We start from the raw sequence: 56318 nt of genomic DNA, 5'->3' as shown, positions 1-56318 counted from the left end.
CAATGAAGTTCATATCAATAGTTAAGTTGTTAAGCTTATCATTCATGTCTCTTACATTAGATTTTCTACTACTTACAACGGTTCGTTTAACATCAAAAGCATCATACCAGTTAAATTCAGGAAGCTTTTCTTTTACGAAAGTTAAAATCTTCTGAAGTCTATTATCATAGAATGGATCTGTTTTAGCTTTAGATGAATAAGCCTGTATCCATAAGTACTAGTAATTTCCTATGCTTATTAATGGTGTTTACCAACCATAATGAAACTTCTCTTAAGCTTTTTTCCTTGTAATAAAGGCGATTAGGATTTTTCTCTAACTCCTCTTTGGAAATTTTGATATTTACAATGACTTGCTTCTCATGGCTTTTATTAAAATCAGAGTTTGGCTCATAATGCATATAGTAAAAGCAATCATCCTCTTCAGATAAAGCAAACGGTTTTGCTCAATTTCCCAGCCTTCTAGCTGGATTAAATTATACTACATAGCTTATAAATTATTTAGAATATCTTGTGTATCTCTAACCCGTATTGCACCCAATGCTTCAAATTTTTGAGGCCAGGTTAAGTTGTTGTTTTCAAAATTATTATTCAGAATAAATAACTTTCGCCCCTGTTTGATGGCTGCTTTCGCTTGGGTTAATGAGCCAGACGTATTGCTTGCTTCCACAATAATAGTGGCTTCGCTAATCGCTGACATGGTTTTATTTCGCTCAGGAAAATTAAAACGATTGGAATTTGGATTTCCTTTCTCATAGCGAATAATGGGTACTTGAGAAATCAGCAAATGATGCTTGGCAATTTCTTCTTGTAGTGCACGATTTTGAGGTGGATAAAAATGGGTAATAGGTGTGCCAATTACCGCAATTGTTCTTCCGCCTAATTGAATAGCGGCTTCACGAGCTGCTGTATCAATACCTGCAGCAAGGCCAGAGATAATTGTAAAATCATATTCAATTAAGGCTTTAACTAACTTCTTAGTTCTTATTTTTCCTTCTTCAGAAGCAGCTCTAGCACCAACGATAGCTACCCCTCTTGTATGCAACAAATCAAGGTTTCCACGATAGTATAAAAGTGGCAGGGGGTATTCAGCATCATTAAGCTTAGATAAATAATCTGCAGTTCCACGCATAAAAACGTTAAAGTCAGCTACTTTCCTTTTTTTAATCTCAGTATAAGCACGGTTAAAATAGCCTTGTGCTGTGGTTTTATCTACGAGATCAATTAAATGCTCCGCTTTATTCGTTTTCATTAAATCTACAAGTTGCTTGTAAGAAGATACTTTTTCATCAAGTAAGTATTCATAAGAACCAATTTCTAATGAAGGTGAAATAGCAAACATTTTTATTCTCTAGGTTAAAGAAATAACTATCCTATTTCTGATTCTATTTTAATCATCAATGAATGTCATTAATCAATGCTATTAATTAAGCGCATTAATAATCATAATAAATGATAACATAGATAGAACAATCATTATCAAATATAAAATCTACTAAGAAAATTAATCAGCCTTAGTAGGTTTCTAAAGACTTTTAGAAGGAATTCAAACTCGGTGAATAAGTTAACTGGAAGATGCTTATGTGGGAAAATTGCTTATGAGATTAAGGGACCATTAGGGCCTATAGTTAACTGCCATTGCTCCATGTGTAGGAGATGGCATGGTGCTGCTTTCAGAACCCGCTGTACTGTGGAACGCAAAAATTTCAATTGGATAAAAGGAAAAGAATATTTGTCGAAATTCCATTCATCAGAGAAAGTAATAAAGACATTTTGTAAAATTTGTGGCTCTAATTTAATAAGCCTGTATGAAGATAAGCCAGAGTATATTGGTTTACCAATTGGCGCACTTGAACAAGATCCTGGCTCTCGTCCGATAGCTAATATTTTTGTTGCGTCTAAATCACCTTGGTATGAGATCACAGATAATTTACCGCAATACGATGAACTTCCAAATAAAGATATTGATTCAGTTTTATCTGAGAGAAAAAATAAATCAAATAATATAAAAAAATAACCCGCACTGATACCCATTATTAAGAGGTATTGCGGGTATTGTTCTACTTTAAGACAAACAATTAGTAACGGCTCCCTCATCTTGCGTGATCTAACTTCTGTAAAAAATAAAATTGAATTATCTATTAAATAAAATAACGAGCTTTATTATAGAAAATAAAATTAATAAAATTATAGGTTAGTCCATTATAATCTATACTCTAGGTATGATAACTGCGCTAATCAAACTTAGAAAAAAGACATTAAAATCAATAAATTGGCTTATGACTAATATTTTTTTCAAACAAAAGATTTAAGAATTCTTTGATTTCTTTATGTTCTCTAGCGCTGCATTGCAAGCAGTTTGATTTATAAGAAAAGTCGAATTTACTGACTCTAACGCTTGGGAGATTGAAATATATTTATCTGAAGCATGCTCTAGAGCATCCAAATGAATTTGATAGAAATACCAAACAGAAAATATTAGAAAGGCAATCTTAATGAAATTGTCTTTTAACAGAGTTAGTACTGAGCTAATTCTATCTATAATGAGCAAACTTATTAATACTAATTCATAATGCAACCGCATTTTTCTCATCATCTGTTTGCCAAAAACAACAGATTAGCTGTAGCATCAACAGTAGCTTTATCCTATATTCCGTACATGAGCTTTTGAGTCATCCTTTAAAATCTTGCCATTAATATTAATGTTAAGATTACCTAAAATTCTTTTTAATGTACTAGTATTAATATTCTGGTACGCTTCTTTTTCATACCGGGCAATCTGACGCGGGCTAACGCCTACTTTCTGTCCAAAACTTTCTATAGTCATATTTGTAGCTAATCGATATCGGATAGGCGCAAAGAGTAGATCTTCTAAGGAATGTATTTCTATAGCAGCGCTTTTACCTTCTATTAGCTTCCGATATTCATCTATATCTCTTTGAATTTCATCCATTAATTCCTGGGTTTGCTTTTTAGAGGCTTCTGCAATAGACGCTGGCACACCTTTTTTTATAGGTGTCATTAGAGATTGCTGCAATCTCTTAAGTTGTTCTCTAGCAGCTTCATATTGTCTATCACTAGTGATCATCATAGCTCTCCTAATTTAACAACAAGAATACCTTTAGGTTCTCCGTCCCTATTTTTTTGAAAAAACTGTGTAAACGGTAATCCACTTCCAGCTTCAGTGATACCGGCAATAAAAAAATCTAATCCATATTTTTTCTTCATACTTGCACGCTCCCCTAAGAAAACAGGGTCTAAAATAGTCATATCTACCAAATTATGATATTCCCAACATCCATCAATATCATTAGGTTCTTTTTTTCCTGTGACAAAGCTACCATTAAGCCAGATGGTTTTAACACCTGCGCTTTTTAAGTTATTAGCAGCCTTTCTAAGGCCATTCATTAACTTCTTTCTTCTTGTATTAGACGAACCATATACTTTAGCGACTTCATCTAGCGTAGTTAAATGCTCCCCTGCCGGTAACTCATTATTATTTTGTAAGCTTGGAATACCCATTTTTTCTTTAAACAGCACTTTAATATAAATTATATAATGACTAATTAGTCATGTCAATTTAGTCATAAATAAAAATGCTATTGTTAATAATTGCTTGAAAGGGGTATTAAGCTAATTTTATTATAAAAAGCCAGACTTCTAATCTGGCTTTCGATTTAGGCAACATGTGGCAGCAATTTCTCAGCAGCAGACCATAATTCACGATTCAATCGTATGTTTTGATCAATAGACCTAACTTCACGACTTCGTGTACCTTGCAACCGCCCCTGCTCGTTACGATACAGACCAGAAATACCACCGCGAATGACATTTTCCTGAATTACATTTAATACAGAAAATAAATCATCCCCCGTACCACTATACCTTCTCGGTCTTAACAGCTTTTCAGGCGCAATAGCAGTAGCGGCATTGCCTTCAAATCGTAGCAAGTGAGCCTTTTGAGCCAGATAAAGTTTCTCATCTTGACCTAAGGCAATTGATTGCATCGTCTTAACCGCATTCATTAATCCGTCAAAACATTGAACAACATTGAAGGTCCCTTCAATGACATTATCGATGACGTTACCCACGTGTTTAACTCTGACTTCATCATACTCAAAACCAGCAACCATACCATTGCTACATACCAGGCGATAAAGACCTGCCATTAAACGATAAGAGGACAGACCGTCATGAGAATTAACCAATACTATCTCAGGAAAATACGCTGATTCAGCATAATTTAAATCATAACGTCTAAATCGAATCATATGCTTTGAGAAGAGTTTTTTCTCCTTGGTCCGTGTGCTTGTTTGATACGCTTTGGTTGGATAAAACCCTTCTTTTATAAGCTTTTCAACAACCATGGCTGTTGAAATTGGCTGATACCTATCGCTAGTTTTTTCATAACCGTTCTCTGTGTACAACGAAGGAACGAGTTGTGCCAGCTGATTTATTGATAAATGGTACATAATATTCTCCTTAAAAATAATTAAGGAGCACCTCCCTGACAGGGAGGCTACTCCCTGTGGGTCGGTGTTTAAAAGATTATAGTGTCTGGTTAATCATAGCTTGATATACAAGCTGGGCTATTTCAATAAAAGGTGGTTCATCAGGAATTTATTGACGCTAAAAAGAAACATTGTCTTCAAAGGCCTCATCGCCTAACAGTGCCTTTATAGTCGCCAAATGCTGTTTAGCACTTATCGGCGGCAAGCTCTCTTTGGCTTCAGCGTCATTGATTTTTTTATCCAAAAAATCAAGCTTCGTGACAACAATAGTTGCTTGATAGTGTTGATTACCCTCACTATCACTCCAAACATTATTTCTAAGCTTTCCCTCAACATAAACATAACTGCCTTGTTTCAGGTACTCGCATGCTTTTGCAACTTTGCCAAAAAATAACAACTGATGCCACTCGGTTACCTGCTCCCAATTCTCTCCTTTTTTAATGCGCTCATTGGTTGCAATCGATGCAGCGTAAAAGACAAAACCCTCTTTTGTTGAAATTGCTTTGGGTGGCAGGCCTAAATAGCCAATGATTTGTACCTTATTAAGTGATCCACTCATCATTTTCTCCTTCATTGATTTTGAAAAAATGCATAAGAGAAAACTATCCGCACAAGTGGGACATTTTCTCTATTACCGACCACTACAAAATGGCCATCTTGAAAAGTAAACAGTACCGAGGTCACATACGCTCTAACACAAGAGATGTTATCCAAAAAAGAGCCCACCCCAATCGCATAGCCATTGATTTTCATGCCTGAAATATCAGGAGGTAATGGCACGCCATTAGAGGCTATTAAGTCTTCTGAATTTATGAGCGCTGAAAAGGGGAACAAGGGCTGCATTAACTTTCCTTCAACGGGCACTTCCCCAATAAGTGCTGAGAGTAAAACGGTGTTTCCTAAATCAGAGCCTGCCGGAAGCGTATAATAAGGAATACCTTTTTCTTAGCCGTGCTTAGAGGGCAAAGTAGTTTTTAAGTGCGCTTTTTTGGCAAAAGCTTGCCTTTTTGTTTTAAGCTTTTGCCAATAACTTAACTCAGCTTCTGATAATCTTCTTTTTACTAAAAGCGCATCCATGTCTTTAAAGTGATTTGAGGGAGATGCTAAAGAGTCACTGTCATTTAAGGCATAGTCTGTGATTTTCGTTGTTTTTCGTTGTGTTTTAACCTCTGCCAATTCTTTTTTAAGCGCTGCAATCATGTCTTTGACTTCAGGGGTTAACTCATCGCGCACAGCCTCACTCTTTTGCTCCTTTACCGCCAGCAGCAATTCATTTTGTGCCATTAATTCCTGATTTTTTTGCGCTAACTCATCAATCTTTTTTTCATCTTCCATAAGACGAGCCGAGACATCGCGAATATTGTCATTAAATTGACTGGCAATGGCTTGATTGACATTATTGATAATCTCCCTAGTAGGCTCTTGCTTAAGGGGCGTGGTTTTACCGCTACTTAAAACAACTAAAACCACTAACACCACCGCACCAGTTAATACTTTAAGGCCTGTATGACGACTCATCGCACATACCCCTTAAGTGCTTTTAAGGCATCACCAAAGGGTCTTGATGACACTAAAAAGACAGTGGTAGTTTCATGATGGGCACGCGGTTTTAAGGTGTTTGTAGGATAAAAGGTTGCCGTTTGCCACCCCCCTATCAATTGCCTTGGGTCAAGCACAATTGTTTTATTTAAGTCGTTTTTTAATTCAACAGCCGTCACATACAACTCGTTTGCTTGCCAAGAAATTAAAGGGTGCGCACTAATACCCGCACCATACACTAATTGGACGGTTTTTTGAGTCTGCATCGCCACTCTTACAACGCCCGGTAGCCTGTCTAAGAGGCGCTCAGGAACATACAAGGACTGTATAGCAAAACGGGTTAGAGAGACGGGGTTAATGGTATCACCAGTCATTGACTCATTAGCGCCTACTAAGCCCTGCTTGCTTGTCGCAGTTTGTTCTTCAGCGCCTTGACTAGGCGCCTCTTGGTTGTAAGAAAGCATGATTTCTATGGGCGCAACTGGGCGTTCGCTTTCATTGGCTGACAAATTAAGTACCAAAAGCTCACCGTCTGGCATCAATTGAACAATTAAACGTTTATGATGAAAGGGTTTTCGCGCTTTGATATACAAAGCATCATCTATTTTAAGCACGTTTAAGTCATCATCTAACTCTGAATCAACAATTGAGATGGGAGATGGAAATCGAATCACACGCTCTTCATTTAAAGGCAGTCCAATGGCAAGCGGTGCTTTTTCCCAAAGCATATGCTCTGTTTGCAAAGCGCTTGCGGAGAAACTTATAAGAAATCCTAATATAATAACGAGCAATTTTGCGTTCATGAATGAGCCTCTCCTTTGACATCGGCACTTAATAAATCTTTAACTAAACGCTCAGGCTGGCTGTAGCCATCAAGGGCGAGCCCAAATGGATTTTGTAATTTAGAGACATTCACTTTAACCACGCGATAGTGGTAATCCACCACTTTGTCAGCAATGACCATGGTTGAGTGATTATTAATTTTTTGAGTAAGCCTAAGAACCAGATGAACCTCCCAACTATTATGACTTAGCCGTTTCACATCATTTGGCTCTAAAAACCGATACAGGCTAGTTAGCTGTGTTCTTGAAAAAAGGCCTGCTTTGTCAAGCGCTTCTTGATTAGCTGCAAGCACATCCTGAAACCTGGGCGTGAATAATGTTGGTAGGACAGTATTTTTTGATTAAATGCATCTGACCCGCGAGCTCGCCAAGAATGAAGGTGAGGAATTAACGTCGCTACAAACCCATGCACGTATTCATCAGGAATGTCATCTGCTTTAATCAAGCCCCCATTAGCACTTATGGAGGGGGTTAGCCAAATCTGCAACTTACTTGGCGCTTTCATTAACGCAAAACCAAGCCAAAGCGTTAGGAGAAAAAACGCACCACAGCACACTAGTAACAATCGATTTAACTGGTTTAGCGTGTCTATTTTTTTATAATACTCAAACATCGCGTCCTCCAAGTAATCGCTCTTTACGCCAAAGTCCCTGATGGCAGAGGTAAGGCGACTGCATGAGGCCTGCGCGAGATACCTGAATAACTAGTTTTTTTCTTAAAAAACCTGTGGGTTTGCCTTGTTTGTGGCGTGCAAGCCTGTAAGGAAAAACACGCACACTTAAGAAAAAGCCAAGCACCAAACCCAAAGCACCAGCCGTGCCCGCCCACCCGAGCAACCCCCCAATGATGGTCGTTAGCAAGCAGGTAACTCCCATGCCCAGCAAGCCCGTGACTAAGAGCTCTCTTAAAGTCAATCCCTGATAGGCAATAAACTCATGCGTGAGCGTGCGACTGGATGGCCCATTCATCTGGTTCTCCTTTAAAGATTGAAATTAGTCACGGCCGTAAAGCCAAAATATGCACAAACGATACTAATGGAGAGGTAAATAAAGGACATGACAGCATACGAACTAAACACCGCCATTAAGCCACCTTCGCTTTTCTTAGCCGCTTCAATACCATGCGACACTGTCATCACAAACTGATAAAAGCTCACAATACAAACGACAAATAACAAAATTTTAAAGCCTTTAACGAGCAAATCAGAAAACACAACCATCGCTTCTTTATTGGTCGTATTTTTGCCGACTAAGGCCGTAGGAAACCAATCGGCTGCCTGTACGGAGGCTGTAAGTAAACTAGAGGCTACAGTTATAATCCCGCCAGCAATTGATTTTGGACCTATTTTTTTCATTTTCTTCTCCCTATGGTTTAAATAACAAAACAATCAATGTCACCCCGAAGATAACTTTCATAATCCTTGTTGCGAGATTAAACATAAATTCGTCCTCACGTTTGGCTTGTGCATTTAAAAAATGGCTAACCGCAAATGCACAGGCAATAAACACGAGCACCACCCCAGCAAAACGCAGTAAATTGGCATACACAGAAGGCGAATACTTAGACACTTGGGTAAACGCTTGAGTAAAAAGTGCATTAACTTCAGTCATTAGCCTCTCCCTATATAATCAAGCGCAAGCGGCTTAATGGTTTTAGGGGCAATGGCGGGTTCATTGATAAATTCAATGAGGCTGTTTCGAATCGCTAATAAATCTTCTCTAACACCCGCATGCACTCTTCCCTCTCTGTCGGTAAAGCGTTCAATATGTAGCGTAATTCGAGCATGGGGCTCCTGCTCGTCTTTGGCCTCATCAAGAAGCGGCATCATGGCATTGATTTGGTTAATGAGGCGAACTAACGTTTCATTAAGGGCGTCATTTTGAGCAAAGCTCACATTAGCTAACAGCATTAACCCAACTACCAAACCAAGCCTTTTTAAACGCTTCATTGTTTCTCCTATAAATACTTTTTAAATCGACTAGCCGAGGTACTCATGACTAGTGCGAGCAATACACTCAATCCCACAAATAAACCGGTTGGATTAAAATCAAAAGGCAAGGAAAGCCACACCACTAACACCCAAAACAACGTTTTACGGGCCAGTGGCAAAGATTTGTGGAATACATAAGTTGATTCTCGCCCTAAGGAGGCAGTCCGAATGGCACGCTGATTTAAGCCATCAATTAGTCCTGCAAGGCTCATTAAGACAAATAAAGGCAGTGCACTCAAACAGAGCAGTATTTTGAGCCATAACACATGCAAACAAGCGCCCCCAAGGAGATAGGTGTGCGCGAAAAAGGTCATAAGCGTTGACCCCATGCCAGCAATAGCAGGAAAATTAGCTTCTGGAAGCTCCTCTTCTAGGGCTTGAAGAGGTAAATCTAGCGCCTCTTGGAGTTGATGGGCAGTTTTCTGAGTCTGGCTAATTAAGTGCTTCCACTCTTGTTCAATTGAATCAGACCACCAAAACTCTCGCCTCACCGAGACGGGGCTTAGTGCTCTCACCCAGGTCGTTTCCTGAAAACTTAAGCGCTCAACATGTACTAAGGCTTCCTTAAACCCTAAGCTAAACCACCAAAAGAGCGTCCCTATAAAAAGCACAAGAAACCCAATGACGCCTGCCACAATAAAGGCTTTGAGACTGCGAACAATAAAGTTTGGTGAGCGCTTTTTTATGGTTTGCGATGTCATTGCCATACTCGCCCTTTCTCAATGACCAAAGGGTAATGAGCCTGATGAATAAGCGCCATTAAGGCATCGACATTAGCAGCCATTAAAGGAATACCTGCAAGTAGCTCAAGCGCTGCCAACTCGGCTTGAGTGTCTACATTAGCCACCAAACCTAATCCATGAAACTGCTTTAGAAAGTCTTGATGCGTGCCTAACCATTGTTTTGAGAGGGTATCGTTGCCAATCACAAGCATTGAAATCGAAATACAATGCGGCAGGGTTTTTGTAGTTATTGTGCCTGGAGAGGCTTTACTTGTCATAGGCGCGCCAAAGGCATGCGGGTAATTAGAAGAATGACCTACTTCTGTTTGTTCTAAATTGGGTGCAAGATAGGGTTTAATATCCTTAACGGGTCCCTGAATTTCCAGCACCTTTAATCCATACGCACTACCAATTAATAACGCGCCTGAGGCTACTGCTAAAACACGCATGTTAAATCCTCCCCAAATCAACAACGCTAGAAACACCCTGGCGCGCAAGAATTAATAGAGGCGTTTGTTTGTTTGCAAGTGTTAAACTGTCATATTGAAGCTCACCATGATTTAGGGTAATTAAGCCGGACTTAACAGCGTCATAAGAGAGGCCTGCGCGATGCGCTAAATTCTGAATTGCGCGATTATCTGCTTCTAAAACCAATAAATGAAGTTTGGTGCCAGGATTTTGTACCACCGCCTCACTTAAGGTCATGATAATGCTTCTGCTTGCATCCTCTGGTCTTAAAAATAAAAAGAGCATGTCGCCTGTCGTTAAGGACACTGGCTTATGCGCCATAGGTGAATAAACAGTGGGGTCAAAATCTCCTGACACCACAGACTCGTGTTTAAATAGCTCGTTATAGGCTTTATAAAACGCACTGTTCCAGGCTAAATTCTGTGCCACCTTTTGGGCTTCAATTTGTGCGCTTAGTGCTGCAAAATGCGCTCTTTCCTGTTCATTGCGGGCATTAAGCCCCAAAATATCAACAGGCGTTAAGTGAAGCCCTTCATAAAACACCCCGCTTCGATTGCGCATTAAGGCTAAGTAGCGTTTTTCTTCAAGCTCTGTAAGTCCCCAAACACGCGCTTCATGTAGAGCTTTCTCATTTAACGTCATCGTTTCTAAATCTTGGTCTGATGTCACATCATCCTGGTAAATTGAAAGACCGCGCTTAGCTAAGTCTTTATCCCCAATAGCCGAAGTCCTCGGTAAGTGCTCAGCAAATTTAGGAATCTCTAAAGCAGAGGCACACGAGGCAAACATACTTATTAAAGCGGTGAAAAAGACTTGTTTCATGCTATCTTCTCCTATCCAATGAGGTCTTGCTTAAGGAGCACGCGCTCTTTATTCTTATTTTCAAATTCAATTTGTTGATGTTTAAAATCCACTTTTACAATTTTCCACCCAGCTAAAGAGTCGCCCTTTTCAACAGGCACGGTTTTGTAGTCATACGCAATAGTGGCAACCGCAGTTGCTTGAATACTATCAATACTGGTTACCACAAAAGGGAGCGCCTGAGCAGGTAAGTATTTCGCTGATTGATTGGCGGTTTGCAGGGTGTTGACTGCCTGATTAAGCGTGTTTAGTTGGTTTGATAAACTGCTCTCCGTTTGGCTTAAGCGCACTTCAAGGTGTTGGCTTAATGCATCAGGATTAAATTGCCTGATATCTTTAACCTCCCGACTTAATTCTTTAAGTTTTTGCTCTAAAACGGACAAATCCAGTTCCGGGAATGGCTTTTGGACTGCGGTTTCCAGAGAAGTTAAATGGTTTTGCAGCTCATTTAAGCGACTAGCGACTGCATCGCTTACCGTTACCATCGCGTTTTTTTCAGGAAAGCTTTGCAGCACAATTAATCCGCTCGCAACCCCAGCAACCACGCTAACCCCTAAAACCCAAGTGAAGGGCTGCTTTAAAGTCATCAGCAATTTAGGTAAAAAATAGGTGTTTTTCATGCATGAGCCCCTGATTTTTTTTGAAACTGAGCATATTTAGGGGATAAGGTAAAACCCACTGAGCGATTAAGCGGGTCAATAACCACTTTGAAAATACCTTTGCCTACTAAAACCTCCAGGCCTTCTTGAATAGTGAGCGGCCCTAAATCACGGTCTATTTGCGGTAAGGGTTTCTGAAGGACTGCCTTAAGTGCTAAAGATTGCTCTTGTTCGGGCACTAAATCGTAACCAGATAATGAAAGCCATTGATGAAGCGCTTCTCCCACAGTATGAATTTCAGTATTAAAATGCACTTGTTGGATGGCGAGAAGTGGATTAACTTGGGCTGCAAGTGGTTTATTATCAACTGTGGTATAACGCCCAATTTGTGTTACATCTTGAGCAGATAATTCACCTAAGTAAGCCACCATCAAACCTATAAACAGGAGTTTTTTTAAATCACGTACCTTTTTCACAAACAAGCCTCCTCTGAGGGACTTAATAAAAGCCCCTTCGTTACTCATATTGAATTTATTTTTACCGGCTAATTAATGGCTCACTGATAGACTTTCTTTTTAATCATCTTGCTCACCACTAAAATATTTCTGAAATGACTTTAACTAATCCCTGCTCAAGTAAAGGTCTTGCCTGAGCAAACTTTAAATTAACTTTATCCGCATTAGACACAACTCTCGTTCGGTAGCGCTGATACTGGCTGTCTCTAGATGAGATTTGCGAGGTCATCGTGCTTGTGCCATTTTTCAAATGAGACTTAAATTGCTCATTGACTTTTACGCCTCGCCCCACCCGCTCACTTATTTGAATATCAGTAATCATAGTGTAATTAACATCTTTTACTAAAGAATCCGCAGCCAAGCCAAGGGCACCGCCTGCAAGACCTCCGGCAATCATTCCGGCACTTGAGTTTGTGAAACTTCCAACAGCAGTTCCGGCTAGTGCGCCTGAAATAGCTGAACCATAACCCGCTCCTAGTGCTGATTGGCTTGCTGCGATACTCATTTTGCCAACCTTAAGAACATTGGCTTGTAAGAGATAATGCGCATCCCCTGGCTCTTTCACCACTTTATAGCCGTGACTTACGAGCGTTGATTTAAGTTGCGGCCCAATATCAATCTCCTCATCAGAGGTGTTTTTGACTGAAACATAAATTGTCTTTTGGGAATTTGAGACTGGGTCTAAGAAAATGGTTTTACTTTGTTTAGTGCTTACTTGCAAAGAGCCGTGCTCAAGTGCTGTTTGAGTTGCTGCGCATCCTGTTAATACAACGAAGGTGCTAATAAGAACTACTTTTTTTACCTTCGTGTGATTTGCTTTCATCATTCCCTATTTCCTTGTTAGCTTTATAAAAAATCTTTCGTGTTCTATCCTCTAAAGGTTTTCTCTTAACTTGCATGCACTTTTAAGTTAGCTATTTCCTTTTCAAGCGTGCTAATTTTTAATTGGGCTTTCGTTAAAATTGCTTCAAATTGTTCTCGCGCATGCCGATGTAATTTCGCATCGTTTAACAGCCGTTTAAAGTGAATGACTTCTGCACGGACGTCTTGAAGTTCTTGCTCTTTATTTCTAAAAACAACATTTGTTTTCTCTTGTGCTTTAAAAATTAAGCCAGGCGGCGTTTGCCACTCGCCACGTGAGATGACTATGCCTATTGCATTAAGTTTTCGCCCAAAATCTTGCCCACAGGCGATAAAGTGCTTAGAGCTTAATAAGCAATACTCAATTTCTTGAAAAAGTATTTGCGCATTTGAACTATTTAGCTTTTGAGCAAGTGCATGAACTCGTTTCTTTTGGTTAAGAGTCAGAGTGCTACCTATCACTGAATCTTCTGCTGATAAAAAACGAATGGATTGGTGCTCTGTTGGCTCAGATACTTGTTCATCTCTTAGTTTATTTTTATCAGAAAGAGCAGCGGCAGCTTTTTCCTGATTTGAAAAAGTATCTGGTAAAAGTTTACTGCTTGCTGCTGCTTTTTTATTTAATAAATTATTATTATTTTTATTATTTACTAGGGTTGGATTAGCCGTAGTCGGTTTTCCAGTCGCCGGATTTTCAGTCTGAGGCGTTACCGAAAACGTGTTTTCAGGCTCTGGTGTTTTTTCTTTCTTTGTTGGCTTAGGAATTTCATAAACAATATATTCTACACCTTCAAATTTGCCGCTTGCGTTATTTCTACAAGCTGATTTTGAAATATATTCAGCTTGCTCTAACTCGCTTAAAAGACTTCGAACAGAATCTCTGCCGTTAGTCGAACGTGTTTGTAAGTCAGCAACTCTCACACACCAATCATCAGGTAAAGACATTAAATAGGCATGAAGCCCTTTAGCGCTCCAAGACAGTTTAATATCTTGTAAACAAGTTTTATCAAGGATGATAAAGTTTTGATTTTTTTTATGGATTCGAAGTACAGACATCTTGAATTTCCATTTCTTTTACTTCTTCAATATTTGAATTTAAGACAGTTTGATTTAACTCAGATATCGAGCGAAACCGATTCAAATGATCTTCAAGCCTTAAAGCTGCTTCCGGTATTTTCTTCCTGCCTGATCGTCTACAAGATTCCGTTAATAGCTGATTAGCTTTTTCAGATAATTGAAAAGAGATATAGACCTTAGGATATTTTTTATTGTTTTCCGATTTCAATTTAATTCCCTTGGATAAAAGGATTGTGAATTAAAACATTTTTAGATAACGATTAAACTCCCTACATTTTAGGGTTGACATTAAATCATATTTAGGATTTTATTCTCGATTCGCTATAATTTGATGAAACTAAATGGATATTCCTTACATCTTAAGCCTCGGAAATAAAAATAGAATTAATGAAGTTTGTGAAAAACTTAATAAATGTAATATGGAATATTTCGTTTGCTATATCGTATTTAATAATAGTCAAAAATTTGTTTTATCTAATATGTATCACCTACTAAAACCTTATTATGGAGAAAGTTTTTATAAAGAAGATTATAGTTACAGTGATAAGATAATTACTGGTAATGATTTTTATATTTGTGATAAAACTAATTCGGTTTCTTTAAGTTTAAAGAGAGAACTTGAAGAGCGATTTTCTATATATAGAGGTTATTATACAGTTCGACGGTGTCCTGAATGTATATTTATATTTGGCGCGATAAGAAATAAGATAATTAATGATTATGAAGTTTTCTACAAAAATACACTTTCTAACTTTAATGAATTTTGTCTTTATTTTGTTGACGAATTTGAGGATCTAATTAAATTTAATCATCCTGCTTACGAAAACTCCCTCATTCTTAATGATAAGTATTACAGAAAAAATGTTATATTAAATAGATTAAATAATATAAATTCACTTACTCAGCGAGAAATAGATATTTTGTTCTGGGCAGCAAACGGTAAGACTTCTAGTGAAACTGCATTAATATTAAATATCTCTCAGGCTACTGTTAATGATTACAGAAAATCCTCTATAAAAAAATTAAATTGTTCCAATATTACTCATGCTGTATTTGAGGCAATTAAATTAGGATACCTAGGCTCGTTTAATAAAATTGGAAGCGTTTTAGAAATTCCTAATCTAAACCAAACTCTAGAAAAAAACGGATTTACTACGACAAACATACATTTAATAAATGCATAAATTATTTAAATTTATACAATCAAGATTTATAGGCTTTTTCTTGCTATTAATTGCAGTTATAAAAAATAAGCCTTTGGTGTAAATAATATCATTTATCGTTATCTTTTGATTAAATATTCCTTTTATTTTGGATATACGTTCAAATTTCACGATAACATTAAATTTGTCTTGATAGGTCAGAGGTATAAAATAATCAATCTCTGCTCTGTAGATTACTAAATGTATTTCTTTTTTGGTAATTGTAAAAAAATCTATACCCATTTTATATAAAAAAGTATGTCTTGCATGCTCAAAATAATGTAAGTAGTTTGCATTATTTACAATACCTTGAAAATCACATTCATAATCTCTTACTTGTAACTCAACTTGAAACAAAATTTGATCCTATCTTAAAAATTTTAAGTTATATCATTCATTATAGATGAAGGAAAATTGTAACATAGATACAGCTAAGATGTTTATACAATAAACATCTTTTAGTAAAATAGAATTAATCATCTAAAAATTACTTTTATAGGAGAATTTATATATAGCAATCCAGACGATTGACGTAAAAAATAATGCATTACAGTATCATTTCGCACTTGTTTCTTTACGCAAATTTCTTTCAATAAATTTATTTTAATAATTTCAATTATAAATTGTATAATTTTTTAACTTAAGAACTAAGAGTAAAATTGCTTGGATTGAATAAACTTAATTTAGATAGGAAAACCTAAAATTAATTAAGTTTTCCCAAAATTTTAATATTTTCTTTTGTTTTCAAATACTTAACTAATAGTTTCATAAATGAAACTAGAATAGTGACCTAGATAAATTCATCTAATGCTTCTAAAACTAATGCTTTAAGTTTTTCAGATTGTATATTAGAAAAATTAGACCTATTAAACTCAAATACAAATTTCTTGTAAGTAGGTTGAATAGCCTTAAAAAGAACTTTGTCATCAACTTTATAACTTCTTGCTACATTAAATTTCTTATCATCTTTATTAATTGCCTTAATAAGCTCATTAATAATAACATTTGGCTTTATATGAGTCTTCCTTTGTTGAATTTTATCTTTCAACCCTTTTGCAGCATTAATAATAATTTCCCTATAATTAGCATTTTTTTCTAATAAAACTACTAATGAATATATTGGGTTGATTTTCAAAAGAGTAATGTCGTCAAATAGAACCATAATTTCTTTGTAACTAACAATTTTAGCAGCAGATAACATTTTAGATAATTTACTCTTCTTTAAATCCAAAGCTGAAGCCATTTCATCTTGACTATCAAATAATCCCGCATCAAGTTGCTGCTTATAGCTAATAGCGTCTTCAAATTCGCTAATATCATTACGGTCTTTATTTTCCAGATTCATTAATATAGCGCATTCTCTATCACTAGCTTCAACAGCTTTGACTCGTACTTTTTGTTTAAGGTAGTTACAGGCAAACCATCTCCTTCTACCTGCAATTATCTCCCAATTCTTACCTTCGGGGTCATTTTCTAATTTCCGCGCAAATATAGGTACCTTCTGGCCATTTTTTCGGATAGATGATATTAGATCTTGGCATTTTTCTACATTCATCCACACTGTATCACGATTATGGAATCGCCAAGGTCGACAATCTAAAGGATCTATTAAGAATTCTGTGCCCCGCACTATTTCTGTTTGACTTTTAGTAGTCATCGTTCGCGATGCGGCAGGTAAGACAACTTTTGCATTCTCTAATTTATTTTGATTTTCATCAACAATCACACCTGCTAAAGATCTTCTTTTACGCATAAGTAGCCTCCCCACTTACTACGAACTTACCAGCTTTCTCAAGCCTTTTAACCTTGCTTGGCCACGTTTTCCATACCTCAAATTCGAGCTCTTTGCAAAATGAATTAATAATATTTAATGCTCTTTTTTGAGGCCTTCTAACTTCTAGTGCTGTTTGAAAATCAATAGCAGCATTTCCAATTTCAGTTGTATGTAAAAAATAGTTGCTCATCATATGAAAACCAAATACATCCTGCATTATTGGTAAAAACTCTCTATGATTAGTTTGATTTAAGAAAACGTCTGTTGCTAATATTTTAATAAAATGAAATTCTTTTTCCGGTGCAATCATCTCAATAACATTTTCAATCATACGAAGATATTGTACGGTTGAACTAAATTCATATAAAGCTGGAGGGGTAGGAATAACTAAGGCTTCTGCTGCACAAAGGATATTCATTGAAGTAAAACCTAGAGCTGGCGGGCTATCGATTATTACTAAATCGTAAGCATCTTTTACTGAATTAATACCCTGTTTCAATTCTGAAAACAAATAACTTTTTTCAACTGTAGGAAGATCTTTTATCTGTTCTGCAATTCCTAATTCAAGGTTATAGAGTTGTAAATTAGAAGGAATTATATCTAAGCCATCCCAATAAGTTTTACGTATGCAATAATCTAAATTATCTTTTTCACCTCTAAAAAATGGTAATAGGGTACATTTATCTTCAATATCTCTATCAGGAATATAACCAAAGCTACTAGTCGAAGAAGCTTGTGAATCCATATCAATAAATAAAACTCGATAACCTTGAGTCGCGAAATACTGCGCTACTGCAACACTCGTAACTGATTTTCCAACGCCACCTTTAAAGGTTTGAATAGCTAAAACTAAACATTCATCCTGCGACGCATCTCGTCTTGGGTATGTCTTAAAATGTTGTCTAAATTGATTAATTTGTTTAAGCGTATATCCTGCAATTCTGTTAGTCGTTTGGTTTTTTTCAATATCATCCAGCAACCCATCACTTATCAATTGATTTTGAATTTTCAAGATGGAACTACTGGAACGTCCAACTAATTCTGCCGTCTCTTTTAACGACCACCTTCTTTCTAAAATCTTATTATTGTTAGGAGCTCTACCACTTTCTTCAATTTGTCTGAGCACACTTTCACCCCGACCTATCAAAGCTCGTATATACTCAATCCCTGCTTGGTTTTTCATTTTTATTCCTATTTTTTAAAAATAATGAAATTTTAATTTAGAGGTAAATTATCTATTTATCAACAACAAAATCACAATTCCGCATTTTTTATTTTTATTTGACAAATATTGCGGATTTTAAAGAGATGATATAGATTCTTATGAAGATGGTGATAACTTATTAAGAATTAATAAGAATAGGAAAAACATATGCTTAATTAAAAACAAGGAATATTAAAGAGTTTAGTCCTGATAAGTCGGCAAACTTATCAGGACTTATAAAACTTAGCTTGGAACGAAGCTAATTTTCTACCAAAAATTAGATAGGAATTTTTTATCTAAAATTTTTGGATTCATCCAATTATTATTTTAGCTACGTTCCCTAGAAAAAACAACAAAGATAAGGAAATTATCTATGGGGAACCTTTGTTCAATTTTTCATGAGCGATTTAATGTCCTAAAGACATTAACAAGATGCCCTAAGAAAGCTTACTTGCTCGATCAATTTATATATTGGTGGCAAAACTCCAAATTTAAATTAAAGAACTCTGATTCTATTTGGTTTATGCGGCCCTATGAGGATATCGCACAAGAAGTAGGGATAGGGCTGAGCACTTTAAAGAAATACATCAAAGAGTTTTCTGATTTAGAACTCATTGAAAGGCGAAGTACCTTTTGTGCTAAAAATAGAAATAACAACCCTAATGAGTTTGAGGTTAAGAAGCGGACCTATATTCGAATTACAGAAAAGCTTCTTGAACTGATTAATCAAACTTCATATTTAAAACCTCAAAAGAGACTATGCAAAAATGAGAGTGAATTCCTAACACAAAGTTCACAATTAAAGCAAATTGAGACGATCGAAAAGTCAAAACCGATACCTTCTATATATAAAGATAAAAAATATAATTGTTTTAATAATAATATTAGTGAGACATATACTGTTAATTTTGGTGAAAAGGATATCCGTTGCAATCCTAATAAAACTTTCACGAAAAATTTTAAATACGAAAAAGAACTAGAGGGTTTAATTACTGAAGAGGCTAAAAACCAAATTAAGGGCATGCTTTATAATATTGAGCATAAACACCGTATTCTTATCTCAGATCCAGAACAACTTTTTGCGGAGATTGTTTTTGCAGCAACCGATCCGAATCAATTTAAGCATTGTGAAAGTTTCAAGCATAAATTGAACGCCATCTCATTTATACTTCGAAGTAAACGATGGTCCACACCAAAAGGATTTTATAACCATTCTTACATTGGTTCACTTTTTAAAGAGCGGAAAGACGTTAGAGCACGCAGGAGGCAAGAAACAAAACTAGAACGTGAGCTTTTAGGTATAACTAATCCTCAAAAGGTAGCTGAAATTAAAGCTCGCATTGAATTAAGTGATAAACATGGGGCTCAATTTAATAGGCCAGATGAATCTGCAAAAAGTTTTTCTCATTTACAAAAAGAACTTATCGATAAATTAAAAAGAATAAATCATGAAATTCATTCAGAAGGTTGTTATTTACAGATGATGGAGAAAGATTATAGTGATGGGCTTCCTCATGCTAGTAGGGCGCTTATAGATAGTAGTGCGGTTAAACTCGCTCGTCTTTATGAAGAACAAGCAGAACTTGAAAATAAGTTAGCTATGTTTGAGCAAGACCGATCCCTATGTGCTTAGAGGTATCTTAAATTTATTCACAATTTCTGTGGATAAGGTTGTGTAGTATTTCTAAAAGAGTAGAATGTAACTTAGCTAAGTAGAGGTTAAGACGTTAAGTCATATAATAGTAAATCAATCCATAAAATATACAAAAATTTTAGCACATTAACAATTACAAAGGTATTCATCAATTTAGGCTAAAACCAAGTTATAAGATTATCTTTTAAAGGTAGAATCCCTTTTTTTATCTTTCCCACCATACCATGAAGGCGCATCGCTTGCTGGAAAAGTATCTTTTAGTGTTTCGTCTACCATCTTTTCAACTGATTTTTTGTAATCCAAATCATTTTTCTTTAGTGAATGATTTCTTTTCTTTGTTAAATGATTCATACGAATGCCTCAATTAGCATGATTTAATTTGCCTATTTACTTATTATAACCTTTAACCCAAAGATACAGTTGGCGGTAAAATGGCCAGCTTCATTTGTAAACTGTGGAACAATTCTGCAGGATGTTTAACGATAGCTAAATTTTAAGGTAAGGCTATTTCCCAATTGAGCTCTAGCCTTAGATTGCCTTTAGTCACATAAATAAATAAAATATATATTTACGTAACGTTAATTAAATAACCAGTTAAGCGACTAATTTACAGGCTTTTGGGAGTAGGTTAGAGGTAGTTCCATAACCGGTCGTTTTAATTATGTAAATAATTAAAAGCCATAATACCTTTCTTAATTTTCAGTATTCAATCCCACGCTTTAAATTAATGCCAAATTCGCAACAATCCGTTTAAGTCTATCTGGATTATCATCGACGTAAATAGAGGTTGTGACAATGGAAGCATGACCCGCTAATCTTGATACGGCTTTAATATCGACCCCTTGCTCAATAAGTTTGGTGATAAAGGTTCGCCGCCCTGAATGTGAACTTGCACCAAAATCCCTGCTTTGTCATACAATTTTCGGAACCATTTTTGTAAAGTATTCGGTGTAAAGCGACTTCGCCGTTGCGTTTGAAAGAAAGGTTTATGGCGGGGTATGCTATTTGCTTTTAATTGATTAAGATAGATTTGTAGTGCTTCTCGTAATTTTTTATTACTTAAATAAGCATAACGTTGTTTTTCACCTTTGGTCATGGAGCGCTTAAGACAAATTTCATCAAGTAAGCGGTAATGGCTATCAGCAACATCTGCAATAGTCAAAGAAGCAATTTCTTTTGCTCGCAGCCCTAAGCCAAACGAACAATAGATCATCGCCACATTGCGAATGGCAAATGTACTATCTTTAGCCACTGCTAAGATTCGTCTAAATTCAGCATCCGTTAAAACTTTCGCTTTACCTTCTTTTGACATAATTTTTATCTAAGTTCCTGAAAAGAATATATTTTAACTAAAAAAGGAACTCTTAGCAAAAATAAAAAGAACTGAACTTCAAAAACTCTCGCTGTCATTAAAGAGGTCCGGAAATGATACTTTCAGGACCTCTTTTTGGAATTCTAGGACTTCAATTCTTAATAAAACACTAAGTTTTTACTGATATCCAAAATAAAATAATTTTATTTAAAATGTGTCAAAAACAAGAAACTGGGTTTGATAATTATTACGACTTGAAGAATAAAAATGCTTAATCTTTGATTCAAAGTCTCACTTTCGAGAAGCCAAGAAAATTTTTGCAACAAAGCCCTATATAGTTATAATTTCAATGCCGATACGTACTCATCTTTGGGCGTAATTTCATTTTTTGACGACGATGTTTCTACAGATGGTGTAATTAATGACGCGTTGGTAGCATTACCTTCTACTTTATTAATTGTCATTAAAGGTGGTATAGGCTGATATTGCGATATTTCTGCAGCATGAGAAGTTATTAAAGCTGAAAATGGGTGCCTTTTTTCTTTTGAAAAATATGGTGTGGTTTTAAAATCATGGATAGCAGTATTATTTTTTAACATATCAGGGTTAATTTTACTCTCTATTAAGAAATCATATGTCAAATCATTGTAAAAATCTTTAGTATCTTTCTTAGTAATAATGTGCGCTGTCGTAAAAGTAATCGTACAGGACGTATCGGGTAAAAGGGCATGAATTTGTTCCGCAACACTAGGATCAATCATGTGGTCCTTATAAGATGTAATTAAACAAATTGGAATTTGGCGATAAAGTTCAATATTTTTTCTTACTCTATCAATAGTATCGAAATTATTAAAATCAGTTTTAAAAAAATGGTTCAGTACGTCTAACGAACATTCTGCAACCGTGGTAATATTTGTATTTAACCCCTCATTGTCAACACCAAAGGTTTGTAATAACGAATTAATACTTTTTAATGTCGTAACGGTTAAACTCGGATTAGAACTAATGAACGTTAACAATCCTCGCATCAGGAGCGAATTTGCTGCTTCAGGTGAATAAGCGAAAGCCATAGGTACAATGAAATGTTTAACAAAATCAGTCTGGTCTTGTATTGATCCAGAAAATAACTTTTCTTCGGCAGCTTGCATTTGCGGTAAGGCAGGTGAATTGGCATATTGTGTGCGCAGATAATGACGTGCATATTCTTTATTACCCACACCATTAGCACCAACAATAGATAAAATCTTTTGTATGTGAATATCAGATGATGGTTCCAGCCATTGCGGGCGACATAAAGGGAAGTTCATGGCAACCATATGTCCAAAAGATCGGCCACAAAGGACTAAATTCAACTTCTTAATATTTAATCGTTCCTTGATAGTTTCTACTAGGCTAGCATCCATTTCTGTAAAATGTTCAACCGTATATTCAGTTTGCGGATTTTTGGCTTTATCACTCTTGCCACAACCTAATGGGTCATAAAGGATAAAATGCGGAAGGGGCCGTCGCTCTGCACTAGCCTTAGCTATTTGGGCATAAACAAAATATTTATACATATTTAAACCATAACCAGGGCCTCCTGGGATAACTAAAATATAAGGCTGGCTATCATTTGCTGATCCTGGAATACCCACCACTTTACAATTAATATTGAAATTATGGATACGCAACGTTTCATCTAATAAATAGGGAATGTTTTCTTTAGGCATTTGTGCTCATCCTTGAGAAAAAGGTTATAGGAAAAAACGATTAAGGGTTAATTGTAATCAATTATTGACTTTTTATAGTGTATATAGCACATAAAGGTATACCGATAAACATATGGCTCCAAACGGTGAATTACGAGCAGATGGAAAAAGATTATTAGGCGTTTCCTAAGGTTTTAAAGCAGCCTTTGCGCCTTAATTTTCCTTGCGCGCAGCACTGGCTATAATTCTATCCCCTAGTAGGCCATTAACTATTCCTTACCTACCTTTTTGGCAAAACTAGAATCAGCTAGTTTTATAGCTGCTTGTCTAAGAAACTATACATAATAAATTATCTCTACGTCTGTAAGAGAGGTTTAATTAATCAGCATGTAAATATTTGTCAATAAATGTTTATTATAATTCCAAGTTAAAATGAAAATGTAAAGATTAAGAAAATATCATTCGTTGTTATTGTATAACCCATAAAATTGACATTTCAGTACCTCCTTCTACTTTAAGGACCTCTCATAATTTTAGGTTGTCTTTAAAAAGCGACTTTCGCCTACTTATTTGAGCGCACTTATAAAGGTCAAAGAGAGTATAGACAAAGAAGCTAGATAATGTGATTCTGTTATCAGAGCTAGGTGTCTATTTCTAATACTACAAATAATGTTTCAATGGTTAAAAGAATGGTGGCAAGAACGTATCATACAGCGTTCATCCGTAACGGATACTGAATGGAAAGAGGCCTTTCAATCTTTGCCTTTACTTCGGCGCTTGAGTGATGAGGAGAAAGAAAGACTCAAGCGGCTATCAATTTTGTTTCTTTACTATAAGTCATTGGAAGGTATTGGTGATTTAGAGATAACAACCTCTATTAAATTAAGTATTTCTTTGCAAGCTTGCCTTCCTATTTTGAACCTTGGGTTGGATTGGTATGATGGGTGGGTATCCGTAGTGATATATCCTGGGGCCTTTTCAAGACAGAGTAGAGAAATAGATGAATATGGTATTGAACATATAGGCAGAGCTAATTTAAGTGGTGAATCATGGCAACGTGGACCAGTTATTTTATCTTGGGATGACTCATTGCACCATGGCGAAATTGATGGTCGTAATGTGGTGATTCATGAGTTTGCTCATAAATTAGATATGCGAAATGGTAGAGCAAATGGTTTTCCCCCTCTTCATAAGGGGATGTCAGCACAACAATGGGCTGAAGAATTTAACAATGCATATACTGATTTTGAAACTCAGATACAACAGCACATTCCTATCCCGATAGATCATTATGCTGCTACTTCTGCTGCGGAATTTTTTGCGGTATTCACGGAGTTATTTTTCGAAAAACCTACAACAATCAAGAGGTATTATCCTGAGATCTACGATTTATTAGTCCAGTTTTATCATCAGGATCCTGTGGGTAAAATTATAAAGTGTTCATTTTAAAAATTAATAAGGCGTGTATCGTAAATCCTATAATGCTGGTGTGATCAATTACAGTCCCCCTCCGCCATCTTTCTTCTAAGTCACGATAACTGATTCCGTATTTACAATACTAACGCACGTATTGCAAAATCACTTCGCCATGAAAATGTCGCCATTTGAAATCAGATGGATTTCTTAAACGCATAGAAATGACTAGCTAAATTCGCTTAGTATACAACTATCTTATTTTTGCAACATATATGAGCCATCCCTTATTGCAAGCTAATTTATTAGGAAATTAAATAACGATACAAGGTTGGCTTAGAAATATTAAGCACTTTGCAAATATCGGAAATACCTAAAGTCTTATCCTGATGCATACGTTTAGCAGCCTGAATTTTTGAAGCATCCACTTTAGGACGGCCACCTTTTCTACCGCAGAGGGGATTATCCCAATTTTACAAAATTTAAATATTCAATAAAAAAATCAATTTATAGGTTACAGCCTAGACGGGCAAGGGGTTATAAGCTTGTGATGGAAAATTTCGTACCTTCCTGCAAAGAATTCCAGTTATAGTATTGAGAGTAAACTGCGATAATTAAGACTAACAAACCAAGTGTGCGGCGAAAGTAATTCACGCCACTTGTTATCTCTAGCCATGCCCAAGTAAAGATAAAACCAAAACTGAGCATCTGTAAAAGATAATGAATTTTGGGTTGATTACTGCTCCAAAGAAAATCTAATACTGCGAATATAAACCACAAAATCAGAGGCCAGTTAGGCATCTGAAATAATACGATTCGGCCTTGTTTGTCTTTAAAAAAATCAAGGAATTTATACATGCTATTTTTCTTATTAAATAAGATAAGTAAGGAAGCAGGTTGTTAGGCAAGCATCGGCCGTTTACTGCAAAATCATATCTTACTGGCTATTGCTGTTTTATTTCAACAGCCTAAGCTTCGTTTAATGGAGAATTATTTCAACACAGGTTGCAAAACTTCTAAGTTTTACAACCTAAGTTCCTCGAATTATAGTTTCAGGACCTCTTTTCATAAATTTTAGGAACTCTTTAGGTAAACGGATTCAGGTTTTTGAGGATAGGATAGGGGTGTTCCATAATTGATCTTTTATAAATATGAAAAGCTAAGATAGAAATTTTACATCATGTAATATTAATAGTTTTCCTTTATGTTCAATGTGAACTAATTAATGGATGTATTTCGTTATATTTATGAAAAGAAATTTCCTAAAAAATCAGCTTCAAAAAACTAATTTAAGCAAGGACGATCGTCTTTGAGGTTCTTACAGAGGGGCTTATAAAATATTTTTCTAATTCAGGTATTAAATTTCAAAATTTTAGAAACTTTATTCTAAAAATAAAGGTAGGGGGTAAAAGTGCCGGCTTCATCTAAACTAGGGGTCGTGTTGAATAACCACCAAAGTAAGTAATTATGAATTATACCATTTTAATCTGAATAATATAGCCTATTGATAAGTATTCGTTTCAGTTACAGGATTGATGGAAGTATTCTTTTCTATGTTCGCTTTAAAGAAAACAGCTCCTGTATCTTGTAAACGATTCAGAAGACGGCTTAAATCATCCTGTAAAGCACAGGGGGCCGTCTTGAGAAGTGGCAACCATCGTTTGTCGGCCAGTGAAAAGACTTTATTTGGTCCCAAACTATCACGAACCATTTGATAAATTAAATTTTCAAGATAACGGGCACCTAAAGCATCACAAGTTTTGTTCTCGATTAATTCATTAATCTTTATAGAACAGTTGGAAAGTGCAGAAGATACTCTGTCTCTTTTTTCTGTATTGACAATTTTGGCAATTATTAAACTTTGAGCGTCAGTAATATTAAAAAAGCTATACTCTACCCCTAATTCGTTTTTATACCCCTCTTTATCATCATAATAAGAAGCTTTAGTTTCGCCGCGAACAAAAAAACCAGTGCTTCGACATAATTGAGCTACAGCAGATTCAGCTGTAAACAGTTCTACTTTTTTTACACGCTTTTCTTGTAGAATATCCGAGAGAATTTTTTGCAAAGCTTGGGTGGCTTCTGACTGATGTTCTGGCATATGGAGTTGAATTGACAGGAAGGCAATGTGTGGAATTACAGAGTTATCGGGTTCAACATCAAGAGTTAATAAGGGTTTTTCTTGAAAATAGACAGTATATTGATTATTCGCCCGTTTAACAGTAATAGCGTCGTTATTTATAGATTGTAATGGAGGAATAGTCTCCTCATATTTTAGGCTTGGTAATTTTGAAGCGACTTTAACTAATTCATCATCTAGAAAACGACAAATATAGCGCTCAATGAGATAAAAACTACCACTGTTATTGTGCCGTTGCAACCAGTCAGGAAAAACAGCTTCTTCAGAAAAATCTTTGTCTGCTATATGAAAAGCTGCGAAATTTCCACCACTTTGAGTCAGTTGTATTCTTTTAATACCTGCTAGACGCACAATTTTTTCAAATTCTTGATAAAAGAATTTTGCATAACCTTTTCCCTGATAATTCTCATCAATACCCATGGAGCAATATTCTGCGATATGTTGATGCTGATTTTTACCAAACTTAATTCTTCTTACTCCAACAATTTTCTCTTGATCATGGATTTTATCAATAAGCACATAGATATCGCTCGTTTTTGCCATATGCGCATAATGTTCTCTAAATTCATCTTGGGTTTGTTTAGTAAAGGACATCCATTGAATAATATGATCTTGCATCCATATTTTCCATATCGCATCATAATCATTGGGTTCAGCTTTACGAATATAGGGGTACGACATATTTCTTATAAATTAGGCATAAATGTTCATATATTATATCAAGTAGTACTAAATTGATCAATTATGGCAAATATTTACTATACTTTTGTCATTTTATACCTTGCCTAATTTAGTTTTTTAAAAGGTGCAGCCATGATGGTAAAAGCGCTTGAAAAACATCTAAATAAATTTTTTTGGAAAGGATGTTAATTTATAATTAACAATTTTGCCGGTTCTTCCACCCCCCAAACTATGAGGCCATTTTGCAGAATGTCTAACTACAGCAAATTTTAAATGTACAACTATTTCTAAATTGATCTCTAGCCTTAAGTTGTTTTTAGACACATTAAGAAATTAAATTAACGTGAGTTCGATATTAAATTTTAAGTAACCAATTGAAAATAAGGTCCTTTTTGTTATCAAATTTGGCTGAATTTCTCAGATTTAGTCAAAATTGATTTAAAAGGACCATGATGGATAATTTAGTAGAGTTATTTTGTGTTGTCGATGATTTTGCAGAAGAATTTTTTCCAGAGTTTGAAAAGATTCAACTTGAGTACGGTATAAAAAGATCTCAAAAGCCCTGCTCTCTGACTCCAAGCGAAATCATAACCATAATGATTTACTTCCATCAACTTCGATTTCGTGATTTTAAGACTTATTATACGCAGTATGTCCAAAAGCATTTGGGCCCTGCATTTCCAAAACTAGTAAGCTACAATCGATTTGTAGAGTTAATGCCTTCGATTCTTATGCCTCTTTGTTTTTTTATTCATACACAAAGTAAACATCAAACCGGTATTTATTTTGTAGATGCAACCACCATCAATGTTTGTCATGTAAAAAGAGCCTCTGCTAATCGGGTTTTCAAAGGGATTGCTAAAAAAGGCAAATCCTCAATGGGCTGGTTTTTTGGCTTTAAATTACATCTGGTTATCAATGACAAGGGAGAAATTATGGCATTTAAGCTTACCCAAGCGACAACCGATGACCGTGCCCCAGTTGACCAAATGACACAAGGCCTTTCAGGGAAAATGATAGGTGATAAAGGCTATATTTCTCAAACCCTTTTTGACAAATTATATCAACGTGGATTACAACTTATTACCAAAATTAAGAAAAATATGCACAATAAGCTCATGCCGCTTATTGATAAACTACTATTACGCAAGCGGGCTATTATTGAGTCAGTCAATGATCAGCTCAAAAATATTAGCCAAATTGAACATTCCAGATACCGAAGTGTCAATAATTTTATGGTCAATCTCTTGGCAGGATTGGCTGCATATGCTTTACAACCGAAAAAACCTTCCCTTGATTTATGTTCAAATTTTTTAATTGAGGCTTAAAATAATATCGAACTCACGTTATTTAGAATAGAGATAGCAGTATAAACAAGTCGCCTGCATAATGTTTTTGATGGTTGAAATTAAGTGGAGTCTCAGAAAAGTTTCGTTTTTTGAGACCATAAATATTTTAATCTGTTAGAGGCGGCAGGGATTCTGCCGAAAAGGACCGTTTTGTGACAAATTTAATCCAATTTTTGTTCTAGTATCAAATTTATAATCCTTACTGTAAAATTAATCAACAATCTGATGCTGATCAATATCAAAGGCAGGATTGCACGCAATATAAAGCGTCATATTACCTTCCCAATAATATTTTTCACCAGCCTCAACTAAAACGACATCACCAATATTTAACAAATATTCATTATTATTAATGACTACTTTTCCTGCTCCATTTTGGATATAAACGATTTCCTTGCATTTTTTATTCATTGCATGCTTGTGGTCAGGATATCAACCTGAAATGTTCACTACCGCAAAATCTAGATTTTTATCTAGGGTAGGATATTCCGTTACAACACATACATCACTATTTTTTCGTTTAAGGGATTGCTTTTTATACGATATTTTCATAATAACTCAACTTAATATTGTTCTGTGTATTCTGTTTTACTATTTATGTGGGATTTTAATAAGTTAATTCAACTTCTTTCCCAAGAAAAACTAACCTTTATTTTTTTTCCACTTTATTTCAATTCCAAGCTCGTATTCATCGCTTTCTTCTTCATATTCAAATTCAACATACACATCAACGGGTACATAAATACGCTTTTTGTTTATTTGTATTTGAAAGCCTGTATTTTGCTCAATAGCCTCTGCAATTCGTCGTAATTTATTTGCAACTGCTGATGAGCCATATATTTTTTCCAGCTCTATTGCCTCTTTTTCTTTCATAATAACCTCCTAAATAATTGACAATCGCTCCATTTTAAACAGTATGCATTTGGGTTAAACGATTTTAAAAACTCTTTATTAAAATATAAGTAACACAGAAAGATGGCCTACCTCTTTGGATAGCTTTAACCATTGGCCTAATATAATCCTTCCTTTATGCTCTCTCAGCTAATTATAGTAATTTGCTAACCGGTAACATGTCTATTGATACAAGATAATTTAAGTGCCCAAGTCTGCTCCTTTAACTGAGGTTATACAAAATCAGCTAATCAATTACACTTTAATTTAAGTGAAAGAAGCGTTAAGGATTAGAAACGGTCGTTTTTTGAGACGCTAGTTTATTTTTGATTATCGCCTTTATATTTTATTTTGGTTAGTTTGCTCAGCGTTTCTTTCGTCATTTTTTTGGCTCTGTTGTAAAAAAGTTAATCTGGTAGAAATCAAAAAAATATTTTCCACCGGCAAAACTTAGGAAACTTAAATCATTAAATTAAATTCCCACTTAAAGGGCAAAGATAGCTAACATTTGAATTCAAAATCCCACTTGCAAAAAGTAGAAAATTTTTTGCATCAGAGTCGGACATTACAGGTAATGTTAATGACATTTTAATGCAGATAAAAGAGCAATCTCAAGGGATGAAAATGTCACTCACCTTCTTTTAAACCTTAACTAATTGTTTCTATAACTTAATTAAAAATAGTTATTTTAGAATTGCACTATGAATACTGAACAGCTCAATAATAATGTCTGCTCGGCCCACCTTTAAAAAGGTAAAATTTTTGCAACAGTGCTCTTAAGTTAACTTTCGTAATTTTCATGATTTTGCATTTGCATCGTTTATGCGCTGGGTTAATAGTAAATTTTCCATTTTATCTGCTGAAACTGGTTTTCCTAAATAAAACCCTTGTATATAGTCACACTGTAAAGAAGATAAGAATTTCAACTCCTCTTCTCGTTCAACACCTTCAGCTACAACTTTTAAATTTAAGCTATGAGCTAAAGAAATGATCGTTCTGAAAATTATTTTATTTTGAGAAAAATTATTTAAAAAAGATTTATCAATTTTAAGTATATCAAGTGGAATTTGAGTTAAATAACTTAATGATGAAAAGCCGGTTCCAAAATCATCTAAAGCAACTAGCACGCCGAAATTACGTAATTGATTTAATACTTCTTTTACATACCCTTTCTCTTTATCATTGATAAAAATAGATTCAGTTATTTCTATCTCCAAACAAGAGGGATCAAAATCATTAGTCTTAATAATATCCTGAATAAGCCTTAGGGAATCTGGACGAATTAGTTGCGGTACTGAGAAATTAACAGCTAAGGTAATATCATCTTTAAGCAATCCTTTTCTTTTCCATAGTTGATATTGTTTTAGAGACATATCTAAAACCCAATCGCTTATTTCCGTAATTAATCCTAATTGCTCTGCAACTGGGATAAAAAACCCTGGAGAAATTTGGCCTAATGAAGGATGAGTCCAACGCAATAATACCTCCATCCCAACAAGTTTTCTGGGTTCAGAGGTTAGAAACTTAGGTTGAAAATTGAGTAGGAATTGATTTTTAGCTAATGCATACGGAAGTTTGGATTGAATAGTAAGGCGGTACTCATCTAGCTCTGCCATTTTTTTACTGAAATAAGAAATTCTATTTCCACCTAGCTTTTTAGCCTGAATAAGTGCAAGTTTACTATACCTTAATATCGGCCCTATTGTTGTGGCATCATCTGGATAATGAGTAACTCCCATACTAAATCTCATTTGAAGTCGCTCTTTATCTAAAGCATAAGGTCTCGCTAACTCTTTTAGTAAGATTGGTAAGTGTATAGTTGGAACCTCAGCTATTACACCAAAAATATCCTCTCCAAGACGAGCAAGACAAGCATCCGAAGGAAGATATTTGATAAGACGGTTAGTAATCTTTTTTAAAATTAAGTCGCCCATGAGACTACTAAGCGATTCACTAATAGTATCGAAATTATCAACTGAAATCTTTATAATAAGTAATTTGGGAGCCCCTTTACTTATCATTAATTCTAACTTATCTGCAAAAGTGTACCGATTATATAATCCAGTTAACGCATCATGATAAGCTCGATACTTTAGTTTCAACCCTTCTATTCGTCCGCTTTCAGATACATAGATTATAAAAAAACAAATATAAATTAATCCTAAAATAGAGATAAAAACATAAGTTGCATTATGATATGGATTAAGATAAAGAAACTCCTGATCGCTTAACTCTAAATACCATAACCTAAAAAGTAATATCGTGATAATTAAAAGCCAAAGAAAACCAGTTCGAAACCCACCTAATAACACGCACAAAAAAGGTGGCAATACGAGCCAATAAGTACTTGGCGAGTCAAGAAAATCAATCTTTAATGAAATCCAAAAGAAGAGAAAAATTAGTGAGAGTATAATGATTTCACGAGAGATTATAACAGAAGAAGTTACCCGCATAAGCACTATAGTACAAAAAATAAAAACTATTTCTGTAATAATTAAGTAAGCCATTTCAGGCTGAATAAAAAAGTAATAATATAGGCAAATAGGTGGCCCAATCAATAAAGAAGATAGGGCAAATCCAACTAAGCTTTTTGCATAAGCGTAGTTGACTACATCGAAACGTAATCGCTCAGAAATAAATAAATTATAAAAAAATTTTGTCATAATGACTTAACCATTTCTATAGCTCTCTCCCCCTAAGTCTGCACCAATTTAAAGTATTTAAATTTATTTTAAATATATAGCTTAAACTTATAAAAGCAACAAAAGTTAAGTATAATCTTAGGTATGGAAATACGAGGGTTCAGTCAGGATACGTCTGTACCTAGGTCTTTTTATAGTTAAAGCGACGGTGTTACAAAAATAAAGCTGTAGTATTATTAGTGAATTTCGCTAGTACTTATCTATGCACTCAAGAGTTTTGCAGATATCATAACTCCTATAAGGTTTTGCACCTTTTTACTTGGGAGGGTTAAAAAACTAATTAAGAAAATACAATGCCAAGTTTTATTTTTAAACAAGGATAGTCGCTCCAAAAATTACTTGTGTAGAGGCAAATGTTTGTACTCCATTCGGTTTTTGATAAATTGGATAACCGACTGAGATAAAGGCAGATAAACCATTTTGAGAGTTAACAATAAGCCCGGGAGCTAAATAAAGTATGTTGCCTCCTGTATTAGAATCCAAAATACTATAATCACTATCTCTGTTATGCCAACTCCAATGTAATTCCAACAACCCAGTTGCTTGTAGATCAGATGGTTGACCTGTGTCATTATGATGATGAGAAGTTTCAAATAGATGCGCCATACTTAAATTGCAATCAATTACATTACCTCGTTTCGAATTATGAGCACCTTTATTCATTTTTGTAAAAAGAAAGTTAGCATAGAGAGAATTATTTTTTAAGATTGTTTGACTTACAGAGAGGCCTGCAGCTGGACTAAATGCCCCCGTTCCAGGTTGATGATGGGGCTCGAAGAGCTCACCATTGATATTTTTTATATTTGTTTGTCCAGTCGGAACGTATATACCAACTAATAACGCGGCATCAAATAGTACTGACTGATTATGGATAAAACGCCATTCGGGTAAAATAAGCAAATCACCAAGGCCATTGGCATTACCTTCTTCATGTGTATGAGGTGGTTTAGTAGGATTATGGGCAGGTGAACCATGACGCAATTCAGTTCTACTAATATAAGGAAGATTCAAATTTAATAAAACATCATTCGTAATCCCTATTGCGACACTTAAAGATGATTGTAAAAGATAATCGAGAGTATCAACGTTATCTTTTAGTAATGCAGCTCTGTGCGTTAATTTTTCGCCATTTAAACTTTGAAATTTTTGTAATTGAAAAACCGTAGACAATGCAAATTTACCCTGGGGTAAGGTTTGTGGCGGTATAGTCCAAATTGTTCCTCCGGCACCATTTTCGACAAAGAGTCCTGGGTGATCGGCCGAGCAGACCGATGGCAGGATTAAATAATTGAAAATAATAAAGATGTGGGTAAAATTCCATTTCATGTATTTCGATCTCTTGTCACGTAACATTCATCAGATGATTTTATGGGTATTCAGAAAGAGTTGAAATAAATAATATTACTTTTAGCTTTAAAATTTTCTTTTCATTAGGATTCATGCTTGCCTCTGCCTAGTTCAAGTAAAAAAATATATAAGACAATTACATTTAAGAAAAATTATATGAAGGACTCTCATTTGTTACCAATATTATTATCCTTCGTTTTTTGAAATTCATGCCTTACATCTCCTCGAGTTATGTTTACTAGCTTTTTACACTTATTTTGTATTTAGATAAATTTAAGACTAGGCGTTGAAAGCGTTAAGTATTGTAGAGCTTTCTAAAAGGGCTCAAAAAGATTTACAAAGAATATCGGAACATATAAAAATTAAATTATTAATTTGACTCGATTCAGTAGAACAATTAGGAGTTTATCAAGTTCGAAAGATACCAGGCTATCATGATGAACCTTTAAAAGGTAACCGATTAGGCCAGCGCTCTATACGTCTTTCTAAAGGTTACCGAGCTATCTATACAATGACATCAAACGGCAGTATGGAGCTTATTACAGTTGAAGAGGTAAATAAACATGAGTATTAATGCACGTGAATATCTAGAAAAACAAGTAGGCCCTTTAAGTTTAGGTAAAACCCTTCGTGCTATTCGATTAGGTGAAGAAGAAAGCCAAACTCATTTTGCTAAAAGGTTAGGTATCTCCGTTCAATATCTTTGTGATTTAGAGCATGATCGTAAAATAGTTAGTGCTATAAAAGCTAAAGTCTTTGCAGATAAGCTTGGCTATTCTGATAAACAATTTGTTCGGCTTGCCTTACAAGATTCATTAAATCAATATAATATACCCATGCATGTTGAGATTTCTGCTGCTTAAAAAATTTCATATAAATATCTATATATTTTTGTTTCATTCGGCCTATGCTCCTAAATAATCTTAAAATTGATTTTTATAAATCTTGAAAGATGGCCAAGGTGCTATTCCGAAACAGCTCAGAGCTCTCCGCTAACTAATTCGACTAACTCTGGTCTCAGAAAGGGTCGTTTCTTGAAACCCTAAATAAGACTCAGCATTATCAGATATAGATTATGCTACAAGCTTACAGGCGGCTCATGGTTAAATTGGATGTTCTAAGCGGTAAAATCTCCCATTCACAAATAAATGAGAACTAATAACTCTGCAGACTTATTGTAAAAAAGCTTTTATTTTCAATATACTAATTGCCCCAAAGATTTTCCTTAATGGATTAAGTAAATAACTAAGGATATAAATATGAAGTCATGGTTACCTTTTTATTCAGGAACAATTCTATTTTTTTCAGCGCAAGCTATTTATGCCTGCGGTGCTAATGTTCAGGCCTGGATTTATCCAGGCAATCCTGCTTGTAATGCAAAAAATGAATATACAGACGGCCGAATTATCCACGTTTTAAAACCGGAGTATTTTACAGTGGATGATGCAGGAATCGTTCGTCGATTAAATGTATCTGAAGCTGGCTGTAATGCTTATAACCGAAAAAATATAGAAAGTATTAAGGCTCACTCACAACAACAATTTGTAACGGTGTCTGCAGACGCAAGTTCCATGGTAGCGTTAACTTCGAATGCAACCAAGCGAGCCAGGGCAGTTAATAAATTAGTAAATTTTATTAAAGATACAGGTTTTACAGGTGTCGAGCTTGACTTTGAAGGGTTTGGGAGTTGGACAGAGGCTAATTACCGTAACTATAAAACTTTCGTCATGGAATTAGGTAACGCGTTATGGTCAATCAATGCACAATTTATGATTGATGGCCCGCCGATATCAAACAGCATTGAACAAGGTTATTACAAGTGGCAATATGAAGACTTCAATAATTTACCTGTTAATTATATTGTTGTTATGGCTTACGATTATCAATATGATCATGGCGTAGGTAAACCCATAGCACCTAATAATTGGGTCATTAATATTATTAACCATACTAAGTCCAAAATAACAGACATTAATAAGCTTGTTATTGGTATGCCTTCCTATGGGTATCATGGTGTGACTGGTTCTTATGGAATTAAAATTGACACTCATGCGCAATCAAAAAATTATCCTGGATTTTCTACCGCTAGACTTGACCCATCTTCTTATGAATATTTCTGGGAACATGATAATATTACTTACAATTTTCAGACAACAGACTCACTTAATAGAAAGAGAGCGTTAATAGAAGCACAGGGCATTAAGAATATTTCTGTCTGGCACTTAGGCGGAAACCAGTGGTTTTAATTTTATATCTTTATTATTAAGTTAGGCCATTTAACCTTACTTTTAAAGCTCCTCCATAGGAGCTTATTAAAAGTTTAGAATTTAATGCAGAAATTATAAAACGAACTACTTAGTTGGTAAAACATTTAAATTCGGTATGTAATGGTATGGCCGACAAAAATAGGCTTATACAGACATTTTAAGCTGATTTTAGTTATTTAAAGATAACAATTCTGGAAGCCACATTAAAATTTGTTTGAATAAAGGATCTGTTGATTTACAAGTAAACAATTTGGTATAATCGTAGTAAATTCAAGTGTTGGTATTAGATGTATGAAGCGTAAATTTAGTCCACTGAAGGAAGCCTAAACAAGCGTCAGAAGAAAAAGGAAGATGAAGTAACTGCCGCTGATTCATTAGAAGGTAATACATCTGATTTATCAATTATAGAATATGATTCTCAGGTAACTAGCTCTTCAGGAAAATTAGAAAGAGACTGTGTCTTATCAGAAATAGCTTTGCATGATCTCTTAAAGGCCGGGCAAGTTCTCAGTAATACCGCGTTGAGAACCCTTAAATTTTTAATACTCGATAGGAATGGTATTTTACTTGCAACGGGTGGAAAAGAGCTAGAGAAACAGTTGCAGACGCCATTTTTAGCTCCTTCAGACTCTAAACCCAATAATGATTATTTTCATGCGTACGGTGCCTTTGAAGCGGAATATGATAGTGAAAAAAATGTTCAGTTTATACTAATTCAGCCAGTTAGGGGGAAAGATTCACCACATGGCGCGATACCAGATTGGCTTAAGATGAAGTCTCTAGTTAATTATTTAGAACAACAAGGCATTAAAATAGTTAGTAACAATATGCTTTATGCTGGTGACTGTAAATCTTCTTTATTAGTAAATCAAGTCATACAAACGGTTAATAAGCCTTTAGAAGGTGTTTTTTTTAATACTAAATCGACCATGGCACAAATCTATAAACCTATAGCTCAGTTATCTACAACGTGTGGTAGTTCAACAAAAATAGAAGAGTTAATCAAGAAGTATGATGCTGTACAACAACCGCCTTCTCCGCGGATACCCACAAATATACCTAAAAAACTCTTTCTTTTAGATGCTAAGTGGGATAACGGCGTAAAACTTGATAGCCCTAGCCGGCGAAGGAAAATGGAGCAGCAGTCAATGCAGGTCTCCCCTTTTTTTTCTAGAAAAGAGAGAAGAGATAAAGACGAATCTGATGAAAAGTCGCCAGATATATTTATAAAAAATATATAAGGTAAATGAGACTGCGTGCAAAAATGCCGATTTATTTAAATAGAAAGGCTTTGCAATAGGAGCAAAAGGTGTGTCGAGTTAACCGTTATCATTTGAATGATTTTATTTAGATAGGGAAACAATACTCTAATAGGCGCTTTGATATTATAAGGCCTCTGCTGCAAAAAAATTGAATTTTATAAAAATCAAAAAGTATTTTTCACTGAAATCACAAAGGCACTAAGTCACTTAATTTGATTTCCCACTTAACCAGTCAAAATTACTAAATTTAATCATTAAAAGCCCGCCCTTAAGATGGGAAAAATTTTTGCAGTAGTGCCCAAAATACAGCTCTGTTGCAAAAAAGTTAATTGGGTAAAAATCAAAAAAATATTTTCCACTTATAGAAATGATGAAGTTTAAACTAATTAATTAAATTCCCACTTAAATAGTAAAAATGCTTAATAGTTAACTTCAAAACCCCGCTTTCAAAAAGTAGAAAATTTTTTGCAACAGAGCCGTCATATTTATCTTACTTGGCCATATAAATCTATTAATAAAGTTGACTTTCTTAATAAAACGCTAAGTTTTTATTGATATCATAAATAAAATAATTTTGTTTATTTGAAATGCGTCAGAAGCAAGAATCTTGGTTTGATAATTATTACGACTTTAAGCTCGCTCAAAAATGGCCTAATGAAGCTGTCTATATGGGGTCTTTCTTTGGGCGTTTTGGTAAACTGCAACGCGCACTTACTAAGCTAGATGTTGTAGATGAAAAAAGTTATTTTAATTTGCCCAATGCCAAAAATATTTTTTGTCCTGAAGCTCCTTATCGATCGTCAATTGATGGTGGAAAATGGAGTTATAAAAAAAACCAAGCTTTTTGGGCAGGCGCTATAAAAGCTAAAAGAGAATTTCTGTTGCTAAGTCCATTACATTTATATGAAAAAAAAATTATAAAGGGCCAGGGAGATGGAACAATTAGCGAATTATTATGGCTTAGTGATAATGATTATATTTTTGAAGCTAAAAATCATTTGTTAATTGCTAAACCACCAGCTTATGAAATAACTAATCCGATTATTTATGATTATGCTTATATGAGAACAGATAACAAACTGCTGCGACAAGCAATTAAGAAATTTTTACAGAAAGTTCCATCAGAGTTATTAGATTTATCTTCTAATGCAGAAATTAATCTCAGCTCTAATATGAATGAAGAAACACCAAAACCTAATTTAAACTGGTACAGTTGTAATATCCTATAGTAGATAGAACTAAATCTCAATTTTACTCTATATTCTTTAAGTTTAAGTTCTATATAACTACTTAATAACTTAAAAAGCCATATTTTCTTAGTAAATAATCAATAATTAAGTGTTAATTTTCTAAATTATAACAAAACAAAGTAAAACTAATCCTTTCCATTAAAATAAAAAACAACTTATTAAAGAGGTCATAAAAGAAAGATTCAAGAAGAAAAAGGCTGCGTTGCAAATACTATTAAAGATAAGAAAATTTAAATTTTAGGTAGATCTCAATTGTAAACTCCGAACTGTTCATTGATAAAGGATACTTCAGTTCTTGTGCCACCTAGCCAGACATTGAATTGTCTTTTCCTAAACATGCGCATGATTTCAAGGCCTTTGATAGTGGCATAGGCGGTTCTCATCGATTGAAATCCAAGCGTAGGATTAATGAGCCGTTTAAGTTTGCCATGGTCAGCTTCTAAGCGGTTATTACGGTATTTGATTTGCTGATGAGTGACATGTGGCGCTAAATTTCCTTCCTTCTTCAATTCTTTAATAGCCTGATTATACGCTGGATTCTTATCTGTATTGATGATGCTGACATCACAGGTTGGATTGCTCTTGATGAGTTTTTTCAGAAAGCGCTTGGCAGACTTTGCATTACGCCGATGCGATAGATAAAAATCAATTGTATGGCCAAACTCATCAATGGCTCGATACAAGTATTTCCATTCGCCTTTGACTTTGACATATGTTTCATCGAGATGCCATCTCCTTGAGTAACGCTTTTTATACCGGTCTAGTCTTTTCTTTAGCTCAGGCACATAGTGCTGAACCCAGCGATAAACCGTGGTGTGATCCAGTTCAAGGCCTCTTTCTGCCATCATTTCTTCTAAATCACGATAACTTATACCGTATTTACAATACCAACGGACACACTGCAAAATAACTTCACCATGAAAATGACGCCATTTGAACTCTATGGGATTTTTAGAACTCATTAGATTACTACGCCAAAATTCAGATAGTATACTACAGCCTTGTTTTTGCAACAGGGCCAGTAATTCTGATACCAACGGGCCAATGGATTTTGCTCGAGCTACTAAACAGATAAATAGCCATAATGCTACCGATTAAGACTGGCAATCGATTTGTACCCTTAGCCATTTCTGGGGTCATCCCCAAAAAAATAAGCAGTGGTAATGTGACTACCGAACCGCTAGAAGCCAAAGTATTGAGAAAGCCACAGAAAAAGCCAGCTATTGCTACAATAACAAATTCAACCACAAAAATATACCAAGATTGTTAGTAGATGCTGTTTAGCAGTTTAGGTTATTTGTAGCTCTGTTGCAAAAGTTGAATCCTATAGAAATCAAAAAAATATTTTCCACTTACAAAAATGATGAAGCTTAAACTAATTAATTAAATTCCCACTTAAATAGTAAAGATTCTCAATAGTTAACTTAAAAACCCCACTTTCAAAAAGTAGAAAATTTTCTGCAACAGAGCCCCTATTAATTGACCTATACTAAATTAAGAGTAACCAAGTACAGAGCTTATACAAAACAGGATGTTAATATGAACTTAGGTAATTGGTTTCAGCTTGATACAATTCCAAGCAACACAATTTATGGACATTATGATCTAGGCTTGGTGTTCCTTTCTTACGTGGTTGCAGTTTTAGCTTCTTATGTTGCTTTAGACTTAGTAGGTAGTTTACGTGCTGAACGTCGAGAAAGAGCTAAAATTTTTTGGCTGATTGGTGGCGCAGTTGCTATGGGCGCAGGCATTTGGTCTATGCATTTTGTTGGTATGTTGGCTTTTATTATGCCTATGCCAATGAAATTTGAATTCAACTGGACCGCGGCTTCTTTGTTAGCTGCTATACTTGCTTCAGCGTTAGCTTTGTATATTTTGCAGAAAAAAGACTATTCATTAATTCATCTAGGTCTTGGCGGCATTATTATAGGCTTAGCTATAGCTACCATGCATTATATGGGCATGGAAGGCATGAAAAATCATGTCAATATTCACTACCTACCAGGTTTATTTATACTTTCAATTATTATAGCCATTGTTGCTGCTGAAGCAGCAATCTGGTTAGCATTACGCAGTAATCAAGGTACAAATCGACAACAATTTAAACTTAAAATCGTTAGTGCACTCGTGATGGGTGTTGCTATTTGTGGTATGCACTACACAGGCATGGAGGCTGCTGTCTTTACGCCACTGGCGGGCGGCCATATGCATTCAACAAGTTTACAAATCATTACGACGGATTATTTACCCTATTTTGTTGCTGGAACCACCATTTTAACTTTGATTTTAGCATTAACAGCGAACACTTATAACAAGCTGATTAGTAATGAAAAAGAGTTTTTAAAGGCAATGTTAAACAATTTGGAAGACAGTATTATAGCTTGTAATGCTTCAGGTAAAATAACTGCAGTCAATAATGCACTTCATGAGAAAATTTCTACAAATATAGTTGGCAAAGGCATTGATGAACTGCCTAATTATTTTAGTACTCATTTGCCTAACCATGAGCAAATTAAGGATGAGGATTTACCACTTAAAAGAGTACTAAATGGTGAAAAAATTAAATCACTTCCTTTCATAATGAAATTTAAAGATGATTTAGTAAAGGACGTCATTATAGATGGTCAAGAAATCCTCAATGCTAGTGGTAAAAAACTTGGTGCATTAATAGCCATCCATGATGTAACTGAATTAAAAAAGACAGAAAAATTAAAAAAAGAGTTCGTTTCTATTGTGAGTCATGAACTACGTACGCCACTTACTTCTATACGCGGTTCATTAGGACTATTAGTTAGTGGTGTGATGGGTAGTTTCCCTGACAAAGCCAAAAAATTAATAGAAATCGCCAATAATAATTGTGAACGCTTACTTTTATTAATCAATGATATTTTAGATATAGAAAAAATTGAAGCAGGAAAAATGGAGTTTCAATTAGTAGAAAAGGATTTACAAGAATTAGTCGATGAAGCGGTTGAAGCTAATAAAATGTACGCTGAAAAGTATGGAGTTGAAATTAAATATAAACCTTTGGAAGAGCCTCTCAGGATAAATGTTGACCCGGCTCGATTAATGCAGGTGTTAAATAACTTAATTTCTAACGCTTGTAAATTTTCAGGGAAAGGAAATGAGGTTGTAATTTCAACTCAAAAATTAGATGAAATGGCACGTGTTTCGGTCTGCAATTATGGCACTGAAATTCCTCTGGAATTTAGGCCACGCATTTTTCAAAAATTTTCTCAAGCAGATGCTACCAACACGCGTGGAAAAAGTGGTACAGGGTTGGGTCTAAATATTAGTAAGGCAATCATAGAGAAATTAGAAGGGCATATAGATTTTTCAAGCTCACCAGAAAAGACTATTTTTTATTTTGATCTTCCACTTATTGAAAATGCTACTACTCAAGTATCGTTTAAGGACGAAGAAATCAATCCGAATCTTGATCAAAAATTATTAATTTGTGAAGATGATGAAAGTCAAGCTAACTATTTAAAAGCGCTTTTAGAATCCTCAGGATATGTAGTTGATATAGCGCCTACCGCGCTAGATGCTAAAAATTTATTAGCAAAAAATCATTATCAAGCCTTATTACTAGATTTGATCTTACCTGATCAAGATGGTGTGTCTTTAATTCGTGAGCTACGCGAGGACCAAAAGACTAAAGATTTGCGTATTATTGTTATATCCGTTATAGCTCAAACTGGACGTACCTTATTAAATGGTGACGCCTTAAGTGTAGCTGATTGGTTAGAAAAGCCCCTGGACTTTAGTAAAGTGTTAACTTCTATTAGTAGAATTAAGAAGTTAGACAGCAAAGATAAGCCAAATATACTTCATATTGAAGATAATCTAGACCAGCAACATGTGATTGCAATTATGTTAAAGGAACATGCTCATGTCACTACGGCTAGTAATTTGCAACAAGCAAAAGAAATGCTGCATAAAAATAGATATGATTTGGTTATCTTGGATTTATTACTACCTGATGGTAATGGGGTAGAAATTTTACCTTGGTTAGCTAAATACCATTTTCCAGTCTTGGTACTTTCAAATTTAGAGCTCAGTCAAGATGATGCTAAATATGTTAGTGAAGCATTAGTTAAATCAAAATCTTCGAATGAAATGTTATTGAAAACAATCAATAGCCTCCTTTAATACAAATTAAAGGAGTAGCTATAAGAGCAAAGGATACTGTATGGCAACTGAACTTAAAACTATTTTATATGCTGAAGATGAAGAAGACATTAGAGCAATAGCACAAATTGCCCTAGAGGATATTGGAGGCTTAACAGTCAAGTATTGCGCTAACGGTGAAGAGGTTTTGGCTGCTGCTAAGTCATTTATACCGGATTTACTGCTGCTTGATGTCATGATGCCGCAAAAAGACGGACCAACTACCTTGCGTGAGTTGAGGCAGTTAGATAATTTTTCCTCCATACCGGCTGTTTTTATGACCGCCAAAATTCAAGCGAAAGAAATTGATGAATACAAAGACATGGGGGTTATTGACGTCATTGCCAAACCTTTTGACCCTATGGTGCTAGCAGATGAACTTAAAAAAATCTGGAATCGATGTCATGGATGAGAAAATACAAAATAAATTAAAAGCGCTTTTAACAGCTTATTCTAGAAATTTACCTAATAAAATTGAACAGATAGAGCAAGCTTGGCAAGAGCAAATTGCTGCCTTTAATCAGGAAAAATTTAAAGATTTTCATCGTGATGTACATAGCTTATGTGGTTCTGCTGGGACTTATGGCTATACAGAATTAGGTAAAGCAGCACGAGAATTAGAAGTTTTCTTAAAAAATGTGTTAGATAACCAATCCCTGTCTGCAGAAGAACAGCAAACCATATCTCAATTATTAATTAAGTTAAAAGAGACCTTAACGTTACCAGCACCCAAAGAGATTAATCCATTTATCTCAAAAACAAAAGCAATAGAGAATAAAATAATTTATATTTTAGAGAGGGACCCCTCTTTAGCAAAGGAACTTAAAGAGGGGCTTAGCCAAGCTGGCTACTTTGCCGAGGGGCTGCTAGATTTGAATCAGTTAGAGGCGCAAGTTAAAAAAAATCATCCTATAGCATTATTAGTCGATACAGATTATTTAATGACTGATAATAATCAACGCTTACTAACAGATATCTTTAAGGAACAAAATGCACCTATTAATCTATTTTGTATTGTCCCTAATTCAGAATTACTGCCACGTTTAATCGCTGTACGAGCAGGCTGTAGTGCCTTTTTTCAAAAACCGGTGGATATATTTTATTTAGTACAAATGATTAATCAAAAATGTTACTTTGCAACAGATATTCCGTTTCGAATTTTGATTGTTGATGATTCTGAGTCACTTGGCGAATATTATTCTTTAATTTTGAAACAAGCCGGCATGATTGCTCAGGCAATTTCAAACCCTATGGATATTTTTAAGCACCTTGAAAGTTTCCGCCCAGATTTAATTCTAATGGATATTTATATGCCTGAATGTACAGGCCTAGAGCTTTCTTCCGTGCTACGCCAAGAAAATAAATACAATAAAATACCAATCATTTTTCTATCTACAGAGCATAATAAACGCAAGCAACTAAATGCTTTAAGTGTTGGCGGCGATGATTTTCTTACAAAGCCTATCTCACCTGCTCATCTCGTCTCTGCTGTAAGAACTCGCTCACAGCGTGCTGGTGTTTTAAATTACTATATGTCTACTGATAGCTTAACAGGGCTTCTAAATCATTCAAGTTTTTTAAAGCGCCTAGAACTTGAACTTGATTATTCAAAACAGATTGGTTCTTCGTTATCTTTAATTATGATTGATATTGATCACTTTAAAAAAGTCAATGATACCTATGGCCATCCTTTTGGTGATGTTGTTATAAAAAGGTTGGCAACGTTATTAACGCTACGCTTACGCAGTCAAGATATTGTTGGCAGATATGGTGGCGAAGAGTTTGCTATTGTATTACCTCGAACAAATGCGCAGCAAAGTAAAAAGTTAATCGATGAATTAAGGCAGCAGTTTTCACAGAACTCCTTTAATAATACTAACAATGTTTTTGTTACATTTAGTGCAGGGATTACTCAAATGAATGAAGATAGTGATATGAAAAAAATGATTGAGCAAGCAGATCGAGCACTTTATGACGCAAAACATTTAGGTCGTAATCAAACCGTTATTTTTGAAAGTAAATTGTAATGAATGGTTCTGAAAGAGTATCAAAAAACGTTCTTTTTTGAGATGCTTGTTTATTACAAATTATCTTCTAGAATTTTTACCTTGCTAATTATGCCTTCATCGCTGGCACAGTATTATAAGATTGGTATTAAATTATTATCATAAACGGTCGTTTTTTAAGATAGTATAAAAAATTACTAAATAAGATTTTGTGAAAATATTTAATATAATTTAATAATGAAAGAAAATAGTCGTATCTCTAATTTTTTCTAAACTTATTTAGTAGAAATATCAAAACAAATAAATTGCTATTTTAGAATCTGTTTTATATATCCATCTATAATTAGGTATTAATTAGGAGGGTTGAGATATCAAATGAGTGATAAACTGACTAAAAGTGCGCAAAGCGTCCAAGATGCACTATTAAGTAAAGGATTAGATTTTAAAGTTTTAGAGCTTTCTGAGAGTACGAGAACCGCTGAGGAAGCTGTCTCAACAATTGGATGTACGGTTCCTCAGATTGTGAAGTCATTGATCTTTAGAACGAAAGAAACTAATCGGCCTGTTTTAGTATTAGCTTCAGGACAGAATCGCGTGAATGAAAAAATTATTAAAGATCAGGTCGGTGAAAAAATTGTTAGAGCAGAGCCTAATTTTGTACGTGAAATTACAGGATTTGCTATCGGCGGTGTTCCTCCTATTGGACATAAACAGCATATCGATTTGATATTTATTGATAAAGATTTATTAACCTATGATGAGATATGGGCAGCTGCAGGTACCCCAAATGCTGTGTTTAACCTAACAGGTCAAAAGTTATGTGAGTTAACTGGTGGTACTATTCTATCAATAAATTAAAAGGTTAAATTTAATAAGTACGAAAATTGTGAGTAATTCTAACTTTGTGATCAATATTTCCAAAAATTAAAGTGGCTAGTTTTAATTAGAGTGCGCTCTCAAAAAAAGTTCTTTTTGAAACTCTAGTTCAGTAATGAAAAACTTCTTTGAACTGTTATTATTTTGAAAGGTAAATATTATGCTCAAATGATAATATAGATGTTTTTAATTGTAAGGAGTAATAATGTATAAACCTGGATTTTATAAATCAAATATAGAAGTGAATGGAAAAAAGGCTTCTGAAGAAGAGCTTAAAAATAATAAAAATTTGAATTTGCATGACACCTCCAAGCCTTTAATTACAGGAACGGTCAATGAAAGTGTTAAAATACAACAAACATTCAAAGGTTCTACATTTACCGGTAACGTTGATGACATTCTAAAGCAATTTGCTGTTTCAGAGGATGACAATCACGCTTCTAACTTTAAACCTTAATTTCTTTGATAACATGGGGTTAGTACCCCATGCATTGCTTATTTGAAATGTACACTAATTTAGGGTACAATAAGATTAAAAATAAGTAGTTTATAATAATGAATTGCTATACGGTTGTTTTAACCAAAAAAGTTGAAAAAGAATTAAAGAAGTTACCTGCACATATTGCCATTAAACTATTTGAGTGGATTGAAGCGGTTGCGCATGAAGGGTTGTTAGAAGTTAGGAAAGTACCGGGATTTCATGATGAACCGCTTCAAGGAAAGCGAAAAGGGCAGCGCTCTATTCGCTTAAGTAAAGCTTATCGGGCTATTTATACAATGGGAAAAAATCAGCAGATGGAAATTGTTGAGGTTATCGAGGTAAATAAACATGAATACTAATAAATCACAGGCTGCATTAGATTATTTGGTAAAACTCATAGGTAAAATGCCAACCCTTGGCGATTACCTCTTAGCCATTCGTCAAGGTGAAGAAATGTCTCAGGTTGATTTTGCTAAATTGCTAGGTGTATCTAGGCAATATTTATGTGATATAGAGCACAATAGACGTTTCATTAGCCCCAAAATGGCTGCTGAATTTGCTAATAAGCTGGGTTATTCTAAAAATCAGTTTGTTCGGCTTTGTCTACAAGATTTATTGAACAGAGAAGGCCTGGATTTATCAGTTAGCGTAGAGAATGTGGCTTAGATGCTGAGGGTGGATTAAGGATAAATAGCTATTAAGTTAATGTGCTAAATTGTATTTATCTAAATTTACTTTGTTTTAGCATAGGGCAATTCTGACCAGCACGTTGTATAACAAGGACTCTTCATTTCTCGCTTCATTGTCCATTCCTTTTGAAAGCCTTCTGCTGCCAGACGAATGGTACGCGTACCATAGCGTTTATTAATCGACTCCATAAGTGACATAACTTTTTCAGATTTAGCTATTATGGTGTCTGAAGGTTCATGAAACAAATCCATTTGCCTATGTGCTTTAGGCGCGAGTTCTGCCAACATAATGCCACTTTTCTTGTATGGAATGCCTTCTTTATACAATCGCTTTAAGGCTTGTTTAGCAAACGAAGTCAATTGTCTTACATCATCAGTAGGATTGATTAATCGAAAGCTGATTGATTTGGAATAGGACTTAAGGCTTCGTCAAAACGATTGGTATAGAGAAAGATAGACATATAGTGTGCGACTAATTCTTGCTTGCGAAGTTTACCCCAGGCTGTTGCACAATGATGACTAATTGCTTCTTCAATAGCTATCAAATTAGTTTTTGGCAGACCAAAAGAGCATGAGGCAATAACAAGGCTTTTTTTAGGTTCAATGGCTTCAAGAGAAAGGCATGAAATGCCCTGAAGCTCCATGACGGTACGTTGTAAAACAACATTGAAGTGCAATTTAATCCAATGTGGGTTTTGGCTTGCTAACTGTCTAGCTGTTATTACACCAAATCCTTTTAATTTTCTTTGCCACTGTCTACCTATACCCCAAATATCGCCGACCTCTATTTTTTCTAACCACTCAGTTTCAAGGCCTGTGATATTAAAAGCAGGCACGTTTAATTTTTTCTTAGCCACAAAGTTCGCTACTTTTGCTAACGTTTTAGTATGCCCTATACCTATGGACGTTGGGATACCCGTATATTGTAAAATCTTTTGCTGAAGGGTTAGGCAAAATGCATCAATGTCCTGTTTTGGAAGCAGCTTCCGGGACAAGAGAGAGTGTACAGAAAAATATTCCAGGGTTCGTAGAGTTATTAGGAAGTAAGCTTAAGAACGAATTAAAACGATTAGACGCTAGTGAGGATGCTAGTTTAGAAAAACGACTCTTAATCTCATAGTAAGAAACAAAAAATAAAATAGGATTCATGCTCTAAAGTAAAGCGACGAATACATGTACTTTTGATTAATAAGTCTGATTGATTTTATTAGCAGGCTTAACATAAAATTCACCGGCCGCAGATTCAATAGGCTTATGCAACCAACTTAAGAACTATTCATCAATGGAGGCATTTTTCGTTATTAAAAAGCTATTAGGGCTCAATTTTTCTCAATAAACATATGGAATAGTAGCTTTTTGTTCCATTTCTTTTCACATCATAAATTGAATTAGTGTAATTTTTATGTATAATTAATATCCTTTTTGCAATTATAGAATTCAGTATGTTAACAACCAACGAAAAAGATATTTTAAAAGAACTCGCAACATATTATAAACAATTTAAAAGTAGTAAATTAAGTTGGGCTTCTTTCAAAGACCGAACGTATAACGAACAATTGTTTTTGCAAGCTGTGATAAATAGACCTGAGGTTTTAAAAGCTGTTTTTATGACTATAAGGGATGGCTTTAACGAAAATAATTCTTATGCAGAAAGCACTTCTAAATTATTTGATCTCCTTTTAAAGGAAGGGGAATTGGATTGGTGTGTAGAAAAAGCCTTTGATAGTAAAATCATGCTTGAAATATTTAAAAGTCAACCATTAATAGATGGATTAAATAAAGCATTAGAAGATTATCAGATTACTCAAGAGAGGGTAAGTGCATTATTAGGAACTAGCAATTCTCAAAGAAAGCCTGAATATAGCAACAATCGCAGCCCCCGATTATTCTAAATTTATTTAAAAACTGGCGTTAAATATATATAACGTCAAAATTGGAGTAATAATTTAGAATAGTATGTCATTCTACTATGAAATATAGGGGACAATTCGTCAGTTAAGTCTGATAACTGTGATAATCAGACTTACAGGCCCCTATGACATTGAGAGACGTGTTGAATAAGCATACTCATTCTCTGCAACAATTTCTCTCTCTACCTGCCTAGGTCTAACTGGTGCAAAAAACGAAAATCTATGATTACTACTATCTCTGTTAAAAAAAGAGCTCGTGTTTGATGAAATACTGGTAGAACTAGAATTAGTTCCTTGAGTAAACAAAGCTAAATCTGCAGGACTTGTTGTATTATATTGATGGTTATCGGCTGCAGGGATGAACTTTCGACTTTCCCACTTAAACGTAGCGCACAATTCTATGAGGGAATGGTTATCCTCGATTAGTTCATTCGGAGAGTCTTTTACTTGCAATGAAGCAAGTTCTTTCTCTGATAAGTTTGCCAATTTGACTGCAAAATATTCCCCAGTTCGCTTAGTAAATGGGCATCGGTGTAATTGATTAAGTGTGTTTTCATCCTTTATATAGTAAAGCTTGTCTTGCTCCCCCTTTTTAGATAAAGGTACTTTAACTAATAAAGAATTTCCTTTATCAATATTGTCAAAAGTAATAGGGCAAGTATTTGAAAACGACATTTTATACACCTCGATTGAAAAAATAGTTTGTTAATTTTACTTAATTAAAATTAAATTTTGCTTAATAATACCTCAACTAATTCAAAAACAAAACATCAATAAACTTTCAAAATGACTTCGAATATTATATTACTTACCCTCTTATAAATATTAGGGTGCTTTTGGCCATAAGCTTTTTGCTTGAAACATAAAAAACTATGCTGTAAATAAAAATTAGTTAAAAAAACCCTTTCTTCAAATGGCTGACCTGTAGTATCTCTTGTACCTGTGCTGCTTGTTATTAGTTCCCTTATTAGTTGTTTTGTAGCTGGCTCTGCAGGAGAGCTGATTTCAATTTAATTCACAACAGGAAAATTTATTTCACTATGGAACAATTAAATAATCGCCTATGTAAATCGTGAAGATTTAAATGCCAAATGAAATTTGGATGAGATAGTTAATTTGCCACTAAACTACACAATGCAATACATATATGACTGTTATGACCAGTGATAGATTCACGGAATAAAGTTAATTGAATTTGCCAAGATATATTAATTACCCGGATCAGATACTAGATAAGTCTAATAATGCTAATCAGACTTAATGGAACATCCGGGGAATCTAGCCACTTACTCTACCCTAGAAATTGTCTAATCTTCTGATAAAACGACTTGGGTGTTGTATTTTGTTCGATTAAGACAAAAACTGCTTCGAAAATTTTTGATATTCGGCTCATTAGCAAATACCCTTCTTGCAAATTCATTATAATCGCTCATATCTTTTACATGAATAATGAGTAAATAATCGGTATCACCAGAAACAAAATAGCATTGCATTACCTCAGGTTCTACAGACATTTTTCGTTCGAAATGAGCTAACAAGTCTTCCCTTTGTTTTTCTAAGGTAATATTTACAAAGACAATTAATGGCTTACCTACTTTAAAAGGATCAACTAAAGACACGTCATGAAGAATAATACCTTCATCACGCAAACGCTTTACCCGCCTAAAACAAGGAGGTGCTGAGATACCTACTCTATCAGCAAGGGCTTGATTTGTAATTTGATTATCTTTTTGTAGGATATTAAGAATTTTTCTATCTGTTCTGTCTAACAATTCGTTCGTATGGTTTTTATTATTTAATTTCGTTTGCGTTAAGCTGGCGTTTTTTTTCATATATTACCTAAATTAGAAAAAAAACATTATAAATAGTAATTTTTATGAAATAAATGAGAAATTTTTTTATTTAAATTTTATGTTAGATTATTTTTTCCTAAAAAACTGGAGAAAACCATGATTAACATAAGATTAGCTAATAATGAAGATGTTAAAATCTTAAATGAATTAATTACTGTTTCAGCAAGGGAGTTAAGCCGAAGTGTTTATTCGGAGCAGGAAATTGAAGGGGCAATTAAGTACGTATTTGGGGTAGACACTGAATTGGTTAAAGATATGACTTATTTTGTTATAGAAAAAGATGGAGAAATAGCAGGTTGCGGGGGATGGAGTAAACGTAAAACATTATTTGGAGGCAATCGATTTTCAGGCAGAGAAGAGCCAGAATATCTCGATCCCTCAAAAGATGCTGCAAAAATAAGGGCTTTTTTTATTCATCCAAAATTTGCGAGACAGGGTTTAGGAAGTATGCTTCTAAAACATTGTGAACGTGAAGCATATTTAAATGGATTTACTCAGCTAGAAATGATGGCAACACTTCCCGGAGTTAAACTATACACTACACTAGCTTATAAGGCAGTTTCTAATGAAATTGTTATACTTCCTAATAATGCTCCTTTGAGGTTCGTGCGTATGATTAAAAGTTAGAGAACACATGCTTGTTGATAAAAATTCTGAAAAAAAGGAGATTCCAATAACATCTATAGGATTATTTCTTGGGTTTATGAATGAACACGTAGAACCCTCTCTTTTAAAATTAAGATCTAAATTATAACTTGCCACGAACCGCTTGCCGATCCTGAGTTTCAATTTAAGTCTGGTCAACGTGACAATCAGACTTTTATAATAAAGATTAGGGGCGGATTCAACTCGTTTGCTATTTGTTGCTGTGTATAGCCTACATGCACAAAAGCTTGGATCTTACACCGCTTAGGATAGTCCAAATGCTTGTAACTCATTCAACAACTCCTGTAGTCAATTAGCAGAAAGTTTACCCGCTTCTTCTGCTTTTTTTATATACAAAAGTTGCGCTAATGGGTTGAATCCAAGTAATGATACTTCAAATGACTGCTGAGCAAGGTATCTTTATTGTCTAGTTTATTAAAAAATGAGCATTAAATTATATTCTCTTTTAGATTGATTGCTGCTCCTCTCTTAACTTTATTTGAATTAGCTTTAAAAAAATTTTTGGTTTCTAAATACAACTCATAAAAAGATTTTGAAGATTCTGGTTTAGCAAATAATGTTTCAATAATATAGAGACGCAGTTCATGCTCAGTATTGGCATTCATATTAGTGGGCAGGTCTTTCTTTTTTTCCCATTTATCTACAGCCGCATGAGTTTCATGAACCACTTTTTCTCCAAACTCCCGCAATGGCATAGAATAGTAAGAGCGAATAAATTTTATTTGGTTACCGGTTAATCGATCCTGTTGAACGGCTAACTTAGCGATCACTTCATCGGCAACTTTTTTCACATCAATTTTAGGATGCCAATCACCATCAATCTCAACCATTTCTACCTTATCTAACATAACAGGAAAACCAAGCCCATCATATAAATAATTTTTTTCAATTTTGGTTTTCATTCAATCTCCCCCTGACCAATTCTAATGACAGTAATGATTGGCATTAAATCATCTGTAAAGGTAATAATTACTCTTAGTTTATGACCGTCTATATCATAACCTTCAATACAATATTTCCAATCTTGCGCTAAATCAGGACTTAATAGAGCTTCATAACTATCTTTTACCTTATTACGCTTTCGTCCGTATCCTTTTTTACCTGATAAAAGATAGATAACGTCTAACTCATTTATATTTCTTTCTTTAAGCCGCTGCTTAGCATGTTTTAAAAAAACATATTGGCCTTGCCTAATTTTTTCCTCTATCAAAGAAAACAATTCTTTATCTGTTTTTTTTATTGGCTTTAAAGGCACAATCGGTACTCAATATATTCTTATTAAATATTATAAGCTTTGTAAACTCAGTTTACAAGAGTATAGGCTATAAAAAGTAGTTTTTAATTTAATTTACAAAATCAGGTTATGATTTTTAAGAATAAGGTGATTTTGTAAATTCTAGTGGTTAACTTTATTTATTAAATTAAAATTCAATTTACTAAATAAATTAATCAAAAAATGATCTTAAGCGCTTGGAATGGGCCCTATAGGTATATATTTGGGGCAGTCAGGGTGCTTGTGCAAATGGATCACTTCACTTTTAAAACAGGCCTGCAGCCCTTGCCACATATGGATTTCTGCCTATTATCATAGAAATAATTTTAGATTGCGGGCACACCCTAATTTATTTTATTGTGATGTAACAAGCTATCCATAGCACCATAATCTACTTCACGGTTATAAGCTCGTTCTTTCACCGACCAGAAAAATCTAAATGGATGCGAGCATGGGTTATTCGAAGGTACTTCTACATCATACGTTAACTTCGCCCCATATTTTATAAGAATAGCGGCAACCCCCGATCGGCCATATTCAATTGCTACTTCTAAAGGAGTTTTATTGGTATTCCAGCTATCTTTTACATCAAGGTTAACACCATTTTGGCACAAATCTTCTGTTAATTCCTTATCATCAAGAAGTACTGCATATGTAATAGCATGTTCAGCAATATATCTATTAAATCCTGTTGTTACTATATCAAACTTATGATCTATTGGAAGATCGCCATTTATACTATCCTCCAAGGACCAAAATGTTATATGCGGCTCTAAAATCGAAATTGAGCGGGGAGATAAATGTTTAAAATTAGCCATATATATCACCATATTAATGTTATTAAAAATATTGTCCTAGCGACCCTTGCACTCCAGGTTAATACACCGATAAAACACTGATCGGCTAACTTTCATCGTTTCATAAATTTTCTTAGCCACTCTTTAATGTAAACCCTTAGATGGGAGTAATCATACCGAGGTATCATGAGCACGCAATAGCCATGCGCTTAGAAATAAAATGAAAAAAGATTAATGAATTATTTTTATAATGAGGTTTTAAGCAATATTCTTTTCATATAGCCACCTTTTAAAGGTGGCTAGTTTTGCTGAACTATAAAATTTAAGACAGGCTAAAGTATACTAAATTAATCGTTCATTTTTTTAACCAATCTATCATAGCAATTATGAAAAAATCAGGTTCTTCAAGACACAGTGATATTTTAGTGTCAAAAAACTTTATTTTAATGTATTAGGATAGGCGGAATCTAATAGAGGGTTTATGTCTTAGTTTTCCCTTAAAAGGTATTAAATGAGCGCAAAAATGTGTCTCTACTCCAAAACATAAGAATTAAATCTGATAAACTCGCTAATTAGACTTAGAGTCTAAAAGTACCTTTGAATAAAGATAACTCAAAAGCTTACTCGAGTTTTTTCCTAAAAAAATAAAATTTACTATCTCCCTCATAACCATTATAAAAATGCTCAATTTTATATTCCATTTTTTCGTAAAAACTTTTAGCTTGCCAATCGAATGTATCAACTGTTATATAACGGCAATTGTTTCTTTTAGCAAAGGATTCTGCTTTTTCAATTAATTGTCGTCCCAGCCCTTTGCCTCTTTCTGTTTCAGCAACCCAGAGTAATTTAATATATAAAACGCCATACATTAAGACGCCTGTACAACCAGCTATCAAGTCTCCAGAATTATCATGTGCCATAAATCCAAACGGTTCAAAAGAGGTGATACCAATAGTTTGCTTTGCATGTCTCTCCAACCCGCCATGAATAATTTCAATTTCTTTTGCTGAGGGTTGATCTGTAAAATTAATTGTATAACTCATTTTTATTCTCTTCTTGTCTGGCGGATTCAACTCACCAACACAACAATTGTGAGTCTGTATTGTTATTAGGATTTTTATTTATATTTTGATACTCAATTTTATCTATGATGAAATTCTCATATTGTTTGAAAGATGGGCCATAGGAAATTGCCAAAGCAGCCTTTAGCAATTTTTCAATACTATCTAATTGTCCCCCATCGCAGGATTTTTTTTCCTGAAATAGCAGAATGGCTTGTCTTCTGTAGGGATTTACTGTGAGGAAAGATGAGAATCTACTACCAGGGTGTACATCATGAAAATATTCTTTTAAGATAGCATGCGCTTTGTTAATTTCATCTCCTTCAGTATCAGACCAAATCTTCTCCAATTTTTCTATCATTCATAAATCTCCAGATTGACTCCACACATAATTTAATATTATTTGGACAGAAAGAGTACATTGACTTCATTATGGCTTCAATAGGGCAATTTTTTGAGAATTAAAAATAGTTACTGTATTACTTAACATGAATTGCATCTGATATAAATGACAAACCAACGCTAAATCATAAATCTTTAGTGAAATATCTTTTGACATCTATGGCATCTTTATACCCACAGGATGAATAAAAATCATGTGTCCCTATTTCTTTTCTATGAACTCCACTTGTAACTTCAATAAAATTACAGTTTAACTTCTTTACAGTATTTTCAGCATAACTAATTAGTTTCTTGCCAATCCCTTTTCTACGGTAATTTTGGTCAATGACCAAAGATACAATTCTTGCAAACCGGCCTTCTCGATGAAAGTAATCTGAAACGATAATGGAAATCGAACCAATAACTTTATTATCCAATTCAGCAATAAAAGAAAAATATAATGGATTAGAATTATATATTTTTAAACGCTCAATAATTGAGTCAATTAAAATTGGATAACCGAGTTGTTGCATTAAATTAGCTATTGTACCAGCATCATTAACTTGAGCATCTCGAATATATACCTCACACATATTGACTCCAAATTAGTCTAATTAGTCTAATTGATTTAAATTTTTGGGAATTATAGTCACGCTGAATAGAATCTCATATGGTTATTTATTAAATTCACACGAATATGTCAATTTGAGTGTACAAGCGTTCATTGGTCCAATTTAGATAATGAGTCTAAATCTATGAGTAACATGAATGATAAATTATAGCCTTTTACATATAAATACACTGTCCTAAAGAAAAGTCAGGCTTATATTATAGGTAAAGCCTAACTTGATTTCTTAAATGCTGACAATTCCAACCTACGAAAAATCAATATGAAACCCCAACTGGTTCCCATAACAAACCAAGTTAATCTGATTAGACCAGTCATCAAAATTATGACTAATATTTGCAATATCTTTTTAATTAAAAGCTAAGCCACAAAGCTATTTCTAATAGGCGCCTTTACTTTGTAGGGGAATGTTAGAGACCTTACCCTTCACATCTTAAATATACATACATAAAATTCTGTTTTGATGTATTTATGTGTTTAGATGAATTACGTATTTTTTATGCGCTATAGTATAAGTAACATTACATAATCGAGGGTAATATGGTAGATATTATTAATCTTAATAAAAAAAGAAAATCTAAAACTCGCTTAGAAAAAGAAAAGAAATCATCTGAAAATCGTATTAAATTCGGACGGACAAAAAAAGAAAAGCAAATAAATAGACAAAACAATGAACGTAACGAACGATACCTGGATGCTCACAAGTTAGATAAAGAGAAGAAATAAAGAATACGATTCTTCTGATAAAATAGTTATTTTCTTTAAGATCTAATTTAAGCTAATCAGCCTTTTCTTTTACTAAGAAAAATATTATCTAGGTAAAAAGTCAAATCACTTCAACTTCTTCAGCTTGTAAACCTTTTTTGCCTTGTCCAACTATAAAACTTACTCGCTCCCCTTCAGATAAGCTTTTAAATCCAGTTGTTTGAATAGCACTGAAATGGACAAAATAATCTTTTCCGCTGCTTTCAATAAAGCCAAATCCTTTGTCTTCATTAAACCACTTTACTTTTCCCTATATCTTGTCTGCCATGCTGCCATCACTTAACTATGAAATATTTAGTTTAACTTTAACAGTTATTTTAAAAAATCCAAAGATAAAAGTAAGGGCTGGTATAGCCTCTATTTTGAAACCATCTTAACCATTACCGCTTAGGTAAAAATTTTTGGTTAATTGCCTGACAAAAATGGTCCTGGTTATATTAATTATCCTGAATTAAAATTTATTTAAACAACTACCAAGTTCTATCCTGTTTCGCTAATTTCGTATAGCCTTAGCAATGAAAATGCCCATTATACGAAAGCTTTCGTCTATTTCTTTTAATTTTATTTTTGCCGCTTGAAATGTAGTACCTGTTGTTAAGATATCATCAAAAATAAAAATCTTTCTATTTTTTAGATGTTCAATG

Annotated in this window: 66 protein-coding genes and 4 pseudogenes; 20 read left to right on the top strand and 50 right to left on the bottom strand. The window is 34.5% G+C overall.

Annotated features, from left to right (window positions below; translation table 11 throughout):
• Window positions 1–487: 487 nt before the first annotated feature.
• Complete coding sequence (locus ACQUW5_RS14135; RefSeq protein WP_444991915.1) at window positions 488–1339, bottom strand: DNA-processing protein DprA; 852 nt, start codon at window positions 1337–1339, stop codon at window positions 488–490.
• 213 nt (window positions 1340–1552) lie between these two features.
• Here ACQUW5_RS14135 and ACQUW5_RS14130 point away from each other — a divergent pair, with 213 nt between their 5' ends.
• Window positions 1553–2014: a GFA family protein gene (locus tag ACQUW5_RS14130; protein WP_444991914.1), complete on the top strand. Its 462-nt coding sequence runs from the start codon at window positions 1553–1555 to the stop codon at window positions 2012–2014.
• A 624-nt stretch (window positions 2015–2638) separates the two neighbouring features.
• Here the strand turns inward: ACQUW5_RS14130 and ACQUW5_RS14125 are convergent.
• From ACQUW5_RS14125 to ACQUW5_RS14030, 20 genes and pseudogenes are all read right to left on the bottom strand, one after another.
• On the bottom strand, window positions 2639–3088 hold the full coding sequence (locus tag ACQUW5_RS14125) for a helix-turn-helix domain-containing protein (protein WP_444991913.1): 450 nt from the start codon (window positions 3086–3088) through the stop codon (window positions 2639–2641).
• On the bottom strand, window positions 3085–3519 hold the full coding sequence (locus tag ACQUW5_RS14120) for a DUF6932 family protein (RefSeq protein ID WP_444991912.1): 435 nt from the start codon (window positions 3517–3519) through the stop codon (window positions 3085–3087). The genes ACQUW5_RS14125 and ACQUW5_RS14120 overlap by 4 nt, the downstream gene beginning before the upstream one ends.
• A gap of 155 nt (window positions 3520–3674) precedes the next feature.
• On the bottom strand, window positions 3675–4424 hold the full coding sequence (locus tag ACQUW5_RS14115; protein WP_444991911.1) for a DUF932 domain-containing protein: 750 nt from the start codon (window positions 4422–4424) through the stop codon (window positions 3675–3677).
• Between the two features lie 202 nt (window positions 4425–4626).
• Complete coding sequence (locus tag ACQUW5_RS14110) at window positions 4627–5067, bottom strand: single-stranded DNA-binding protein (RefSeq protein WP_444991910.1); 441 nt, start codon at window positions 5065–5067, stop codon at window positions 4627–4629.
• An 11-nt stretch (window positions 5068–5078) separates the two neighbouring features.
• Window positions 5079–5351, bottom strand: a complete 273-nt coding sequence (locus tag ACQUW5_RS14105; protein ID WP_444991909.1) for a hypothetical protein — start codon at window positions 5349–5351, stop codon at window positions 5079–5081.
• 102 nt (window positions 5352–5453) lie between these two features.
• Window positions 5454–6026, bottom strand: a complete 573-nt coding sequence (locus ACQUW5_RS14100; protein ID WP_444991908.1) for a hypothetical protein — start codon at window positions 6024–6026, stop codon at window positions 5454–5456.
• Complete coding sequence (locus ACQUW5_RS14095) at window positions 6023–6850, bottom strand: TIGR03749 family integrating conjugative element protein (RefSeq protein WP_444991907.1); 828 nt, start codon at window positions 6848–6850, stop codon at window positions 6023–6025. Before ACQUW5_RS14095 ends, ACQUW5_RS14100 begins: the two co-directional genes overlap by 4 nt.
• Window positions 6847–7502 (bottom strand): annotated as a pseudogene (locus ACQUW5_RS14090) (DUF2895 family protein). The gene ACQUW5_RS14095 and the pseudogene ACQUW5_RS14090 overlap by 4 nt, the downstream one beginning before the upstream one ends.
• A complete protein-coding gene (locus ACQUW5_RS14085) occupies window positions 7495–7857 on the bottom strand; it encodes a DUF3487 family protein (RefSeq protein ID WP_444991906.1) in 363 nt (120 codons plus the stop codon). The pseudogene ACQUW5_RS14090 and the gene ACQUW5_RS14085 overlap by 8 nt, the downstream one beginning before the upstream one ends.
• 11 nt (window positions 7858–7868) lie before the next feature.
• Complete coding sequence (locus ACQUW5_RS14080) at window positions 7869–8243, bottom strand: hypothetical protein (RefSeq protein WP_444991905.1); 375 nt, start codon at window positions 8241–8243, stop codon at window positions 7869–7871.
• 10 nt (window positions 8244–8253) lie between these two features.
• Window positions 8254–8499, bottom strand: a complete 246-nt coding sequence (locus tag ACQUW5_RS14075) for a hypothetical protein (protein ID WP_444991904.1) — start codon at window positions 8497–8499, stop codon at window positions 8254–8256.
• Window positions 8499–8837, bottom strand: a complete 339-nt coding sequence (locus ACQUW5_RS14070; protein WP_444991903.1) for a hypothetical protein — start codon at window positions 8835–8837, stop codon at window positions 8499–8501. The genes ACQUW5_RS14075 and ACQUW5_RS14070 overlap by 1 nt, the downstream gene beginning before the upstream one ends.
• A gap of 8 nt (window positions 8838–8845) precedes the next feature.
• Window positions 8846–9580, bottom strand: a complete 735-nt coding sequence (locus ACQUW5_RS14065; RefSeq protein WP_444991902.1) for an IncC plasmid conjugative DNA transfer DtrJ family protein — start codon at window positions 9578–9580, stop codon at window positions 8846–8848.
• Window positions 9577–10050 carry a PFL_4695 family integrating conjugative element protein gene (locus tag ACQUW5_RS14060; RefSeq protein ID WP_444991901.1) on the bottom strand — a complete coding sequence of 158 codons (474 nt, stop codon included), beginning with the start codon at window positions 10048–10050 and terminating at the stop codon, window positions 9577–9579. Before ACQUW5_RS14060 ends, ACQUW5_RS14065 begins: the two co-directional genes overlap by 4 nt.
• Before the next feature lies 1 nt (window position 10051).
• The gene (locus ACQUW5_RS14055; RefSeq protein WP_444991900.1) at window positions 10052–10891 is read right to left on the bottom strand and encodes a TIGR03759 family integrating conjugative element protein; all 840 of its coding nucleotides are present in this window, start codon (window positions 10889–10891) and stop codon (window positions 10052–10054) included.
• Window positions 10892–10902: 11 nt separating this feature from the next.
• Window positions 10903–11550 carry a hypothetical protein gene (locus tag ACQUW5_RS14050; RefSeq protein WP_444991899.1) on the bottom strand — a complete coding sequence of 216 codons (648 nt, stop codon included), beginning with the start codon at window positions 11548–11550 and terminating at the stop codon, window positions 10903–10905.
• A complete protein-coding gene (pilL2, locus tag ACQUW5_RS14045; protein ID WP_444991898.1) occupies window positions 11547–12005 on the bottom strand; it encodes a PFGI-1 class ICE element type IV pilus protein PilL2 in 459 nt (152 codons plus the stop codon). Before pilL2 ends, ACQUW5_RS14050 begins: the two co-directional genes overlap by 4 nt.
• A gap of 118 nt (window positions 12006–12123) precedes the next feature.
• Window positions 12124–12867 (bottom strand): complement resistance protein TraT, encoded by a 744-nt coding sequence (locus ACQUW5_RS14040; RefSeq protein WP_444991918.1) that lies wholly within the window; start codon window positions 12865–12867, stop codon window positions 12124–12126.
• A 65-nt stretch (window positions 12868–12932) separates the two neighbouring features.
• Window positions 12933–13961, bottom strand: a complete 1029-nt coding sequence (locus ACQUW5_RS14035; protein ID WP_444991897.1) for a replication protein — start codon at window positions 13959–13961, stop codon at window positions 12933–12935.
• Window positions 13939–14190, bottom strand: a complete 252-nt coding sequence (locus ACQUW5_RS14030) for a TraY domain-containing protein (protein WP_444991896.1) — start codon at window positions 14188–14190, stop codon at window positions 13939–13941. The genes ACQUW5_RS14035 and ACQUW5_RS14030 overlap by 23 nt, the downstream gene beginning before the upstream one ends.
• Before the next feature lie 133 nt (window positions 14191–14323).
• Here ACQUW5_RS14030 and ACQUW5_RS14025 point away from each other — a divergent pair, with 133 nt between their 5' ends.
• On the top strand, window positions 14324–15166 hold the full coding sequence (locus ACQUW5_RS14025; RefSeq protein WP_444991895.1) for a helix-turn-helix transcriptional regulator: 843 nt from the start codon (window positions 14324–14326) through the stop codon (window positions 15164–15166).
• Here the strand turns inward: ACQUW5_RS14025 and ACQUW5_RS14020 are convergent.
• The 3 genes from ACQUW5_RS14020 to ACQUW5_RS14010 all read right to left on the bottom strand — a co-directional run bounded on the left by ACQUW5_RS14020 (window position 15152) and on the right by ACQUW5_RS14010 (window position 18141).
• The gene (locus ACQUW5_RS14020; protein WP_444991894.1) at window positions 15152–15541 is read right to left on the bottom strand and encodes an acyl-CoA thioesterase; all 390 of its coding nucleotides are present in this window, start codon (window positions 15539–15541) and stop codon (window positions 15152–15154) included. The two genes, ACQUW5_RS14025 and ACQUW5_RS14020, sit on opposite strands and share 15 nt — an antisense overlap.
• 433 nt (window positions 15542–15974) lie before the next feature.
• Window positions 15975–16937, bottom strand: a complete 963-nt coding sequence (locus ACQUW5_RS14015; protein ID WP_444991893.1) for a ParB/RepB/Spo0J family partition protein — start codon at window positions 16935–16937, stop codon at window positions 15975–15977.
• Window positions 16930–18141, bottom strand: a complete 1212-nt coding sequence (locus ACQUW5_RS14010) for an AAA family ATPase (RefSeq protein WP_444991892.1) — start codon at window positions 18139–18141, stop codon at window positions 16930–16932. The genes ACQUW5_RS14015 and ACQUW5_RS14010 overlap by 8 nt, the downstream gene beginning before the upstream one ends.
• Window positions 18142–18535: 394 nt before the next feature.
• Between ACQUW5_RS14010 and ACQUW5_RS14005 the strand changes: the two genes are divergently transcribed.
• Window positions 18536–19795 carry a hypothetical protein gene (locus ACQUW5_RS14005; protein ID WP_444991891.1) on the top strand — a complete coding sequence of 420 codons (1260 nt, stop codon included), beginning with the start codon at window positions 18536–18538 and terminating at the stop codon, window positions 19793–19795.
• Window positions 19796–19993: 198 nt separating this feature from the next.
• Here ACQUW5_RS14005 and ACQUW5_RS14000 read toward each other — a convergent pair whose 3' ends face one another.
• The 4 genes from ACQUW5_RS14000 to ACQUW5_RS13985 form a co-directional block, all read right to left on the bottom strand.
• Entirely contained in the window at window positions 19994–20167 is a 174-nt protein-coding gene (locus ACQUW5_RS14000) for a hypothetical protein (protein WP_444991890.1), read from the bottom strand.
• A gap of 368 nt (window positions 20168–20535) precedes the next feature.
• Window positions 20536–20649, bottom strand: coding sequence for a hypothetical protein (locus ACQUW5_RS13995; RefSeq protein WP_444991917.1), 114 nt, complete (start codon window positions 20647–20649; stop codon window positions 20536–20538).
• Complete coding sequence (locus ACQUW5_RS13990; protein WP_444991889.1) at window positions 20628–21128, bottom strand: tyrosine-type recombinase/integrase; 501 nt, start codon at window positions 21126–21128, stop codon at window positions 20628–20630. The genes ACQUW5_RS13995 and ACQUW5_RS13990 overlap by 22 nt, the downstream gene beginning before the upstream one ends.
• A gap of 338 nt (window positions 21129–21466) precedes the next feature.
• A complete protein-coding gene (locus ACQUW5_RS13985; protein WP_444991888.1) occupies window positions 21467–22837 on the bottom strand; it encodes an alpha/beta fold hydrolase in 1371 nt (456 codons plus the stop codon).
• Window positions 22838–23485: 648 nt separating this feature from the next.
• Between ACQUW5_RS13985 and ACQUW5_RS13980 the strand changes: the two genes are divergently transcribed.
• Complete coding sequence (locus tag ACQUW5_RS13980) at window positions 23486–24265, top strand: M90 family metallopeptidase (RefSeq protein WP_444991887.1); 780 nt, start codon at window positions 23486–23488, stop codon at window positions 24263–24265.
• A 31-nt stretch (window positions 24266–24296) separates the two neighbouring features.
• Here ACQUW5_RS13980 and ACQUW5_RS13975 read toward each other — a convergent pair.
• From ACQUW5_RS13975 to ACQUW5_RS13960, 4 genes and pseudogenes are all read right to left on the bottom strand, one after another.
• Window positions 24297–24449, bottom strand: a pseudogene (locus ACQUW5_RS13975) (IS6 family transposase); the annotation flags it as partial.
• Window positions 24450–24534: 85 nt separating this feature from the next.
• Entirely contained in the window at window positions 24535–24657 is a 123-nt protein-coding gene (locus ACQUW5_RS13970; RefSeq protein ID WP_444991886.1) for a helix-turn-helix domain-containing protein, read from the bottom strand.
• A 109-nt stretch (window positions 24658–24766) separates the two neighbouring features.
• A complete protein-coding gene (locus ACQUW5_RS13965; RefSeq protein ID WP_444991885.1) occupies window positions 24767–25087 on the bottom strand; it encodes a hypothetical protein in 321 nt (106 codons plus the stop codon).
• A 643-nt stretch (window positions 25088–25730) separates the two neighbouring features.
• Window positions 25731–27050 carry a GNAT family N-acetyltransferase gene (locus tag ACQUW5_RS13960; RefSeq protein ID WP_444991884.1) on the bottom strand — a complete coding sequence of 440 codons (1320 nt, stop codon included), beginning with the start codon at window positions 27048–27050 and terminating at the stop codon, window positions 25731–25733.
• Between the two features lie 449 nt (window positions 27051–27499).
• Here ACQUW5_RS13960 and ACQUW5_RS13955 point away from each other — a divergent pair, with 449 nt between their 5' ends.
• Entirely contained in the window at window positions 27500–28378 is an 879-nt protein-coding gene (locus ACQUW5_RS13955) for an IS982 family transposase (RefSeq protein WP_444991883.1), read from the top strand.
• 231 nt (window positions 28379–28609) lie between these two features.
• Here the strand turns inward: ACQUW5_RS13955 and ACQUW5_RS13950 are convergent, their stop codons facing one another.
• The 4 genes from ACQUW5_RS13950 to ACQUW5_RS13935 form a co-directional block, all read right to left on the bottom strand.
• Window positions 28610–28810: an AraC family ligand binding domain-containing protein gene (locus ACQUW5_RS13950; protein WP_444991882.1), complete on the bottom strand. Its 201-nt coding sequence runs from the start codon at window positions 28808–28810 to the stop codon at window positions 28610–28612.
• Window positions 28811–29041: 231 nt separating this feature from the next.
• Window positions 29042–29272, bottom strand: a complete 231-nt coding sequence (locus ACQUW5_RS13945) for an amphi-Trp domain-containing protein (RefSeq protein ID WP_444991881.1) — start codon at window positions 29270–29272, stop codon at window positions 29042–29044.
• Window positions 29273–30087: 815 nt separating this feature from the next.
• Window positions 30088–31953: a putative bifunctional diguanylate cyclase/phosphodiesterase gene (locus tag ACQUW5_RS13940; protein WP_444991880.1), complete on the bottom strand. Its 1866-nt coding sequence runs from the start codon at window positions 31951–31953 to the stop codon at window positions 30088–30090.
• A 348-nt stretch (window positions 31954–32301) separates the two neighbouring features.
• Complete coding sequence (locus ACQUW5_RS13935) at window positions 32302–33318, bottom strand: transporter (RefSeq protein WP_444991879.1); 1017 nt, start codon at window positions 33316–33318, stop codon at window positions 32302–32304.
• Between the two features lie 584 nt (window positions 33319–33902).
• Here ACQUW5_RS13935 and ACQUW5_RS13930 point away from each other — a divergent pair.
• From ACQUW5_RS13930 to ACQUW5_RS13915, 4 genes are all read left to right on the top strand, one after another.
• Window positions 33903–34202 carry a helix-turn-helix domain-containing protein gene (locus ACQUW5_RS13930; RefSeq protein ID WP_444991878.1) on the top strand — a complete coding sequence of 100 codons (300 nt, stop codon included), beginning with the start codon at window positions 33903–33905 and terminating at the stop codon, window positions 34200–34202.
• A 396-nt stretch (window positions 34203–34598) separates the two neighbouring features.
• Window positions 34599–35585, top strand: coding sequence for a glycoside hydrolase family 18 protein (locus ACQUW5_RS13925; protein ID WP_444991877.1), 987 nt, complete (start codon window positions 34599–34601; stop codon window positions 35583–35585).
• Between the two features lie 542 nt (window positions 35586–36127).
• A complete protein-coding gene (locus tag ACQUW5_RS13920) occupies window positions 36128–36847 on the top strand; it encodes a hypothetical protein (protein WP_444991876.1) in 720 nt (239 codons plus the stop codon).
• A 608-nt stretch (window positions 36848–37455) separates the two neighbouring features.
• Window positions 37456–38097 (top strand): hypothetical protein, encoded by a 642-nt coding sequence (locus ACQUW5_RS13915; protein WP_444991875.1) that lies wholly within the window; start codon window positions 37456–37458, stop codon window positions 38095–38097.
• A 269-nt stretch (window positions 38098–38366) separates the two neighbouring features.
• Here the strand turns inward: ACQUW5_RS13915 and ACQUW5_RS13910 are convergent, their stop codons facing one another.
• Both ACQUW5_RS13910 and ACQUW5_RS13905 read right to left on the bottom strand, forming a co-directional pair.
• Entirely contained in the window at window positions 38367–39080 is a 714-nt protein-coding gene (locus ACQUW5_RS13910) for an IS6 family transposase (protein ID WP_444991874.1), read from the bottom strand.
• 31 nt (window positions 39081–39111) lie between these two features.
• Window positions 39112–39366, bottom strand: a complete 255-nt coding sequence (locus tag ACQUW5_RS13905) for a TSUP family transporter (RefSeq protein WP_444991873.1) — start codon at window positions 39364–39366, stop codon at window positions 39112–39114.
• Window positions 39367–39657: 291 nt separating this feature from the next.
• Here ACQUW5_RS13905 and ACQUW5_RS13900 point away from each other — a divergent pair, with 291 nt between their 5' ends.
• The 7 genes from ACQUW5_RS13900 to ACQUW5_RS13870 all read left to right on the top strand — a co-directional run bounded on the left by ACQUW5_RS13900 (window position 39658) and on the right by ACQUW5_RS13870 (window position 46317).
• A complete protein-coding gene (locus tag ACQUW5_RS13900; RefSeq protein WP_444991872.1) occupies window positions 39658–42270 on the top strand; it encodes an MHYT domain-containing protein in 2613 nt (870 codons plus the stop codon).
• A 40-nt stretch (window positions 42271–42310) separates the two neighbouring features.
• Window positions 42311–42700: a response regulator gene (locus ACQUW5_RS13895; RefSeq protein WP_444991871.1), complete on the top strand. Its 390-nt coding sequence runs from the start codon at window positions 42311–42313 to the stop codon at window positions 42698–42700.
• Window positions 42663–44315 (top strand): diguanylate cyclase, encoded by a 1653-nt coding sequence (locus tag ACQUW5_RS13890; protein ID WP_444991870.1) that lies wholly within the window; start codon window positions 42663–42665, stop codon window positions 44313–44315. Before ACQUW5_RS13895 ends, ACQUW5_RS13890 begins: the two co-directional genes overlap by 38 nt.
• 354 nt (window positions 44316–44669) lie before the next feature.
• Window positions 44670–45152, top strand: a complete 483-nt coding sequence (locus ACQUW5_RS13885; RefSeq protein ID WP_444991869.1) for a YbaK/EbsC family protein — start codon at window positions 44670–44672, stop codon at window positions 45150–45152.
• Window positions 45153–45375: 223 nt separating this feature from the next.
• Window positions 45376–45627: a hypothetical protein gene (locus tag ACQUW5_RS13880; RefSeq protein ID WP_444991868.1), complete on the top strand. Its 252-nt coding sequence runs from the start codon at window positions 45376–45378 to the stop codon at window positions 45625–45627.
• A 98-nt stretch (window positions 45628–45725) separates the two neighbouring features.
• On the top strand, window positions 45726–46010 hold the full coding sequence (locus ACQUW5_RS13875) for a type II toxin-antitoxin system mRNA interferase toxin, RelE/StbE family (protein ID WP_444991867.1): 285 nt from the start codon (window positions 45726–45728) through the stop codon (window positions 46008–46010).
• Window positions 46000–46317, top strand: a complete 318-nt coding sequence (locus ACQUW5_RS13870) for a helix-turn-helix transcriptional regulator (RefSeq protein WP_444991866.1) — start codon at window positions 46000–46002, stop codon at window positions 46315–46317. Before ACQUW5_RS13875 ends, ACQUW5_RS13870 begins: the two co-directional genes overlap by 11 nt.
• Window positions 46318–46382: 65 nt before the next feature.
• On the opposite strand, the gene ACQUW5_RS13865 is transcribed toward ACQUW5_RS13870, so the two are convergent.
• The 3 genes and pseudogenes from ACQUW5_RS13865 to ACQUW5_RS13855 all read right to left on the bottom strand — a co-directional run.
• Window positions 46383–46700, bottom strand: a complete 318-nt coding sequence (locus ACQUW5_RS13865) for a DUF4113 domain-containing protein (protein ID WP_444991865.1) — start codon at window positions 46698–46700, stop codon at window positions 46383–46385.
• Window positions 46701–46726: 26 nt separating this feature from the next.
• A complete protein-coding gene (locus ACQUW5_RS13860) occupies window positions 46727–47197 on the bottom strand; it encodes a DinB/UmuC family translesion DNA polymerase (protein ID WP_444991916.1) in 471 nt (156 codons plus the stop codon).
• Window positions 47198–47248: 51 nt separating this feature from the next.
• Window positions 47249–47335 (bottom strand): annotated as a pseudogene (locus ACQUW5_RS13855) (hypothetical protein); the annotation flags it as partial.
• Here ACQUW5_RS13855 and ACQUW5_RS13850 point away from each other — a divergent pair.
• Entirely contained in the window at window positions 47296–47460 is a 165-nt protein-coding gene (locus tag ACQUW5_RS13850; RefSeq protein WP_444991919.1) for a hypothetical protein, read from the top strand. The pseudogene ACQUW5_RS13855 and the gene ACQUW5_RS13850 sit on opposite strands and share 40 nt — an antisense overlap.
• Before the next feature lie 322 nt (window positions 47461–47782).
• Window positions 47783–48232 carry a hypothetical protein gene (locus ACQUW5_RS13845; RefSeq protein WP_444991864.1) on the top strand — a complete coding sequence of 150 codons (450 nt, stop codon included), beginning with the start codon at window positions 47783–47785 and terminating at the stop codon, window positions 48230–48232.
• Between the two features lie 141 nt (window positions 48233–48373).
• On the opposite strand, the gene ACQUW5_RS13840 is transcribed toward ACQUW5_RS13845, so the two are convergent.
• Both ACQUW5_RS13840 and ACQUW5_RS13835 read right to left on the bottom strand, forming a co-directional pair.
• Window positions 48374–48925, bottom strand: a complete 552-nt coding sequence (locus ACQUW5_RS13840; protein WP_444991863.1) for a hypothetical protein — start codon at window positions 48923–48925, stop codon at window positions 48374–48376.
• A gap of 632 nt (window positions 48926–49557) precedes the next feature.
• On the bottom strand, window positions 49558–50082 hold the full coding sequence (locus ACQUW5_RS13835) for an Lrp/AsnC family transcriptional regulator (protein WP_444991862.1): 525 nt from the start codon (window positions 50080–50082) through the stop codon (window positions 49558–49560).
• Between the two features lie 117 nt (window positions 50083–50199).
• Here ACQUW5_RS13835 and ACQUW5_RS13830 point away from each other — a divergent pair, with 117 nt between their 5' ends.
• Window positions 50200–50730: a GNAT family N-acetyltransferase gene (locus tag ACQUW5_RS13830; protein ID WP_444991861.1), complete on the top strand. Its 531-nt coding sequence runs from the start codon at window positions 50200–50202 to the stop codon at window positions 50728–50730.
• Between the two features lie 467 nt (window positions 50731–51197).
• On the opposite strand, the gene ACQUW5_RS13825 is transcribed toward ACQUW5_RS13830, so the two are convergent.
• The 6 genes from ACQUW5_RS13825 to ACQUW5_RS13800 form a co-directional block, all read right to left on the bottom strand.
• Window positions 51198–51671 carry a hypothetical protein gene (locus ACQUW5_RS13825; protein ID WP_444991860.1) on the bottom strand — a complete coding sequence of 158 codons (474 nt, stop codon included), beginning with the start codon at window positions 51669–51671 and terminating at the stop codon, window positions 51198–51200.
• Window positions 51668–52024 carry a DUF4258 domain-containing protein gene (locus ACQUW5_RS13820; RefSeq protein ID WP_444991859.1) on the bottom strand — a complete coding sequence of 119 codons (357 nt, stop codon included), beginning with the start codon at window positions 52022–52024 and terminating at the stop codon, window positions 51668–51670. The genes ACQUW5_RS13825 and ACQUW5_RS13820 overlap by 4 nt, the downstream gene beginning before the upstream one ends.
• A gap of 362 nt (window positions 52025–52386) precedes the next feature.
• Complete coding sequence (locus tag ACQUW5_RS13815) at window positions 52387–52872, bottom strand: ankyrin repeat domain-containing protein (RefSeq protein ID WP_444991858.1); 486 nt, start codon at window positions 52870–52872, stop codon at window positions 52387–52389.
• A 587-nt stretch (window positions 52873–53459) separates the two neighbouring features.
• Window positions 53460–53882, bottom strand: a complete 423-nt coding sequence (locus ACQUW5_RS13810; protein ID WP_444991856.1) for a GNAT family N-acetyltransferase — start codon at window positions 53880–53882, stop codon at window positions 53460–53462.
• A 31-nt stretch (window positions 53883–53913) separates the two neighbouring features.
• Entirely contained in the window at window positions 53914–54261 is a 348-nt protein-coding gene (locus tag ACQUW5_RS13805; protein ID WP_444991855.1) for a hypothetical protein, read from the bottom strand.
• Between the two features lie 166 nt (window positions 54262–54427).
• Complete coding sequence (locus ACQUW5_RS13800) at window positions 54428–54874, bottom strand: GNAT family N-acetyltransferase (RefSeq protein ID WP_444991854.1); 447 nt, start codon at window positions 54872–54874, stop codon at window positions 54428–54430.
• A 575-nt stretch (window positions 54875–55449) separates the two neighbouring features.
• Between ACQUW5_RS13800 and ACQUW5_RS13795 the strand changes: the two genes are divergently transcribed.
• Window positions 55450–55635 (top strand): DUF4169 family protein, encoded by a 186-nt coding sequence (locus tag ACQUW5_RS13795; protein WP_444991853.1) that lies wholly within the window; start codon window positions 55450–55452, stop codon window positions 55633–55635.
• Window positions 55636–55735: 100 nt separating this feature from the next.
• On the opposite strand, the pseudogene ACQUW5_RS13790 reads toward ACQUW5_RS13795, so the two are convergent.
• A pseudogene (locus ACQUW5_RS13790) lies at window positions 55736–55942 on the bottom strand (cold-shock protein).
• Window positions 55943–56318 lie beyond the last annotated feature (376 nt).

Source organism: Legionella pelazae (genome assembly GCF_052527395.1).
The sequence above is the reverse complement of the archived record's forward strand: the minus strand, read 5'-3'. Positions and strand labels throughout refer to the sequence as shown.

Excerpts from the sequence above, each read along its gene's own strand:
- ACQUW5_RS14135 (WP_444991915.1), bottom strand. The coding sequence starts at position 1,339 with ATGTTTGCTATTTCACCTTCATTAGAAATTGGTTCTTATGAATACTTA.
- ACQUW5_RS14125 (WP_444991913.1), bottom strand. The coding sequence starts at position 3,088 with ATGATGATCACTAGTGATAGACAATATGAAGCTGCTAGAGAACAACTT.
- ACQUW5_RS14120 (WP_444991912.1), bottom strand. The coding sequence starts at position 3,519 with ATGGGTATTCCAAGCTTACAAAATAATAATGAGTTACCGGCAGGGGAG.
- ACQUW5_RS14110 (WP_444991910.1), bottom strand. The coding sequence starts at position 5,067 with ATGAGTGGATCACTTAATAAGGTACAAATCATTGGCTATTTAGGCCTG.
- ACQUW5_RS14105 (WP_444991909.1), bottom strand. The coding sequence starts at position 5,351 with ATGCAGCCCTTGTTCCCCTTTTCAGCGCTCATAAATTCAGAAGACTTA.
- ACQUW5_RS14100 (WP_444991908.1), bottom strand. The coding sequence starts at position 6,026 with ATGAGTCGTCATACAGGCCTTAAAGTATTAACTGGTGCGGTGGTGTTA.
- ACQUW5_RS14095 (WP_444991907.1), bottom strand. The coding sequence starts at position 6,850 with ATGAACGCAAAATTGCTCGTTATTATATTAGGATTTCTTATAAGTTTC.
- ACQUW5_RS14085 (WP_444991906.1), bottom strand. The coding sequence starts at position 7,857 with ATGAATGGGCCATCCAGTCGCACGCTCACGCATGAGTTTATTGCCTAT.
- ACQUW5_RS14080 (WP_444991905.1), bottom strand. The coding sequence starts at position 8,243 with ATGAAAAAAATAGGTCCAAAATCAATTGCTGGCGGGATTATAACTGTA.
- ACQUW5_RS14075 (WP_444991904.1), bottom strand. The coding sequence starts at position 8,499 with ATGACTGAAGTTAATGCACTTTTTACTCAAGCGTTTACCCAAGTGTCT.
- ACQUW5_RS14070 (WP_444991903.1), bottom strand. The coding sequence starts at position 8,837 with ATGAAGCGTTTAAAAAGGCTTGGTTTGGTAGTTGGGTTAATGCTGTTA.
- ACQUW5_RS14065 (WP_444991902.1), bottom strand. The coding sequence starts at position 9,580 with ATGACATCGCAAACCATAAAAAAGCGCTCACCAAACTTTATTGTTCGC.
- ACQUW5_RS14060 (WP_444991901.1), bottom strand. The coding sequence starts at position 10,050 with ATGCGTGTTTTAGCAGTAGCCTCAGGCGCGTTATTAATTGGTAGTGCG.
- ACQUW5_RS14055 (WP_444991900.1), bottom strand. The coding sequence starts at position 10,891 with ATGAAACAAGTCTTTTTCACCGCTTTAATAAGTATGTTTGCCTCGTGT.
- ACQUW5_RS14050 (WP_444991899.1), bottom strand. The coding sequence starts at position 11,550 with ATGAAAAACACCTATTTTTTACCTAAATTGCTGATGACTTTAAAGCAG.
- ACQUW5_RS14040 (WP_444991918.1), bottom strand. The coding sequence starts at position 12,867 with ATGAAAGCAAATCACACGAAGGTAAAAAAAGTAGTTCTTATTAGCACC.
- ACQUW5_RS14035 (WP_444991897.1), bottom strand. The coding sequence starts at position 13,961 with ATGTCTGTACTTCGAATCCATAAAAAAAATCAAAACTTTATCATCCTT.
- ACQUW5_RS14025 (WP_444991895.1), top strand. The coding sequence starts at position 14,324 with ATGGATATTCCTTACATCTTAAGCCTCGGAAATAAAAATAGAATTAAT.
- ACQUW5_RS14015 (WP_444991893.1), bottom strand. The coding sequence starts at position 16,937 with ATGCGTAAAAGAAGATCTTTAGCAGGTGTGATTGTTGATGAAAATCAA.
- ACQUW5_RS14010 (WP_444991892.1), bottom strand. The coding sequence starts at position 18,141 with ATGAAAAACCAAGCAGGGATTGAGTATATACGAGCTTTGATAGGTCGG.
- ACQUW5_RS14005 (WP_444991891.1), top strand. The coding sequence starts at position 18,536 with ATGGGGAACCTTTGTTCAATTTTTCATGAGCGATTTAATGTCCTAAAG.
- ACQUW5_RS14000 (WP_444991890.1), bottom strand. The coding sequence starts at position 20,167 with ATGAATCATTTAACAAAGAAAAGAAATCATTCACTAAAGAAAAATGAT.
- ACQUW5_RS13990 (WP_444991889.1), bottom strand. The coding sequence starts at position 21,128 with ATGTCAAAAGAAGGTAAAGCGAAAGTTTTAACGGATGCTGAATTTAGA.
- ACQUW5_RS13985 (WP_444991888.1), bottom strand. The coding sequence starts at position 22,837 with ATGCCTAAAGAAAACATTCCCTATTTATTAGATGAAACGTTGCGTATC.
- ACQUW5_RS13980 (WP_444991887.1), top strand. The coding sequence starts at position 23,486 with ATGTTTCAATGGTTAAAAGAATGGTGGCAAGAACGTATCATACAGCGT.
- ACQUW5_RS13965 (WP_444991885.1), bottom strand. The coding sequence starts at position 25,087 with ATGTATAAATTCCTTGATTTTTTTAAAGACAAACAAGGCCGAATCGTA.
- ACQUW5_RS13960 (WP_444991884.1), bottom strand. The coding sequence starts at position 27,050 with ATGTCGTACCCCTATATTCGTAAAGCTGAACCCAATGATTATGATGCG.
- ACQUW5_RS13955 (WP_444991883.1), top strand. The coding sequence starts at position 27,500 with ATGATGGATAATTTAGTAGAGTTATTTTGTGTTGTCGATGATTTTGCA.
- ACQUW5_RS13950 (WP_444991882.1), bottom strand. The coding sequence starts at position 28,810 with ATGAATAAAAAATGCAAGGAAATCGTTTATATCCAAAATGGAGCAGGA.
- ACQUW5_RS13945 (WP_444991881.1), bottom strand. The coding sequence starts at position 29,272 with ATGAAAGAAAAAGAGGCAATAGAGCTGGAAAAAATATATGGCTCATCA.
- ACQUW5_RS13940 (WP_444991880.1), bottom strand. The coding sequence starts at position 31,953 with ATGACAAAATTTTTTTATAATTTATTTATTTCTGAGCGATTACGTTTC.
- ACQUW5_RS13935 (WP_444991879.1), bottom strand. The coding sequence starts at position 33,318 with ATGAAATGGAATTTTACCCACATCTTTATTATTTTCAATTATTTAATC.
- ACQUW5_RS13930 (WP_444991878.1), top strand. The coding sequence starts at position 33,903 with ATGAGTATTAATGCACGTGAATATCTAGAAAAACAAGTAGGCCCTTTA.
- ACQUW5_RS13925 (WP_444991877.1), top strand. The coding sequence starts at position 34,599 with ATGAAGTCATGGTTACCTTTTTATTCAGGAACAATTCTATTTTTTTCA.
- ACQUW5_RS13915 (WP_444991875.1), top strand. The coding sequence starts at position 37,456 with ATGCGTCAGAAGCAAGAATCTTGGTTTGATAATTATTACGACTTTAAG.
- ACQUW5_RS13910 (WP_444991874.1), bottom strand. The coding sequence starts at position 39,080 with ATGAGTTCTAAAAATCCCATAGAGTTCAAATGGCGTCATTTTCATGGT.
- ACQUW5_RS13900 (WP_444991872.1), top strand. The coding sequence starts at position 39,658 with ATGAACTTAGGTAATTGGTTTCAGCTTGATACAATTCCAAGCAACACA.
- ACQUW5_RS13895 (WP_444991871.1), top strand. The coding sequence starts at position 42,311 with ATGGCAACTGAACTTAAAACTATTTTATATGCTGAAGATGAAGAAGAC.
- ACQUW5_RS13890 (WP_444991870.1), top strand. The coding sequence starts at position 42,663 with ATGAACTTAAAAAAATCTGGAATCGATGTCATGGATGAGAAAATACAA.
- ACQUW5_RS13885 (WP_444991869.1), top strand. The coding sequence starts at position 44,670 with ATGAGTGATAAACTGACTAAAAGTGCGCAAAGCGTCCAAGATGCACTA.
- ACQUW5_RS13880 (WP_444991868.1), top strand. The coding sequence starts at position 45,376 with ATGTATAAACCTGGATTTTATAAATCAAATATAGAAGTGAATGGAAAA.
- ACQUW5_RS13875 (WP_444991867.1), top strand. The coding sequence starts at position 45,726 with ATGAATTGCTATACGGTTGTTTTAACCAAAAAAGTTGAAAAAGAATTA.
- ACQUW5_RS13870 (WP_444991866.1), top strand. The coding sequence starts at position 46,000 with ATGAATACTAATAAATCACAGGCTGCATTAGATTATTTGGTAAAACTC.
- ACQUW5_RS13850 (WP_444991919.1), top strand. The coding sequence starts at position 47,296 with ATGCATCAATGTCCTGTTTTGGAAGCAGCTTCCGGGACAAGAGAGAGT.
- ACQUW5_RS13845 (WP_444991864.1), top strand. The coding sequence starts at position 47,783 with ATGTTAACAACCAACGAAAAAGATATTTTAAAAGAACTCGCAACATAT.
- ACQUW5_RS13840 (WP_444991863.1), bottom strand. The coding sequence starts at position 48,925 with ATGTCGTTTTCAAATACTTGCCCTATTACTTTTGACAATATTGATAAA.
- ACQUW5_RS13835 (WP_444991862.1), bottom strand. The coding sequence starts at position 50,082 with ATGAAAAAAAACGCCAGCTTAACGCAAACGAAATTAAATAATAAAAAC.
- ACQUW5_RS13830 (WP_444991861.1), top strand. The coding sequence starts at position 50,200 with ATGATTAACATAAGATTAGCTAATAATGAAGATGTTAAAATCTTAAAT.
- ACQUW5_RS13825 (WP_444991860.1), bottom strand. The coding sequence starts at position 51,671 with ATGAAAACCAAAATTGAAAAAAATTATTTATATGATGGGCTTGGTTTT.
- ACQUW5_RS13815 (WP_444991858.1), bottom strand. The coding sequence starts at position 52,872 with ATGGTGATATATATGGCTAATTTTAAACATTTATCTCCCCGCTCAATT.
- ACQUW5_RS13810 (WP_444991856.1), bottom strand. The coding sequence starts at position 53,882 with ATGAGTTATACAATTAATTTTACAGATCAACCCTCAGCAAAAGAAATT.
- ACQUW5_RS13805 (WP_444991855.1), bottom strand. The coding sequence starts at position 54,261 with ATGATAGAAAAATTGGAGAAGATTTGGTCTGATACTGAAGGAGATGAA.
- ACQUW5_RS13800 (WP_444991854.1), bottom strand. The coding sequence starts at position 54,874 with ATGTGTGAGGTATATATTCGAGATGCTCAAGTTAATGATGCTGGTACA.
- ACQUW5_RS13795 (WP_444991853.1), top strand. The coding sequence starts at position 55,450 with ATGGTAGATATTATTAATCTTAATAAAAAAAGAAAATCTAAAACTCGC.